Origin of the sequence: Actinomycetospora straminea (genome assembly GCF_028737255.1) — a bacterium.
GTDB classification, from domain to species: Bacteria; Actinomycetota; Actinomycetes; order Mycobacteriales; family Pseudonocardiaceae; genus Actinomycetospora; species Actinomycetospora straminea.
Map to the genome: position 1 here is coordinate 287,687 of NZ_JAQZAN010000004.1, position 44,477 is coordinate 332,163.

The 44,477-nt window shown below is 75.5% G+C and carries 41 protein-coding genes and 1 pseudogene (1 of these 42 cut by a window edge); 37 read left to right on the forward strand and 5 right to left on the reverse strand.

Annotation, left to right across the window (positions count from 1 at the left end; all coding sequences use genetic code 11):
• The 3 genes in view from aspS to PH190_RS08760 are tightly spaced (at most 13 nt apart) and all read left to right on the forward strand, a layout consistent with a single transcriptional unit that may run on beyond the window.
• Nucleotides 1-1,425: the 3' portion of an aspartate--tRNA ligase gene (gene aspS / locus PH190_RS08750; RefSeq protein WP_274231104.1), read on the forward strand. It extends 381 nt beyond the left edge of the window; the window shows 1,425 of its 1,806 coding nt (coding positions 382-1,806); its start codon lies off the left edge, out of view; it ends in the stop codon at nt 1,423-1,425.
• 4 nt (nt 1,426-1,429) lie between these two features.
• The gene (locus PH190_RS08755; RefSeq protein ID WP_274231105.1) at nt 1,430-2,395 is read left to right on the forward strand and encodes a DUF389 domain-containing protein; all 966 of its coding nucleotides are present in this window, start codon (nt 1,430-1,432) and stop codon (nt 2,393-2,395) included.
• Between the two features lie 13 nt (nt 2,396-2,408).
• Nucleotides 2,409-3,653: a hypothetical protein gene (locus tag PH190_RS08760; protein WP_274231106.1), complete on the forward strand. Its 1,245-nt coding sequence runs from the start codon at nt 2,409-2,411 to the stop codon at nt 3,651-3,653.
• Between the two features lie 8 nt (nt 3,654-3,661).
• Here the strand turns inward: PH190_RS08760 and PH190_RS08765 are convergent, their stop codons facing one another.
• Complete coding sequence (locus PH190_RS08765; RefSeq protein WP_274231107.1) at nt 3,662-4,342, reverse strand: hypothetical protein; 681 nt, start codon at nt 4,340-4,342, stop codon at nt 3,662-3,664.
• Between the two features lie 64 nt (nt 4,343-4,406).
• On the opposite strand from PH190_RS08765, the gene PH190_RS08770 reads away from it, so the two are divergent.
• Complete coding sequence (locus PH190_RS08770) at nt 4,407-5,180, forward strand: isocitrate lyase/PEP mutase family protein (protein WP_274231108.1); 774 nt, start codon at nt 4,407-4,409, stop codon at nt 5,178-5,180.
• A gap of 56 nt (nt 5,181-5,236) precedes the next feature.
• Here PH190_RS08770 and PH190_RS08775 read toward each other — a convergent pair whose 3' ends face one another.
• Nucleotides 5,237-6,403, reverse strand: coding sequence for an aminotransferase class I/II-fold pyridoxal phosphate-dependent enzyme (locus PH190_RS08775; protein WP_274231109.1), 1,167 nt, complete (start codon nt 6,401-6,403; stop codon nt 5,237-5,239).
• Complete coding sequence (locus PH190_RS08780) at nt 6,403-6,882, reverse strand: Lrp/AsnC family transcriptional regulator (protein WP_274231110.1); 480 nt, start codon at nt 6,880-6,882, stop codon at nt 6,403-6,405. Before PH190_RS08780 ends, PH190_RS08775 begins: the two co-directional genes overlap by 1 nt.
• Nucleotides 6,883-6,932: 50 nt before the next feature.
• Between PH190_RS08780 and PH190_RS08785 the strand changes: the two genes are divergently transcribed.
• The 15 genes from PH190_RS08785 (at nt 6,933) to aroB (ending at nt 23,173) form a co-directional block, all read left to right on the forward strand.
• Nucleotides 6,933-7,913 carry an asparaginase domain-containing protein gene (locus PH190_RS08785; protein WP_274231111.1) on the forward strand — a complete coding sequence of 327 codons (981 nt, stop codon included), beginning with the start codon at nt 6,933-6,935 and terminating at the stop codon, nt 7,911-7,913.
• A 12-nt stretch (nt 7,914-7,925) separates the two neighbouring features.
• Entirely contained in the window at nt 7,926-8,804 is an 879-nt protein-coding gene (locus tag PH190_RS08790) for a polysaccharide deacetylase family protein (RefSeq protein ID WP_274231112.1), read from the forward strand.
• 2 nt (nt 8,805-8,806) lie between these two features.
• Nucleotides 8,807-9,244 (forward strand): hypothetical protein, encoded by a 438-nt coding sequence (locus tag PH190_RS08795; RefSeq protein WP_274231113.1) that lies wholly within the window; start codon nt 8,807-8,809, stop codon nt 9,242-9,244.
• 19 nt (nt 9,245-9,263) lie between these two features.
• Nucleotides 9,264-10,676 (forward strand): replication-associated recombination protein A, encoded by a 1,413-nt coding sequence (locus PH190_RS08800; protein WP_274231114.1) that lies wholly within the window; start codon nt 9,264-9,266, stop codon nt 10,674-10,676.
• A 339-nt stretch (nt 10,677-11,015) separates the two neighbouring features.
• On the forward strand, nt 11,016-11,729 hold the full coding sequence (locus PH190_RS08805; protein ID WP_274231115.1) for a hypothetical protein: 714 nt from the start codon (nt 11,016-11,018) through the stop codon (nt 11,727-11,729).
• Nucleotides 11,730-11,881: 152 nt separating this feature from the next.
• The gene (locus tag PH190_RS08810; RefSeq protein WP_274231116.1) at nt 11,882-12,280 is read left to right on the forward strand and encodes a DUF948 domain-containing protein; all 399 of its coding nucleotides are present in this window, start codon (nt 11,882-11,884) and stop codon (nt 12,278-12,280) included.
• Nucleotides 12,277-12,579, forward strand: a complete 303-nt coding sequence (locus PH190_RS08815; protein ID WP_274231117.1) for a hypothetical protein — start codon at nt 12,277-12,279, stop codon at nt 12,577-12,579. Before PH190_RS08810 ends, PH190_RS08815 begins: the two co-directional genes overlap by 4 nt.
• Nucleotides 12,580-12,644: 65 nt before the next feature.
• A complete protein-coding gene (gene alaS, locus PH190_RS08820) occupies nt 12,645-15,314 on the forward strand; it encodes an alanine--tRNA ligase (RefSeq protein WP_274231118.1) in 2,670 nt (889 codons plus the stop codon).
• Nucleotides 15,315-15,321: 7 nt separating this feature from the next.
• Nucleotides 15,322-15,780 (forward strand): Holliday junction resolvase RuvX, encoded by a 459-nt coding sequence (ruvX, locus tag PH190_RS08825; protein WP_274231119.1) that lies wholly within the window; start codon nt 15,322-15,324, stop codon nt 15,778-15,780.
• The gene (locus PH190_RS08830) at nt 15,777-17,387 is read left to right on the forward strand and encodes an endolytic transglycosylase MltG (RefSeq protein WP_274231120.1); all 1,611 of its coding nucleotides are present in this window, start codon (nt 15,777-15,779) and stop codon (nt 17,385-17,387) included. Before ruvX ends, PH190_RS08830 begins: the two co-directional genes overlap by 4 nt.
• Nucleotides 17,388-18,254 (forward strand): shikimate dehydrogenase, encoded by an 867-nt coding sequence (locus tag PH190_RS08835; protein WP_274231121.1) that lies wholly within the window; start codon nt 17,388-17,390, stop codon nt 18,252-18,254.
• Between the two features lie 1,473 nt (nt 18,255-19,727).
• A complete protein-coding gene (locus tag PH190_RS08840) occupies nt 19,728-20,351 on the forward strand; it encodes a prepilin peptidase (protein WP_274231122.1) in 624 nt (207 codons plus the stop codon).
• Nucleotides 20,352-20,377: 26 nt separating this feature from the next.
• Nucleotides 20,378-21,574 (forward strand): chorismate synthase, encoded by a 1,197-nt coding sequence (gene aroC, locus PH190_RS08845; RefSeq protein ID WP_274231123.1) that lies wholly within the window; start codon nt 20,378-20,380, stop codon nt 21,572-21,574.
• Entirely contained in the window at nt 21,571-22,098 is a 528-nt protein-coding gene (locus PH190_RS08850; protein ID WP_274231124.1) for a shikimate kinase, read from the forward strand. The genes aroC and PH190_RS08850 overlap by 4 nt, the downstream gene beginning before the upstream one ends.
• Nucleotides 22,085-23,173 (forward strand): 3-dehydroquinate synthase, encoded by a 1,089-nt coding sequence (aroB, locus tag PH190_RS08855; RefSeq protein WP_274231125.1) that lies wholly within the window; start codon nt 22,085-22,087, stop codon nt 23,171-23,173. The genes PH190_RS08850 and aroB overlap by 14 nt, the downstream gene beginning before the upstream one ends.
• Nucleotides 23,174-23,210: 37 nt before the next feature.
• On the opposite strand, the gene PH190_RS08860 is transcribed toward aroB, so the two are convergent.
• Nucleotides 23,211-24,296, reverse strand: a complete 1,086-nt coding sequence (locus PH190_RS08860) for a hypothetical protein (RefSeq protein ID WP_274231126.1) — start codon at nt 24,294-24,296, stop codon at nt 23,211-23,213.
• Nucleotides 24,297-24,336: 40 nt separating this feature from the next.
• Between PH190_RS08860 and PH190_RS08865 the strand changes: the two genes are divergently transcribed.
• The 3 genes and pseudogenes from PH190_RS08865 to nusB all read left to right on the forward strand — a co-directional run.
• Nucleotides 24,337-25,473 (forward strand): M24 family metallopeptidase, encoded by a 1,137-nt coding sequence (locus PH190_RS08865; RefSeq protein ID WP_274231127.1) that lies wholly within the window; start codon nt 24,337-24,339, stop codon nt 25,471-25,473.
• Nucleotides 25,474-25,487: 14 nt separating this feature from the next.
• Entirely contained in the window at nt 25,488-26,051 is a 564-nt protein-coding gene (gene efp, locus PH190_RS08870) for an elongation factor P (RefSeq protein WP_274231128.1), read from the forward strand.
• Nucleotides 26,052-26,501 (forward strand): annotated as a pseudogene (gene nusB / locus PH190_RS08875) (transcription antitermination factor NusB); the annotation flags it as partial.
• A gap of 156 nt (nt 26,502-26,657) precedes the next feature.
• Here nusB and bldD read toward each other — a convergent pair.
• Nucleotides 26,658-27,152 (reverse strand): transcriptional regulator BldD, encoded by a 495-nt coding sequence (bldD, locus tag PH190_RS08880; protein ID WP_133830245.1) that lies wholly within the window; start codon nt 27,150-27,152, stop codon nt 26,658-26,660.
• 316 nt (nt 27,153-27,468) lie between these two features.
• On the opposite strand from bldD, the gene pyrR reads away from it, so the two are divergent.
• From pyrR to fmt, 15 genes are all read left to right on the forward strand, one after another.
• Nucleotides 27,469-28,053, forward strand: coding sequence for a bifunctional pyr operon transcriptional regulator/uracil phosphoribosyltransferase PyrR (gene pyrR, locus PH190_RS08885; protein ID WP_274231130.1), 585 nt, complete (start codon nt 27,469-27,471; stop codon nt 28,051-28,053).
• A gap of 20 nt (nt 28,054-28,073) precedes the next feature.
• Complete coding sequence (locus PH190_RS08890) at nt 28,074-29,033, forward strand: aspartate carbamoyltransferase catalytic subunit (RefSeq protein WP_274231155.1); 960 nt, start codon at nt 28,074-28,076, stop codon at nt 29,031-29,033.
• The gene (locus PH190_RS08895; RefSeq protein ID WP_274231131.1) at nt 29,030-30,331 is read left to right on the forward strand and encodes a dihydroorotase; all 1,302 of its coding nucleotides are present in this window, start codon (nt 29,030-29,032) and stop codon (nt 30,329-30,331) included. Before PH190_RS08890 ends, PH190_RS08895 begins: the two co-directional genes overlap by 4 nt.
• Nucleotides 30,324-31,433: a glutamine-hydrolyzing carbamoyl-phosphate synthase small subunit gene (gene carA, locus PH190_RS08900; RefSeq protein WP_274231132.1), complete on the forward strand. Its 1,110-nt coding sequence runs from the start codon at nt 30,324-30,326 to the stop codon at nt 31,431-31,433. The genes PH190_RS08895 and carA overlap by 8 nt, the downstream gene beginning before the upstream one ends.
• Nucleotides 31,433-34,825 (forward strand): carbamoyl-phosphate synthase large subunit, encoded by a 3,393-nt coding sequence (carB, locus tag PH190_RS08905; protein WP_274231133.1) that lies wholly within the window; start codon nt 31,433-31,435, stop codon nt 34,823-34,825. The genes carA and carB overlap by 1 nt, the downstream gene beginning before the upstream one ends.
• Nucleotides 34,822-35,718, forward strand: coding sequence for an orotidine-5'-phosphate decarboxylase (pyrF, locus tag PH190_RS08910; protein WP_274231134.1), 897 nt, complete (start codon nt 34,822-34,824; stop codon nt 35,716-35,718). The genes carB and pyrF overlap by 4 nt, the downstream gene beginning before the upstream one ends.
• 199 nt (nt 35,719-35,917) lie before the next feature.
• Nucleotides 35,918-36,235, forward strand: coding sequence for an integration host factor, actinobacterial type (gene mihF, locus PH190_RS08915; protein WP_133830239.1), 318 nt, complete (start codon nt 35,918-35,920; stop codon nt 36,233-36,235).
• Nucleotides 36,236-36,250: 15 nt separating this feature from the next.
• Nucleotides 36,251-36,934, forward strand: coding sequence for a guanylate kinase (gene gmk, locus PH190_RS08920; protein WP_274231135.1), 684 nt, complete (start codon nt 36,251-36,253; stop codon nt 36,932-36,934).
• A complete protein-coding gene (gene rpoZ, locus PH190_RS08925; RefSeq protein WP_274199273.1) occupies nt 36,931-37,212 on the forward strand; it encodes a DNA-directed RNA polymerase subunit omega in 282 nt (93 codons plus the stop codon). Before gmk ends, rpoZ begins: the two co-directional genes overlap by 4 nt.
• Nucleotides 37,213-37,222: 10 nt before the next feature.
• Nucleotides 37,223-38,473 carry a bifunctional phosphopantothenoylcysteine decarboxylase/phosphopantothenate--cysteine ligase CoaBC gene (coaBC, locus tag PH190_RS08930; protein ID WP_274231136.1) on the forward strand — a complete coding sequence of 417 codons (1,251 nt, stop codon included), beginning with the start codon at nt 37,223-37,225 and terminating at the stop codon, nt 38,471-38,473.
• Between the two features lie 133 nt (nt 38,474-38,606).
• The gene (metK, locus tag PH190_RS08935) at nt 38,607-39,803 is read left to right on the forward strand and encodes a methionine adenosyltransferase (protein ID WP_274231156.1); all 1,197 of its coding nucleotides are present in this window, start codon (nt 38,607-38,609) and stop codon (nt 39,801-39,803) included.
• 350 nt (nt 39,804-40,153) lie between these two features.
• Nucleotides 40,154-42,262 (forward strand): primosomal protein N', encoded by a 2,109-nt coding sequence (locus tag PH190_RS08940; RefSeq protein ID WP_420791607.1) that lies wholly within the window; start codon nt 40,154-40,156, stop codon nt 42,260-42,262.
• A gap of 75 nt (nt 42,263-42,337) precedes the next feature.
• Nucleotides 42,338-42,898: a TIGR03086 family metal-binding protein gene (locus tag PH190_RS08945; RefSeq protein WP_274231137.1), complete on the forward strand. Its 561-nt coding sequence runs from the start codon at nt 42,338-42,340 to the stop codon at nt 42,896-42,898.
• A gap of 44 nt (nt 42,899-42,942) precedes the next feature.
• Nucleotides 42,943-43,494, forward strand: coding sequence for a peptide deformylase (gene def, locus PH190_RS08950; RefSeq protein WP_274231138.1), 552 nt, complete (start codon nt 42,943-42,945; stop codon nt 43,492-43,494).
• A gap of 3 nt (nt 43,495-43,497) precedes the next feature.
• Nucleotides 43,498-44,424 carry a methionyl-tRNA formyltransferase gene (gene fmt / locus PH190_RS08955; protein ID WP_274231139.1) on the forward strand — a complete coding sequence of 309 codons (927 nt, stop codon included), beginning with the start codon at nt 43,498-43,500 and terminating at the stop codon, nt 44,422-44,424.
• Nucleotides 44,425-44,477 lie beyond the last annotated feature (53 nt).

Sequence of the window (44,477 nt, forward strand, 5' to 3'; positions counted from 1 at the left end):
CTCGACCTGCGCCGCGAGGGCCCCGCGTCCGCCCTGCGGCTGCGCAGCCGGGCCAACAAGATCGCCCGCGACGTGCTGTCCGACCGGGAGTTCGTCGAGGTCGAGACCCCGACGCTGACCCGGTCGACGCCCGAGGGCGCGCGCGACTTCCTCGTCCCGGCGCGCCTGCGGCCGGGCAACTGGTACGCGCTGCCGCAGTCGCCGCAGCTGTTCAAGCAGCTGCTCATGGTCGGCGGGCTCGAGCGCTACTTCCAGATCGCGCGCTGCTACCGCGACGAGGACTTCCGCGCCGACCGCCAGCCCGAGTTCACCCAGCTCGACATCGAGGCGAGCTTCGTCGACCAGGACGACGTCATCGCCCTCGGCGAGGCCGTGATCACCGCGCTGTGGTCGGAGCTCGCCGGGTACGAGATCCCCACGCCGATCCCGCGGATGCCCTACCTCGAGGCGATGGCGCGCTTCGGCTCGGACAAGCCCGACCTGCGCTTCGACATCGAGCTCGTCGAGCTCACCGACTACTTCGCCGACACCCCGTTCCGGGTGTTCCAGAACCCGTACGTGGGCGCCGTCGTCATGCCCGGCGGGGCGTCGCAGCCGCGGCGCACCTTCGACGCCTGGCAGGAGTGGGCCAAGCAGCGCGGCGCCAAGGGCCTGGCCTACGTGGTCGTCGGCGACGACGGCCAGGTCGGCATGGGCGGTCCCGTCGCCAAGAACCTCACCGAGGCGGAGCGCGAGGGCCTCGCGAAGGTCACCGGCGCGAACCCCGGCGACTGCGTGTTCTTCGCGGCCGGCGAGCGCGCCCCCTCGCGGGCGCTGCTCGGGGCCACCCGCGACGAGATCGCCCGGCGCCTCGATCTCATCCCCGAGGGCTCCTGGTCGTTCGTCTGGATCGTCGACGCACCCCTGTTCGAGGCGGCCGGCTCGACCGACGACGTCGCGGTCGGGGAGGGGCAGTGGACGGCCGTGCACCACGCGTTCACCTCGCCCACCCCGGAGTGGATCGACCGGTTCGAGGACGACCCCGAGCACGCGCTGGCCTACGCCTACGACCTCGTGTGCAACGGCAACGAGATCGGCGGGGGGTCCATCCGTATCCACCGGCGCGACGTGCAGGAACGGGTCTTCGCGCTCATGGGCCTGAGCCCCGAGCAGCAGCAGGAGAAGTTCGGCTTCCTGCTCGACGCCTTCGCCTACGGGCCGCCCCCGCACGGCGGCATCGCGTTCGGCTGGGACCGGATCTGCGCCCTGCTCGCCGGGGTCGACTCGATCCGCGAGGTCATCGCCTTCCCGAAGACCGGCGGCGGCTACGACCCGTTGACCGCCGCGCCCGCGCCCATCACCGCGCTGCAGCGCAAGGAGGCGGGGGTGGACGCCCCGGCCCGGCCGGCCGCACCGGTCAAGCCGCCGGAGCGGCCGGTCCAGTAGACCCGTGAACCGCCTGCGGGTCCTCTGCCCGGACACCGAGCCCGGGCTCGTCGACCGCGTGCTCGGCGTGCTGGACGCCGAGCCCGGCGCCGTGCACGTCGTGCGGCTGCGCGGCGCCGCGGTCGACCCGCCGGGCGACGTCGTCGAGGCGGACGTCGCCCGGGAGGCCGTCGACGACGTGCTCGACGCCCTGCGCGACCTGGGGTGCGCCGAGCGCGGCGGGATCGTCCTCGAGACCCTCGACACCGTCGTCTCCGACGCCGCCGACCGGGCCGAGGCGGCGGTGCCCGGCGAGGGCGTGGACGCCGTCGTCTGGGCCGAGCTGCTCGGCCGGACCGGGCAGTCGGCGCGGCTGTCGGTGACGTTCGTGGTCATGCTGACCATCGCCTGCCTGCTCGGCGCGATCGGCGTCGTCACCAACTCGCCGGTCACCGTCGTCGGGGCGATGGTCCTCGGTCCGGAGTTCGGGCCGCTGGCCGCCCTCGCGGTCGCCGCCGTGCGCCGCGACGGCCCGCTGGCCCGCAGCGCGGCCATCGCCCTCGCGGCGGGGTTCGCCATCGCCGTCCCCGTGACCGCGCTCGCCGCCGCCGGGGCGGAGGCCGTCGACCTCGTCCCCGAGGACGCGCTGACGAACCTCTCGGGCGTCGAGTTCGTCTACCAGGTCGGCCCGTTCTCGCTGGTCGTGGCGCTGCTCGCCGGGGTCGCGGGCATGGTCGCGCTCATCGCGGGGGAGGGCTCCGGCGTGCTCGTCGGGGTGTTCATCTCGGTGACGACGGTGCCCGCCGCGGGGTTCGCGGCGGTCGCGGTGACGCTGGCGGACTGGCCCCGGGCGGCGAGCTCGCTGCTCCAGCTCGTCGTCAACGTGGCCGGGATCGTCGTCGCCGGAGTGATCGTCCTGGTGGTCGTGCGGGCGTCGCGACGACGCCGGGGAGTCCCCGAATCCCTCCCGACGCGCCCACGGTCGGGGTAGAGTCCCTCGGCTGATGGCTCCCCTGACGACGGACGACGCGGACACCTCCGACGGTCACGCAGCCGGCGCTCCCGGCTCGGCCGACCGGACGGCGGAGGCCGTCGCACTCGCCGAGGAGCTGCTCACCCGGCGCCACGGCGCGACGGTGCGGCTCGCCGAGCCGGTCGACCTGGGCGGCAGCTCCCGCTCGCTGGTCGTCCGGGTGCGGGTGGCCGAGAACCCGTTCTCGCTGCCGCGCACGCTCGTGCTCAAGCACTACCTCGACGGGGAGGGCGCGGGCGAGCAGAGCACCGTGCGGTTCCGCTACGAGGCCGCGTCCTGCCAGCTGCTCACGGCGATGCCCAGCGAGGAGCGGGCGAGCCCGATGCTCGTCGCGAACGACCCGGTGCACCGCCTGCTCGTGCTCGAGGACCTCGGGCGCTGCTCGACGCTGGCCGACAGGCTCGAGGAGCGCGACCCGAAGGCCGCCGAGCGCGCGCTGCTCGGCTGGGCGCGGGCGCTCGGGCGCATGCAGGCGGCGACGGCGGGCCGCGAGGACGACTTCGGGGCCCTGCTGCGCCGCTTCGGCGAGCGCACGTGGCGCGACCCGCTGGCCGACGACGCCCGGGCGGCGCTCGCCGAGGTGCCTGACCAGCTCGCCCAGCTCCTGCGCGTCGAGGCCGCCCCGGCCGCGGTGGCCGAGGCGCGCGCGGCGGCGAAGCTGCTCGGCGGGTCGGGCCATCGCGCGTTCAGCCCGGCCGAGGTCCGCCCGGACAACTGCCTGCTCACCGGCAGCGGCTCGCGGTTCCTCGACTTCGAGTGGGCCTGCTTCCGCGACGTCGCCCTCACCGCGGCCTCGCTGCGCCTCCCGCTGCCCAGCGGCGGGCCGGCGCGGGCGCAGCCGCCGGGCATGGCCGAGGCGATGGTCGCGGCGTGGCAGGCGGAGATCAGCCCGGTCTGGCCCGACCTCGCCGACGCCGAGCTTCTGCGCGAGCGTCTGCTGCAGGCCGAGGTGCTGTGGGTCTGGCTCTCCACCCGCGTCCTGCTGCCCGCCGTCCTCGGCACCGCCGACACCGGGCGGGCGGCGCGCGTGGTCGTCGCCGACCCGGGGGAGGACACGCCCGCGGTGCTCAGCGCGCTGTGGCGCCGCGTCGGCACCGACGCCGAGCGCGCAGGCCGGGTGGCGACGGCCGAGCTCGCGGCCGCGGTCGTCGCGGCCCTCGGGCGGCACGGCGGCGAGGCGGGGCTGCCGCCCTACCCGGCGTTCGCGGGGCGCTGAGCCGCCGGTCAGGCGGCCAGCGGGGCCCGGTGGACGAGCGCGTCCGCGGCGGCCCCCGACCAGGACGCCGCCCCGTCCGCGGCGAACGCCTCGGCGGGCCGGCGCCCGGCGAGCAGGAGCAGCAGCGCGTCGGCGTCGACGTCGACCACGTCCGGGGCCGTGTCGCGCGCGGGAGCGGGGTGGCCGTCGACGACGTGCACCGTCCGGTCGAGCACCGCGGCGTCCGCCCCGTCACGGCCCGGCGCGCGCACCACGAGGCGGACCGACGCCGCCCGCGGGCCGACCGCGGCCACGAGGAGCCGGGGCGCGAGGTCGACCACCAGGCGCGCGGCCGCGAGGACCGCCGGCGCGTGCTCGGCGAGGTCGACGGGCAGGCCGAGGGCGGTCCGCAGGTCGTGGGCGTGCAGGCACAGGTCGAGGCAGGAGGCGCCGAGCACGGGGTCGTCGACGTCGAGACCCGCCATCCGCAGCGCCTCGCGGTGCCGCGCGTCGGCCAGCGAGGTCCGTAGCCGGGACGGGGCGGCGTAGTGCACGCCGCCGTGGTCGCCGGCGAGGTGCGCGACGAGATCGCCGACCGTGGGCTCCGGGCCCGGGGCGTCGCGCGTCCAGTCGTCGGCGGCCATGCCGTCCACCGCGTCCTCGGCCGTCTCCCAGAGGCCGAGCACCGCCGCTGCTGCGTCCGTGGCCATCCGTCGACGGTATGTGACCCAGGACACAGGAACAAGGAGCGCCCGCGTCGCGGTTCGGACGACCATGAGCACCGTCGAGAAGGCCCAGGAACTCCGCCGCCTGCACAGCGACCCCGAGCTGCTCGTCGTGGTCAACGTGTGGGACGCGATCACGGCCACGACCGTCGCGAACACCCCGGGCACCACGGCCCTCGCCACCGCGAGCCACGGCATCGCGGCCGCGCGCGGCTACCCCGACGGCGAGGTCATCCCGCGCGACGAGATGATCGCGGAGGTCGGGCTCATCGCCCGGCAGACCGAGCTGCCCGTCACCGCCGACCTCGAGGGCGGCTACGGCGACCCCGGCGGCACCATCGCCCGCGCGATCGACGTCGGGATCGTCGGCGCGAACCTCGAGGACCAGCTCAAGCCGCTGTCCGAGTCGGTCAGGGCCGTCGAGGCGGCCGTCGCCGCGGCCGAGAAGGCCGGTGTGCCGTTCGCGCTCAACGCCCGCACCGACGCCTGGGTGCGCGGCGGCGACCGCGACCCGCAGGTCGTCCTCGACGACGCGATCGAGCGCGGGCGCGCCTACCTCGAGGCCGGCGCCACGAACGTCTTCGTGCCCGGCAAGCTCGACGAGGACACGATCCGGGCGCTGGTGGCCGCGCTCGGCGAGCGCACCGTCAACGTCATCGGCGTGCCGGGGATGCCCTCCACCTCGCGGCTGGCCGAGCTGGGCGTGGCCCGCTGCTCGTTCGGCCCGTGGAGCCAGAACGTGGCCCTCACCGCCCTCGCGCGGCTCGCCGAGGACGCCTACGCCGGCGGCGGCCTGCCCGAGGGCACCCGCAAGCTCAACTGACGACCCCACGTGCGTGATCTCCAGAGCTATGGCTCAGGAGACCACGCACGTACCCGTCAGCGGCGCGCCTCCAGGAACCGGCCCATGCGCTCGAGGGCCTGCTCGAGCAGGGGGAGCGCGGTGGCGTAGGAGCAGCGGACGTGACCCTCGCCCGACGGCCCGAACACGTCGCCGGGCACCACGGCCACCTTCTGCTCCTCGAGCAGCTGCTCGGCGAAGTCCTGCGAGCTCAGGCCGCTGCTGCGGATCGACGGGAACGCGTAGAACGCCCCGCCCGGCTCGGGGCAGGTCAGCCCGAGCTCGTCGAGGCCCTTGACGAACAGCCGCCGGCGCCGGTCGTAGTCGGCGACCATCTCGGTGACGTCGGGGTCCGCGCTCTTGAGCGCCTCGATCGCCGCGACCTGGCTGACGTGCGGCGCGCAGAGCATCGTGTACTGGTGGATGCGGTGCATGAGCGCCGCCACCGGCTCCGGCGCGCACACGTAGCCGACCCGCCAGCCGGTCATCGCGTACGACTTCGAGAACCCGTTGAGCAGCACCGTCCGCTCCCAGGCGCCCTCGACCGCGGCGGTGCTGGTGTGGGTGCCGGTGTAGGTCAGGCGGTCGTAGATCTCGTCGCTGACCAGCCAGAAGTCCTCGCGGGCCGCCAGCGCGGCCAGGGCGGTGAGGTCCTCGGCGGACTGCGCGGCGCCCGTCGGGTTCGACGGCGAGCCGAACAGCACCGCCTTCGTCCGCGGGGTCACCGCCGCCGCGATCCGCTCGGCGTCCAGGCGGTAGCCCTGCGCGGGGTCGGCGGGCACGGGCACCGGCACGCCGCCCGCGAACGCCACGCACGGCTGGTAGGCCACGTACGACGGCTCGGGGACGATCACCTCGTCGCCCGGGTTGAGCAGCGCGCGCAGCGCGAGGTCGAGGCCCTCGGAGACGCCCGAGGTCACCAGGCACTCGTCGGCCGGGCGGTAGGTCAGCCCGTGGCGGGCCTCGAGGTCCGCGCAGATCAGCTCGCGCAGCTCGAGCAGCCCGGAGTTGCCGGTGTACGTCGTGGCGCCGCGGGTCAGGGCGTGGATCGCCGACTCGCGCACGCCCCAGGGCGTCGGGAAGTCCGGCTCGCCGACGCCGAGGGTGATGACGCCGGTCATCGTCTGCGCGAGGTCGAAGAACTTCCGGATGCCCGACGGCGGCATCGCCTCGACGACCCGCGAGAGCGGCTTCTGCGGCGACATCAGGGCATCACCGAGAGCCGCTGGTCCGGCTCGGGGTCGATGAGCAGCTGGCCGTCGTCCTTGTAGCGGCGCAGCAGGAAGTGGGTGCTCGTCGCCGTGACGCGGTCGACGCCCGAGAGCTTCTGGGCGACGAAGTCCGCGACCTCCTTCATCGAGGACCCCTCCACCTCGACCCGCAGGTCCTGCGCCCCGGACACGAGGTGCACGGCCCGGATCTCGCGGAAGCGGGCGATCCGCTCGGCGACGTCGTCGAACCCCCGGCCCCGCTCGGGCGCGACGGTGACGTCGACGAACGCGGTCACGCGGGTGTCGCCCAGCCGGTCGCGGTCGACGACGGTCTTGTACCGGCGGATCACGCCGTCGGCCTCCCAGCCGGCGATGGCCGCGCGCACCTCGTCCTCGGGGATGCCGGTGAGCGCCGCGATGCGCTCGGGGGTCGCGCGGGCGTCGGACTCGAGCACGGTGAGGATCTCGTGCATGGGGAACGACCCTAGTCGTCCTCGCCGTCGCCGACCTGCGGAGCCGCCCCGTGCCCGTCCCGCCGCCCGACTCGCCGCCCGTCCACCTCATCGCCACCGGCGGCACCATCGCCAGCACGGGCTTCCCGGCCCCGCGCCGGGCCTCCCGCGACGGCCGCGCGCTGCTCGCGGACGCCGGCGTCACCGGCGACGTCTCCGCGAGCATCACCGTCACCGACGTCGAGACCGCCGGCAGCTACGCGATGGGGTGGGACGACCTGCGCCGCCTGCACGCGGCGGTGACCGCGGCCCTCGACGCGGGCGCGGCGGGGGTCGTCGTCACCCACGGCACCGACACGATGGAGGAGAGCGCCTACGGCCTGGACCTCCTGCTCGACGACCGCCGCCCCGTCGTGCTCACCGGCGCGCAGCGGGCCGCCGACGAGCCCGGCGCCGACGGGCCCGGCAACCTGCGCGCGGCGCTCGAGGTGGCCGCCGACCCGGAGGTCCGCGGCGACGGGGTGCTCCTGTGCTTCGACGGCGAGGTGTTCGCCGCCCGGGGCGTCGCCAAGCGCCACACCCTCGCGGCGGGCGCCTTCGACGGGTCCGTGGTGCACCGCGTCGTCGACGGGCGGGTCCGGCGGGTGTCCCACCCCGTACGGCGACCGGCACTGCCCCTCGTGGCCGCCGACCCGCCGCGCGTCGACGTCGTCGCCGCCCACCACGGCGCCGACGGCACCCTGCTGCGCGCCGCCGTCGCCGCCGGGGCGCGGGGTGTCGTGCTCGCCGCCGTCGGGATCGGCAACGCGGCGCCGGACGTGGTCGCGGCGGTGGGCGAGGCCGTGGCGGGCGGCGTGACCGTGCTGCTCGCGAGCCGGGTGGCCGAGGGCCCGGTCTCCGCGCGCTACGCGACCGGCGGGACCGCGCTGGTCGAGGCCGGCGCGCGCCCGGTCGGGGAGATGAGCCCGTGGCAGGCACGGATGCTGCTCGGCCTCGCCCTCGCGGCTGAGCCGGGCGACCCGGGGGCACTCCTGGCGGAGCACCTGACCTGAGGGAGGACCCCCGTGGCCAAAGAGATCCTCGTCGCCTTCGGCGTCGACGTGGACGCCGTCGCCGGCTGGCTCGGCTCGTACGGCGGGCAGGACTCGCCCGACGACATCTCGCGCGGGCTGTTCGCCGGCGAGGTCGGCGTCCCCCGGCTGATCGAGCTGTTCCGCCGGCGCGGGATGACCCAGACGTTCTTCTGGCCCGGGCACTCCGTCGAGACCTTCCCCGGCGAGTTCGACGCCTGCGTCGCGGCGGGCCACGAGATCGGCGTGCACGGCTACAGCCACGAGAACCCGCTGGCCATGAGCCGCGAGCAGGAGGAGACGATCCTCGACTACTGCACCGAGCTCATCGAGCGCCGCAGCGGCCGCCGCCCGACCGGCTACGTCGCCCCGTGGTGGGAGTTCAGCCGCGTCACCAACGAGATCCTGCTCGACCGCGGCTTCCGCTACGACCACTCGCTGATGCACCGCGACGTCACCCCGTACTACGTGCGGGTCGGCGACTCCTGGACGCCGATCGACTACGACCAGCCCGCCGAGTCGTGGATGAAGCCGCTCGAGCGCGGCGAGGAGACCGACCTCGTCGAGATCCCGGCCAACTGGTACCTCGACGACCTGCCGCCGATGATGTTCATCAAGGGCAGCCCGAACAGCCACGGGTTCGTCAACCCGCGCGACATCGAGCAGCTGTGGCGCGACCAGTTCGACTGGACCCACCGCGAGTGCGACTACGCGGCCTTCACCATGACGATCCACCCCGACGTCTCCGGGCGCCCGCAGGTGCTGATGGCCCTGGAGCGGCTGATCGACCACATCGACGGCCACGACGGGGTGCGCTGGGCGACGTTCGACGAGATCGCGCAGGACTTCGTCGCCCGGAACCCGCGCTCCTGATCATGTGTGGTGCCTGCGGGTCGGGGCGGGTGCGGGCGCCGTGGGAGGACACGGTCGGCCCGCCCGACCGCGCCGCGCCCCGCCGGTTCGCCGCCGCCCTGACCCGCGCGCTCGGGCCCTGGCGGTGGCGGGTGGCGCCGTGGGCCGGGGGCTACACGGTGTCCGGCCCGCAGGGCGCCCTCCCGCCGGCGCACTCCGTCGACGAGATCGTCGCCCGGGCCCGCGCCGCCCGGCCGGGGACGCCGCTCGTGGACACCGCGCCGGCCGACGGCCTCGCCCTCGCCGACGCGGTCGTGCGGGTGGCCGTCACCGCCGCGCAGCGCGGCGGTCCGGTCCTGCTGTGTGGACCGGACCCCGGGCAATCGCGGCGGCTCACGACCCGCGACGGCGTCGCGATCGACGTCGTCCCGCGCGCCGGGACCGCCTGGGCCGTCGGCTGACCTCGCTACCGTGCGGGGCATGAGCGAGGACGGGCTGTTCGAGGTCGAGGCGGCCGAGTCGGCGGCGCCGCCGGCCTCCGCGGGCCCGGACCCCGACCGGCCCGTCACGCGGGGCGTCGTGGAGGACCGGCCCGCGCCGACCAGCGGCGTGGCCGCCCCGCTGGCGGTGCGGATGCGCCCGGCGAGCCTCGACGAGGTCGTCGGCCAGCAGCACCTGCTCGCGCCCGGGGCGCCGCTGCGGCGGCTGGTCGAGGGGGCGGCGCCGGCGTCGGTGCTGCTCCACGGCCCGCCGGGCACGGGCAAGACGACGCTCGCACGCCTCATCTCCCAGGCCACGGGCCGGGCGTTCGAGGCGCTGAGCGCGCTCAACGCGGGGGTGAAGGAGGTGCGCGGGGTCATCGAGGTCGCGCGGCGCCGCCTCGCCGCCGCCGAGCCGCGACGGACCGTGCTGTTCATCGACGAGATCCACCGCTTCTCGCGCACCCAGCAGGACGCGCTGCTCGCGGCCGTCGAGGACCGGGTCGTGCTGCTCGTCGGCGCCACCACCGAGAACCCGAGCTTCTCGGTCGTCGCGCCGCTGCTGTCGCGCTCGCTGGTCCTCGGTCTGCACGCCCTGGACGACGACGCGGTCGGCACCCTGCTCGACCGGGCCGTCGCCGACCCGCGCGGGCTCGGCGGCGCGGTCACGCTGGACCCCGAGGCCCGCGCGCACCTCGTCCGCCTCGCCGCGGGCGACGGGCGGCGGTCGCTGACCGCCCTCGAGGCCGCCGCCGACGCCGTCGGGGGGACGGGCGAGATCACGCTGGCCGACGTCGAGCGGGTCGTCGACGAGGTCGCCGTGCGCTACGACCGGGCGGGCGACCAGCACTACGACGTCATCTCGGCGTTCATCAAGTCGATCCGCGGCTCCGACCCGGACGCCGCCCTGCACTACCTCGCCCGCATGATCGTGGCGGGGGAGGACCCGCGGTTCATCGCCCGGCGCCTCGTCGTGCACGCCAGCGAGGACATCGGGCTCGCCGACCCCACCGCCCTGCCCGCCGCGGTCGCCGCCGCGCAGGCCGTCGCGCTGATCGGGCTGCCCGAGGCGCGCATCAACCTCGCGCAGGTCACCATCCACCTCGCCACCGCGCCGAAGTCGAACGCCGTGATCACCGCGATCGACGAGGCGATGGCCGACGTGCGCCGGGGCGCGGCCGGGCCCGTGCCCCCGCACCTGCGCGACGGGCACTACGCGGGCGCCCAGGCGCAGGGCAACGCCGTCGGCTACGTCTACCCCCACGACGACCGGGCCGGGGTGGTCGCGCAGCAGTACCCGCCGGACGAGCTGGTCGGGCGCGACTACTACCGGCCGGGCGGGCGCGGCGACGAGCGGGACCGGGCGACGCGGCTGGCGCGGCTGCGCGAGGTCGTGCGCGGCACCCAGGGCTGAGGGTGTCGCGGGCGCGCCCCCCGGCCGCCCGCGACACCACCCAGTCTTCGTGGCCAACGGCGCGAGGGTTTCGGAGGACGCGTCCTGGACCGTCCGGCCGCGTCCCGGACAGCGTCCGGACGGCGGCTGTGCAGGGGATGTGCCCGTGACGGATGATCTCGGCGGGTCCGGGGGGACACGGGGACCGGGGGGACATGACGGACGGGGAGACCGCGGGCGGGCCGACGGCGGGCCGCGGAGCGGGGGCCGGCACGGGCGGCAGCGCGGGGGGCACGGGCGGCAGCGGCGACTCGCCCACGCGGTTCTGCACGGACTTCCGCGACGTCCTGCGCGCGCGACGTGTCCTTCCGGCGTGCCGAGGAGCTCTCGGGTTGGGGCAAGTCGACCATCGCGGCCGCGACGCGCGGGCCGGGGCTGCCGAACGCCGACCTCGTCACCGACGTGCTCGCGGCCGTCGGCCTCGACCCCGACGAGGTGGCGGCGTGGCGGGCGCGGCACGCCCGGCTGCGCGACCCCGAGCCGGCGCCCGACGCCCCCATGCCGTCGGCGCCCGTCCCGACCCCGGCGACGCCGCCGGAGCCCGCCCGCCGGTCGACCCGGCGCCGGGTGGAGATCGCGGTCTTCGTCCTGCTCGTCGCGCTCGTGGCGGGCCTCGCGACGGCGCTCGTGCTCGTCCTCGCCGAGCCCGCCCCGCCGGAGCCGCGCACCGTCCTCGTCCAGAACCGGGTCGCGATCGGCCCGGGCGAGCTCGTCGAGGACCGCACGCCGTCGTACCTGTCGGCGCGGCCCGTCGCGTACTGCGCGCGCCAGCCCGGCTGCAAGATCCCCGGCACCGACGTGTGGAGCGGCGCCACCTTCGAGGCCGTCTGCCAGCTCACGGGCGAGGTCATCACCAACGCCGACCTCACCTCGACCAGCATCGGCCAGAACCCCAACGCCGCGGTCTCCGAGGTGTGGCTCGGCGCGCTGGCCCCGGACGGGCGCGTCGGCTACATCTCCGAGGTCTACCTCGCGCCGGCGTACCGCGGTGGACTGGGCCTGCCGCACTGTTGATCTGCGCGACCCGCCGGGTGGGCGAGGGCCCCGGGCCCGCACGGTAGCCTGCCGCCACCTGCGCCAGGTGGCGTCCGCGGTACCCCTCACGGGGGGTGTGGGCGGGCGCCGGACCGGGGACCTGCCACGCACCCAGCACCGAGGAGGAGACCGTGTCGGTCGGCCAGATCGCGGCGATCATCGCGGCGGTGGCGTTCGTGATCCTGGTGGTGCTGCTCGCCATCCCGCTGCTCAAGCTCGGGCGGACGCTGGACGAGGCGACGATCGCGATCCGCAAGGCCCACGAGGGCACCGAGCCGCTGCTCTCGGACGCGAACGTCACGCTCACCTCGGTGAACACCCAGCTCGAGCGCGTCGACGGCGTCACCGCCAGCGCCCAGGCCGTCGCGGCCAACACCAAGGCGCTCACGACGCTGTTCACGGCGACGCTGGGCGGCCCGCTGGTGAAGGTGGCGGCGCTGTCCTACGGGCTGCGCAAGGCCCAGCAGGCCCGCAAGCTCAAGAACGGGCCGCCGGCGAAGAGCAAGTCGAAGCGGAGCGTGCGCGCATGAAGCGTCTCTTCTGGGTCGGCGTCGGCGTCGCGGTCGGCGTCACGGCCACCCGCAAGGTCAACGAGATGACCCAGAAGGCCACGCCGGCGGGCATCGGCACGAGCCTCGGCGAGGGTCTGCGCGAGCTCGGCGCGGGGCTCGGCGCGTTCGGCGCGGAGGTGCGCGCCGGAATGAACGAGCGTGCCGAGGAGCTGTACGCGATGGTGGAGGACACGACCGAGATCCCCGTGCGGCCCGAACCGCCGACGTCGGCCCGTCATGCGCGAGCGCCCCGGCGGGGAGCCTCGCACGCCCGCTGAGGGCCGAGGGGGACACGTCCCCGCGTTCTGCGTCCCACCCGTTTCCGCTCCAGAGCAGGACGACCGTGCAGACCCACGAAATCCGCCGACGTTTCCTCGCCCACTTCGAGAACGCCGGTCACACCCCCGTCCCCAGCGCGTCGCTGATCCTCGACGACCCCACCCTGCTGTTCGTCAACGCGGGGATGGTCCAGTTCAAGCCGTACTTCCTCGGCGACGCCCCGGCCCCGTACGCCACGGCCACGTCGATCCAGAAGTGCGTGCGCACCGGCGACATCGAGAACGTCGGCCACACCACCCGCCACAACACGTTCTTCCAGATGGCGGGCAACTTCTCCTTCGGCGACTACTTCAAGGAAGGCGCGATCCGGCACGCGTGGTCGCTGGTCACCGGGAGCCTCGACGACGGCGGCTTCGGCTTCGACCCCGAGCGCATCTGGGTCACCGTCTACGAGAACGACGACGAGGCCGAGCGCCTGTGGCAGGAGGTCGCCGGCCTGCCGATCGAGCGCATCCAGCGCCGCGACGGCCGCGACAACTACTGGGACATGGGCGTCCCGGGCCCCGGCGGGCCGTGCTCGGAGATCTACTACGACCGCGGCCCCGAGTACGGGGTCGAGGGCGGGCCGGTCGCCGACGAGGACCGCTACCTGGAGATCTGGAACCTCGTCTTCATGCAGGACGTCCGCGGCGCCGAGAGCCCCAAGTACGGGGCCGCGCCGGTGGGCGAGCTGCCGCAGAAGAACATCGACACCGGCCTCGGCGTCGAGCGCGTCGCGTTCCTGCTCCAGGGCGTCGACAACGTCTACGAGACCGACCTGCTGCGCCCGGTCATCGACCGCACCCAGGAGCTCACCGGTCGTCGCTACGGCGTGTCCGAGGCCGACGACGTGCGCTTCCGCGTCATCGCCGACCACGTGCGCACCGCCGCCATGGTCGTCGGCGACGGCGTGACGCCGGGCAACGAGGGCCGCGGCTACGTGCTGCGGCGCCTGCTGCGCCGGGTGGTCCGCAACGCCCGGATCCTCGGGTGCACCGAGCCGGTGCTCGTCGACCTCGTCGGGGTCGTCCGCGACGCGATGGGCCCGTCCTACCCCGAGCTGGTCACCGCCCACGAGCGCATCGCCGCCGTCGTGCGGGCCGAGGAGGAGACCTTCCTCGCCACGCTCGCCACGGGCTCGAAGCTCTTCGACACCGCCGTGGCCGAGACGCGCTCGGGCGGCGGCACCACGATCGCCGGCGCCAGCGCGTTCGCCCTGCACGACACCTACGGCTTCCCCATCGACCTCACCCTGGAGATGGCCGCCGAGCAGGGGCTCCAGGTCGACGAGGGCGCCTTCCGCGCGCTGATGGACGAGCAGCGGGCCCGGGCCAAGGCCGACGCCGCCGCCCGCAAGCAGGGCGGGGCCGACGCCCACGCCTACCGCGAGGTCCTCGAGCGCGCCGGCCTGACGCGGTTCCTCGGCTACGAGCTGCTGCACGCCGACGCCACGATCGTCGGGCTGATCGTCGACGGCGAGTCGGTGTACACCGCCGGCGAGGGCAGCCGCGTCGAGGTGCTGCTGGACCGCACCCCGTTCTACGCCGAGGGCGGCGGGCAGCAGGCCGACACCGGGCGCATCGTCGGCGACGGGTTCGTCGTCGAGGTCGACGACGTCCAGACGCCCGTGCCGGGCCTGGAGACCCACCGCGGCCGGGTGACCCACGGCGAGGCCGTCCGCGACGCCGCCGTGCACCCCGAGGTGGACATCGAGCGCCGGCACGCCATCTCGCGCTCGCACACCGCCACCCACCTCGTGCACGCCGGCATGCGCCGCGCGCTCGGTGACGCCGCCGCGCAGGCCGGGTCGCTCAACGCCCCGGGCCGGCTGCGGTTCGACTTCACCTCGCCCGGCGGGGCCGTGCCGGCGTCGGTGCTCTCCGACGTCGAGGACGAGGTCAACTCGGTGCTGCTCGGCGACGACGAGGTGCGACCGTACGTCACGTCGATGGACGAGGCCCGCCGGCTCGGCGCCATCGCCCTGTTCGGCGAGCGTTACGGCGACGAGGTGCGGATCGTCGACATCGGCGACTACTCCCGCGAGCTCTGCGGCGGCACCCACGTCGGCCGCACCGGGCAGCTCGGCCTGGTCAAGCTCCTCGGCGAGGGCTCGATCGGCTCGGGCGTGCGGCGCGTCGAGGCCCTCGTCGGCATCGACGCCTTCCGGTTCCTGGCCCGCGAGCACGTGCTGGTCAACCAGCTCGCCGAGCAGTTCCGGGCCCAGCCCGACGAGCTGCCCGACCGCATCGCCGGGGTGGTGGACCGGCTGCGCGCCGCCGAGAAGGAGCTCGAGACCATCCGGGCCCGCGAGGTGCTGTCCTCGGCCGGCTCGCTCGTCGACGGCGCCGAGGACGTCGGCGGCATCGCGCTCGTCGCCGCCCGCACGCCCGAGGGCGTCGGCGGCGGGGACCTGCGCTCGCTCGCCGGCGACGTCCGCGGGCGGATGCAGGGCCGGCCCGCCGTCGTGGCCCTCTTCGCCCCCGACGGGGACAAGGTGTCGTTCGTCGTCGCCACCACCGAGGGCGCCCGCGAGCGCGGCCTCGCCGCCGGCGACCTGGTCAAGGCCTTCGCCCCCGCGGTCAACGGACGGGGCGGCGGCAAGCCGGACCTGGCCCAGGGCGGCGGCAGCGGGGTCGCCGGTGTCGACGACGCCATCGCGGCCCTGCGCGCGGAGGTGGCCCGCGCTGGCGGCTGACGGATCGGTGAGCGGTCGGCGTCTCGGGGTGGACGTCGGCAGCGTGCGCGTGGGCGTCGCGCTGTCCGATCCCGGCGGAGTCCTCGCGACACCGCTCGTTACCCTCGATCACGACGGAGCCGGCACCGACCTGGACCGGCTCGTGGCGCTCGTCGACGAGCACGAGGTGGTCGAGGTGGTCGTGGGGCTTCCCCGGACGCTCGCCGGTCGCGACGGCCCGGCCGCGCAGACCGCGCGGGAGTACGCCGAGGCCCTCACGCGCCGTCTGGGCGACCGCGCGGTGCCCGTCGTGCTCTCCGACGAGCGGCTGACCACCGTGAGCGCCACCCGCACGCTCTCGGACCGGGGCGTCAAGGGCCGCAAGCAGCGTCGCGTGATCGACCAGGCCGCCGCCGTCGGCATCCTGCAGGGTCACCTCGACGCCCGTCGGGCGCACCGTGCGCCCGGCCGCCCGGAGGACTCGTGACCGGACGTCACGGCGGGCCCGGCCGACCCGGCCGGCCCGACGGCCGCGCGACCCACCCCGAGCGCCGGCTGGTGCGGATGTCGCCCGCGCCCGCCCGGCCCCGGGTCCGCCGGGTGGCCGGCCATCAGCCGCACCCGCAGCAGCATCCCCAGCAGCAGCACCAGCAGCACCCCTCGCCGCGGCCGGGCCTGCACCCCGACGCCGAGACCGACCGGTACGACGCGGCGGACTGGCGGCGGTCGTTCCCCGGCGACGACGCCGACACCGAGACCACGGCGACGGCGAGCGGCGCCGGCGGTATCGGCATCGGCGGCCCCGACCGTGCCGACCGTGCGGACCGAGCGGACCGTGCCGACCGGCGCGAGGGCGCCGAGGGCGACGCGGCCGACGCGGGATGGCTCCTGGGCGACGACGAGCCGGAGGACGACGTCGCGGAGGCGCAGCGCCGGGATCCCGAGACCGAGGCCGTGCCGGAGGACCGCCGCCCGCGGCGCCGGTGGCTGTGGCCGGCGGTGGCCGGGGTCCTCGTGCTCGCGCTGGTGGGCGGGGTGTTCTTCGCCCGCGACCTGCTGCCGCTGCTCTTCCCGCCCGACTACGAGGGGCCGGGGACGGGCCGGGTCGTCGTCGAGGTCGCCGACGGGTCGTCCACCCGCGCGATCGGTGAGGAGCTCGTCAGCGCGGGGGTGGTCGCGTCGTCGCGGGCGTTCGGCGACGCCGCCGAGGAGGACCCGAACGGGCGCGGCATCCAGCCCGGCTTCTACGAGCTGCGCCGCCAGATGTCCGCGGCCGGCGCCGTCGACGCCCTGCTCGACCCCGCCAGCCGCGTCGGGCGCCTGGAGATCCGCAGCGGCACCCAGCTCGACGACACCGTGGGTGCAGGCACCTCGACCGTGCCCGGCGTGCTGTCGGCGATCTCGCGCGCCACGTGCACCGTCGACGACGCGGGCGCGGAGCGGTGCGCGAGCGTCGACGACCTGCGCGCGGCGATGGCCGAGACCGACCCCGCCGAGCTCGGGGTGCCGACCTGGGCGCTCGAGGGCGTGCGGCGCGCCGAGCCGACCCGGCGCCTCGAGGGCCTGCTCGCCCCGGGCACCTACGACATCGCGCCGGGCACCGGGGCGCGCGAGGCGCTCACCGCCGTCGTGCAGGCATCCGCGCCGCGATTGGAGGCCGGCGGGCTGGTGGCGGACGCCGAGGCCGCGGGGGTGACCCCGTACGACGCGCTGATCGTCGCGTCGCTGGCCGAGCGCGAGGGTGTGCCCGCCGATTTCGCTAAGGTCACGCGGGTCATCGTCAACCGGCTCGCGGTGCCGATGCGCCTCCAGTTCGACTCGACGGTGAACTACCCGCTCGACCGTCAGACCCTCCTGACCAGCCCGTACGACCGCGCCCGCCCCGGCCCGTACAACACGTACCTCAACCTCGGGTTGACCCCGACCCCCATCGGCGCGGTCAGCCCCGAGGCGCTGCGGGCGGCCCTGGCACCGACGCCGGGGCCGTGGGTGTACTTCGTGAAGTGCCAGACCGACGGCATCTCGTGCTTCGCCGTCACGCCCGAGGAGCACGACGCCAACCGGCGCCTGGCCCAGGCACGCGGGGTCTACTAGGTGCGCGCGGCGGTCCTCGGCTCGCCGGTGGCCCACTCGCGCTCGCCGGTGCTGCACCGCGCGGCGTACGCGGCGCTCGGGCTCGACGGCTGGACCTACGAGGCGATCGAGTGCACCGCCGAGGACCTGCCGGCCTTCGTGCGCGGGCTCGACGCGTCGTGGGCGGGGCTGTCGGTGACGATGCCGGGCAAGCGGGCGGCGCTGGAGACGGCGACCGTCGTCTCGGCGCGCGCGTCGCGCGTCGGGGTCGCGAACACGCTCGTGCGCCGCGAGGGCGGCTGGGCGGCGGACTGCACCGACGTCGACGGCGTCGCCGGCGCCCTGCGCGCCGCCGGGGTGCGCCCGGTCCCGTCGATCGCCGCGGGGACGGCCGACGTCGTGGTGCTGGGCAGCGGGGCGACGGCGTCGGCGGCGCTGGGCGGCGTCTACGAGGTGGGCTCGGAGGCGGTCACGCTCGTCGTGCGCGACGAGGTCCGGGCCGCCGGGACGTTGGAGGTGGCCCGCGCGCACGGGTTCATGCGCCGCGCGGTGACGTGGCCCGACCTCGAGCCCGCCGACCTGTCGCGGGCCAAGGCGCTGGTCAACACCACGCCCGCCGGGAGCATCGACGCCGACCTCGCGACCTGGATCGTGGCGGCGCTCCCGGAGTGGGCGGTGGTCCTCGACGCGGTCTACCACCCCTGGCCCACGCCCCTGGCCGCCGCGGCCGCCGTGCGCGGCCTGTCGGTGGCCACGGGCCTGGACATGCTGTTGCACCAGGCCTTCGGGCAGGTCGAGCAGTTCACCGGCCTCCCGGCGCCGCGGGAGGCGATGCACGAGGCCCTCGGCGCGACGGCGGACCTGGCGCTGCTGCCGCTACCGGCCTGAGGGGCGAGGTCGGGGAGCTGCCCCGGTGCGGGCTGCCGGCGACCTATGCCCGTGATCGCGTCGAGATCGACGCACGCGGACGTGCTGGGCCGATGCCTCGGGGCGGGTGCCGGTGTATTCGTCGGGGACCTATGCCCATGATCGCGTCGAGACGGACACGCCGCGACCCGCGTCGGCGTCTGCCCGTCGTCCATGACCTGAGCCGGTGATCGCGGCGAGATCGACGAGCGAGGACGGTGCCGGTGTCTCCGCTCCGCGCGGGACCTATACCCATGATCTCGTCGAGACCGACGAACGCGGACGACGCCGGACCGACGCTCGGCAGGCGGTGCCGGTGTCGCCGCGCGGGACCTCTGTCCATGATCTCGTCGAGACCGACGGCCGAGCGCGCAGCCGCGAGCCGGTGCCGGCTCGTGCTCGCCGCTGACGAGGTCCCTCTCGACCGCCGGCGTCGTCCGCGCCGGTCCCGCGTGACGCCCCGCGTGCCGGTCGCGAGCGCTGGACTTAAGGCACGAGCCGCTGCGGGTGCCGACCCCCTCCGACCGCTCGCCCCGCTGCGCAGCTCGCGATGCCAGTCGCTGGCGCCGACCTGCTCGTCGTCGTGGGGCGACCCTTCACCGGGGGCGTGGGGCTCGCCGCCGCCCCCGCGGTCGTCGTCGCTCCCGCCGCGATCACGCTCGTCGGTCGTTTGCGACGGCACGAGGAATTGCCTGGCACAGCGGATCACCTCGACGTCGGTCTCGATGCGATCTTGGGTTGGCTCGTCCTGGTCGGGTTCCGGAGCACGCAGCGATCGGGAGGTCGAGAACCTCCGCCCGTCGGAGCGACCCGAGCCTGCGCTTGTTCAGTGCTGGCGGACGAGGCCGCTCACGGTCGGCCGTTCCGTCGGCGAGGCTCGACGTCGTTCTCGGTGCGATCTTGGGCGTAGCTCGTCCGGGGTCGGTCCCGGAGCCCATGCGGATCGGGGAGGCCGAGAACGCCCGTCGGAGCGACTCGAGCTGGCGCCGGTCAGTGCTGGCGGACGAGGCCGCTCACGGTCGGCCGTCTCGTCGGCGACGCTCGGCGTCGTTCTCGATGCGATCTTGAGCATAGCTCGTCTGTGGTCGGTCCCGGACCCACGCGCGGGTAGGCAGGTCGAGAACCTCCGCCCGTCGGAGCGACCCGAGCCGGCGCCGGTTCAGTGCTGACGGCGGACGAGGCCGCTCACGGTCGGCCGTTCCGTCGGCGACGCTCGGCGTCGTTCTCGATGCGATCTTGAGCATAGCTCGTCCGAGGTCGGTCCGGGACCCACGCAGGGGTCGTGAGGTCGAGAACGCCCGCCGGCCGGCGCGACCCGCGAGGGATCGGGACGGCGGGCCAAGCGCGCCGGAGCACCGCACGGGTGCGAAGCGCAGTTCCCATCCACCGGATGCGTCCACAGGCGAACGGAGCAGCGCGTGACCGCGCGGACGGGTCGCGCGCAGGCTCGGATCCATGACGACAGTGCTGGTGGCCGCGGTCGGCGGCGGTGGGGCGGGAGCCCTGGGCGGCGTCGGGGTCCGGGCGGCGCTGGCGGGGATGCGGCGTGGCGCGCTGGTCGCGTGGTGGCGGTGCAGCGGGGCGCTCGCGGCGCTGTGGGCGGTGGCGGCCGCCCTCGTCGGGGCCGGGGCCGTCCCCGCCGCGTGGCTCCCGTCCTGGCTGGTGCTCGGCGCGCTGGCGGTGGCCGGGAGCGCGGTCGACCTCGCCGCGCACCGCCTGCCCGACGTCCTCACTGGGCCCGCCGCCGGCGTCTCGCTCCTCGGCCTGCTCCCGCTCGGACCCGCGTCGACGGCGACGGGCGCGGCCGGCGCGCTCCTGCTCGGCGGGGCCTTCGCGGCCGTGCACCTCGCCGTCCCGGGCGCTCTCGGCGCCGGTGACGTCAAGCTCGCCCCGGCGCTCGGCGCGCCCCTCGCGGCGGCGTCGCCGACGGCCCCGGTGGTCGCGGTCGTGCTGGCCGCGGTGGGGGTCCTGGTCCTGGCGTCGGCACGCCGCGCGCACCGCGTCCCGTTCGGTCCTCCGCTGCTGCTCGCGGCCTGGGTCGTGCTCACCGTGAGCCTGACCGCCGGGTGGACACCGTGATCGCGGCGTCGTGGAACGATGGGCCCGTGTTGCGGTGGTTGACGGCAGGCGAGTCGCACGGGGCGGCGCTCACGGCGGTGCTCGAGGGCATGGTCGCGGGCGTGTCGGTGAGCTCGAAGGAGGTGTCGGCGGAGCTCGCGCGGCGGCGCCTGGGCTACGGGCGCGGCGCGCGGATGGCGTTCGAGGCCGACGAGATCGAGATCTCCGGCGGCCTGCGCCACGGTGTGACGCTCGGCAGCCCGGTGGCGATCCGGATCGCGAACTCCGAGTGGCCCAAGTGGGAGACGGTCATGTCGGCCGACCCCGTCGACCCCGGTCTGATCGAGGGGCGCGCCCGCAACGCGCCGCTGACCCGTCCTCGCCCGGGACACGCCGACCTCGCCGGCATGACCAAGTTCGCCTTCGACGAGGCCCGCCCGGTGCTCGAGCGCGCCAGCGCCCGCGAGACGGCGGCCAAGGTCGCGCTCGGTGCGGTCGCCAAGGCGTTCCTCGCCCAGGCGCTCGGGGTCGAGGTGCTCTCGCACGTGGTCAGCCTCGGCACCGCCGACGCGACGCCCGGCGCGATCCCGCTGCCGGGCGACGGCGAGCGCATCGACGCCTCGCCGGTGCGCGCGGTCGACGAGGCCTCGACCGCGGCGATGGTGGCGGAGGTCGACGCCGCCAAGGAGGACGGCGACACCCTGGGCGGCGTGGTCGAGGTCGTCGCCCACGGCCTGCCTGTGGGGCTCGGCTCCTACGTCCAGGCCGACCGGCGCCTCGACGCCCGCCTGGCCGGCGCCCTCATGGGCATCCAGGCGATGAAGGGCGTCGAGATCGGCGACGGGTTCACCACCGCCCGCCGCCGGGGCTCGCAGGCCCACGACGAGATGCACCTCGCCGCGCCCGGCATCAGCCGCGCCTCCAACCGCGCCGGCGGCATCGAGGGCGGCATGACCAACGGCGAGCCGCTGCGCGCCCGCGTGGCCATGAAGCCGATCTCGACCGTGCCCCGCGCGCTGGCCACGGTCGACACCGCCACCGGCGAGGCCGCCACCGCCCACCACCAGCGTTCCGACGTGTGCGCGGTGCCCGCGGCCGGGGTCGTCGCCGAGGCCCTGGTCGCGCTCGTGCTCGCCGACGCCGCCCTGGAGAAGTTCGGCGGCGACTCGCTGCGCGAGACCACCCGGAACCTCGAGGCCTACCGAGGCGCCATCGACCCGCACCTGCTGCGGAGCGAGCCGTGAGCCCCGTCGTGGTCCTCGTCGGGCCGCCCGGTGCCGGGAAGTCGACGGTGGGGGAGCGGCTGGCGGCCCGCCTCGGCGTGCCCTTCACCGACAGCGACTCGATCATCGAGGCCCGCGAGGGCCGGGCGATCAGCGACATCTTCCTCACCGACGGCGAGCCCGCGTTCCGGGCGATGGAGCGCGAGGCGGTCGCGACCGCGCTGGTCGAGCACGACGGCGTCCTCGCCCTCGGCGGCGGCGCCCCGATGACCGAGGGCGTGCGCGCCGACCTCGAGGGCCACCCCGTGGTCTTCCTCGCGGTCGGGCTCGCCGCCGGCGTGCGCCGGGTCGGCCTGTCGACGGCGCGCCCGCTGCTCGCCGGCGTCAACCCGCGCGCCACCTTCTCGGCGCTGCTGCAGGAGCGCCTGCCGGTCTACCGTGCCGTCGCCCGCCACGAGATCGCCACCGACGACCTCGAGCCCGACGCCGTCGTCGACGCCGTGCTCGCCGCCCTCACGCCGGAGGCCGACCGTGCCCGCGGGTAGCGCCACCGAGCAGCACATCCACGTCGCGACCGCCGCCCCGTACGACGTGGTCGTCGGCCGCGGGGTGACCGGCGCGGTCGCCGAGACGCTCGCCGGCACCGCGACCGTCGTCGTCTGCCACCAGCCCGCCGTCGCCGGGACCGCCGGCGCGGTCCAGGAGGCCCTCGAGGCGCAGGGCACCCGCGTCCACCTCCTCGCCCTGCCCGAGAGCGAGGACGGCAAGGACCTCGCCACCGCCGGGCGCTGCTGGGAGGAGCTCGGGCGCCTCGGCGTCACCCGCTCCGACGCACTCGTGGCCGTCGGCGGGGGAGCGGCGACCGACCTCGTCGGCTTCGTCGCCGCGTGCTGGATGCGCGGCGTCCGCGTGGTCCACGTGCCGACGACGCTGCTGGCGATGGTCGACGCCGCGGTCGGCGGCAAGACCGGCATCAACACCGCCGCCGGCAAGAATCTGGTCGGCGCGTTCCACGAGCCCGCCGCCGTGGTGGCCGACCTCGACAGCCTCACCACCGTCATCCGCCCCGAGCTCGCCGCCGGGATGGCCGAGGTGATCAAGACGGGGTTCATCGCCGACCCCGCGATCCTCGAGCTCGTCGAGGCCGACCCGGCCGCCGCGCTGGACCCGGCCGGCGACGCGCTCGGCGAGCTCGTGGTGCGCTCCATCCGGGTCAAGGCCGACGTCGTGGCCACCGACCTGCGCGAGTCGCACCTGCGCGAGATCCTCAACTACGGGCACACCCTGGGCCACGCCGTCGAGCGCCGCGAGCGCTACCGGTGGCGCCACGGCGAGGCGGTGTCGGTGGGCCTGGTGTTCGCCGCCGAGCTGGCCCGGCGCGCCGGGCGCCTCGACGACGCCACCGCCGACCGGCACGCCGCCACCCTGCGGGCGGTCGAGCTCCCGACGACCTACCCCGCCGACGCGTTCGACGAGCTCGTCGACACCATGCGCCTGGACAAGAAGTCGCGGGGCGCGCTGCTGCGCTTCGTCGTGCTCGACGGGCTCGGCAACCCCGGCCGGCTCGAGGGCCCCGACCCGGCGGACCTCGCCGCCGCCTACGCGGCGCTGGCGAGCTGACGAGGCGGGACGCAGGCAGGACGCAGGCGCGGACGCCTCAGCTCTTCGGCCGCCGCAGCCCGAACTTGCGTCGCGGGCCCCGCTCCGTCTCGGCGGGCTCGGCCGGTTCGCCGCCGCCGCGATGGCCCCGGTCGTCCAGGTCCGAGGCGTCCACCGCGGGCTGGCTGCCGGTCGGGTCGAGCGGGCCGCCCGGGCGCGGGAACGCGGGCAGGACCGCCACCACCGGCGGCTCCATCGACTCGGGGACGTCGGCGGACCGACCCGCCGACCCCAACCCCGTCGAGCCGTGCCCCGCCGGATCCGGCCCGAACGGCGACGACACGTCGCCACCAGCCGGACGGACCGTCGACACCCGCCGCTGGCCGGCCAGGCGCGGCGCCTCCGGCATCCGCTCCCGCTCGGCGATCTCGGGACCCGCGACCTCGGGGCCCGCGACCCCGGGACCTCCGACCCCGGGACCTCCGGCCCCCGAACCCGCCACCTCGACACCCGCCGGCACCCGCTCCGGCGAGCGCCGCCGCGGCGTGCGCACACCCGCCACCGCCGGCTCGGCCGGGCGGGCGGTGGTCGGGACGACGCCCACGCGCGCCGCGGCGCGGGCGGCCGAGGGGGCGCGGGGGTCGGGCATGACGTCGGCGCGGTCGAGCGCCGCCTGGGCGGCGACGGCGTCGTCGTCGGCGTCGAGCATCGGGTCGTCGGCGCCCTCGCCGTGGCGGCGCATCGACAGCCAGCCCAGCCGGGACCCGACGAACACCGCGGCGAGGATCAGCAGCGCGGTGAACGACGCCCGCCCGACGAGCGCCGACTGGAGGTCGGCCACGCCGGTGTCGTCGACGAACAGGGCGAGCAGGATCCAGCTCAGCAGTCCGGCACTCGGCGCCGTGGCCAGCGCGGCGAAGAACCAGGTCCACTCCGGCGGTCGCCGGTCGAGCACGATCTCCGCGCCCACCCAAGCGATCACGATCGCCGCGACGACCAGGAGCAACAGGACGCTCCAGAGCCGCAGCATGTCGGGTGACCAGGACCGCAGGGCCACGAACGCCGCCTGCGCGACGCCGAACACGGGGGTCAGCACGAGCGCGCGCAGAGCCCAGGGACGCAACCGGACCGAGGCGGGGAGCACACGGACACCGTACGACCCGCCCTCTTCTACGCTGACGGGTGTGGAGCCCACCCGTCCGGAGCGCGCGCCCGGCGGGCACGCGCGGCGCCGTGACGCGCTGCGCCGGCTCCTGCGCGAGGCCGGTCTGGACGCGCTGCTCGTCACCGATCTGGTCAACGTCCGCTACCTGACCGGCTTCACCGGCTCGAACGCGGCGCTGCTGGTCCACGCCGACGACGAGGCCGACCGCGGCGAGGACCGCACGGTGCTCGCCACCGACGGCCGCTACACCACCCAGGCCGCCGCCCAGACCCCCGACCTCCCGGTCCTCGTCGAGCGGGCGTGCGCCCCGGCCCTGCTGCGCCGCGGCGAGGGCAGGGCCGGCACCGTCGGCTTCGACAGCGCCCACGTCACCGTCGACGGGCACGCCGACCTGCTCACGGTGCTGGAGCACGGCGAGCTGCGGCGTGCGCCGGGCCTCGTCGAGACCCTGCGAGCGGTCAAGGACGCCGGCGAGGTCGACGCGCTGCGCCAGGCGTGCGCGGCCGCGGACGTCGCGCTGGTCGGGATGATCACGGCCGGCGGCCTGGCCCCCGGGCGCACCGAGCGCGAGGTGGCCCGCGACCTCGAGGAGCGCATGCGCGAGGCCGGCGCGGAGGGGCCCTCGTTCGACTCGATCGTCGCGGCCGGCGCCCACGCCGCGATCCCGCACCACCGCCCCACCGACGCGCCGCTGGCCGACGGCGACCTGCTGACCATGGACTTCGGCGCGCTCGTCGACGGCTACCACTCCGACATGACCCGCACGGTCCTCATCGGCGCCCCCGAGGACTGGCAGCGCGACCTCCACGCCCTCGTCGCCGAGGCGGCCGCGGCCGGGCGCGCGGCGCTGGCCCCGGGCGTCGCCACCCGCGACGTCGACGCCGCGGCGCGCGACGTCATCACCGCGGCGGGGTTCGGCGAGCACTTCGTGCACGGTCTCGGCCACGGCGTCGGGCTCGTCATCCACGAGGCTCCGGCGGTGTCCGCGACCGCGACCGCTACCCTGGAGACGGGCATGACGGTCACCGTCGAGCCGGGGGTGTACCTGGCCGGGCGGGGCGGGGTCCGGATCGAGGACACGCTCGTCGTCACCGACGACGGTGCCGTGCCCCTCACGCAGAGCCCCCGGGATCTCGAGTTCCGGGACGACCCGTAGGAGAGAGCGCTCCCGTGGCGACGACGAACGACCTGAAGAACGGCCTCGTGCTGCGGATCGACGGCAACCTCTGGACCGTCACCGAGTTCCAGCACGTCAAGCCCGGCAAGGGCGGGGCCTTCGTCCGCACGACGCTGAAGAACGTCATGACCGGCAAGGTCGTCGACAAGACCTTCAACGCGGGCACCAAGGTCGAGACCGCGAACGTCGACCGGCGCGACATGACCTACCTCTACCGCGACGGCGACGACTTCATCTTCATGGACGCCGCCGACTACGAGCAGGTGCCGGTGAACGCCGCGACCGTCGGCGACCAGTCCCGCTTCCTCCTGGAGAACCAGGAGGTGCAGGTGTCGTTCAACGACGGCGCGCCGCTCTACATCGAGCTCCCGGCCTCGGTCGAGCTCGAGATCACCCACACCGACCCGGGCGTGCAGGGCGACCGTTCGACCGGCGGCACGAAGCCGGCCACGGTGTCGACGGGCGCGGAGATCCAGGTCCCGCTGTTCCTCGAGACGGGCACCAAGGTCAAGGTCGACACCCGCGACGGCCGCTACCTGGGTCGCGTGAGCAGCTAGGTGACACGCAGCGGAGCCGAGCCCCGCAAGGGCTCCCGCTCGAAGGCCCGCAAGCGGGCCCTCGACATCCTCTTCGAGTCCGAGGCCCGGGGCGAGGACGCCCAGGAAGTCCTCGCCCGGCGCATCGCGGGCGCCGACGCGCCGCCGGTGTCGGACTTCGCCGCCTCGCTGGTCGAGGGCGTCGTCGCGCACCGCGACGAGATCGACGAGGTCATCGCGTCGTACTCGCGGGGCTGGACGATGGCGCGCATGCCGGCGGTCGACCGGATGATCCTGCGGATCGGGGTGTTCGAGATCCGCTGGTCGGAGGACGTGCCCGACCCGGTCGCCATCGACGAGGCCATCGACCTCGCCCGCGAGCTGTCGACCGACGACTCGCCGCGGTTCGTCAACGGGGTGCTGGCGGGGGTGTCGTCGGGGCGTCCGGGCACGGTGGCGCCGCCGAGCCCCGACCGCGTCGAGGTCCCGGCGGGCGTCGAGCTGGCGCCGGCGGACGAGCAGGCGCCCGCCGACGACGAGCCGCGCGAGGGGTGACCGGCGCGCGCGAACGGGGCGTTCGTGCGCGTAGAAGCAGCGAACAGCGCGTTCGCTGCGTCGTGGCAGCCCCTACTCGTCCATCGCCCGGGCGACGCGCGCCTCGGGCGGCAGGACACCCCAGTCCACGAGCTGGTCGGACAGCTCACCCGGGCTCATGTCGTAGATGATCGCGAGCGAGCGCAGGTCCTCGTTGCGGATCGAGAGGACCTTGCCGTTGTAGTCGCCGCGCTGGCTCTGGATCGCCGCCGCGTAGCGGGCGAGCGGCCCGGCCTTCTCGGCGGGCAGCTGCTGCAGCCGCTCGAGGTTGATGACGATCTTGGCGGCCGGCTCCGACCCGGAGGGCACGCGGCCCTCGGGCAGCAGCTCGGCCACGGGGACGCCGTAGAAGTCGGCGAGCTCGGCGAGCTTCTGCACGGTCACGGCGCGGTCGCCGCGCTCGTACGACCCGACCACGACGGCCTTCCACCGGCCGCCCGACTTCTGCTCGACGCCGTGCAGCGACAGACCCTGCTGCTGGCGGATGCCCCGGAGCTTGGACCCCAGCGCCTTCGCGTAGTCACCCATCTGGCGGACACCCCGTCCTCTCGCGTCGCCCGGCTCGCCCCGCCCGTGCACCCAGCGAAGTCGATACGGAGAGTGATGATGCGCCCCGGGTCGTCGCATGGTCAAGCCGAGGATCGGGCGGATCGTCGCCGGTGTGGCTCTCGGCACTCCGTCCGGGCACGGACCACGGCGCGTAGTGCCTCGGTCGGAGCAGGGCGACGACGAGGGTCACACGGGCGCCCGGAGATCGGCGCGTCGTCGCTGATAGTGTCGGAGACAGTCCTGACCGACATCCTTTAAGAGCCGTCCGGCGAGGCGGAGAAGGAGGGTCGCCCGCGTGCCGTCACGGCGTCGCGGCGCATCCGGGTCGGGTGGCGCGAGTGCCGAGGGTGAGCGCGAGCTCCTGTCGGCGGCCGATCTCGCGCGCACCGTGGCCCGCGTCGCCCACGAGATCATCGAACGCACCGCCCCCGATGGCGGTACCGCTCCGGTCGTCCTGCTGGGCCTGCCGACCCGCGGCACCTACCTCGCGCGCCGGCTCGCCGAGCGCATCGGCGAGATCACCGGGGCCGTGGTGCCGACCGGCACCCTCGACCCCACCCTCTACCGCGACGACCTGCGGCTGCGTCCCACCCGCGCGCTCGCGGAGACCGAGCTGCCGCCGGGCGGCATCGACGACGCGGTGGTCGTGCTCGTCGACGACGTCCTGTTCTCCGGGCGCACGGTGCGCGCGGCGCTCGACGCCCTGCGCGACCACGGCCGCCCGCGCGCGGTCCAGCTCGCGGTCCTCGTCGACCGCGGCCACCGCGAGCTGCCGATCCGCGCGGACTACGTCGGCAAGAACGTGCCGACCAACCGGTCCGAGGACGTGGCCGTGCGCCTGGTCGAGGTCGACGGCGAGGACGGGGTGAGCCTGCGATGAGCACGAGCACCGGGATCGGCCTGCGCCACCTGCTCTCCACCGAGGGGCTGCGCCGCGAGCAGGCCGAGGCCCTCCTCGACACGGCCGCGGGCATGGAGCAGGCGCTGACCGGCCGCGCGGTGCGCAAGCTGCCGACGCTGCGCGGGCGCACGGTCGTCACCCTCTTCTACGAGAACTCCACCCGCACCCGCGTGTCGTTCGAGGTCGCGGGCAAGTGGATGAGCGCCGACACGATCAACGTCAGCGCCTCCGCCAGCTCGGTCAGCAAGGGCGAGTCCCTGCGCGACACCGCCGCGACGCTCGGGGCCGCGGGCGCCGACTGCCTGATCGTGCGCCACCCCGCCTCGGGCGCGCCGCACCGCATCGCCGCCTGGCTCGACCGCGTCGGGCACTCCCACCTGGGGGGCGAGGGCCACGTCGCGGTGGTCAACGCCGGCGACGGCACCCACGAGCACCCGACCCAGGCGCTGCTCGACGCCGCGACCCTGCGCGGGCGGCTCGGGCGGATCGAGGGCGCGCACGTCGCGATCGTCGGCGACGTCCTGCACAGCCGCGTCGCGCGCTCCAACGCCCACCTGCTCGCCACCCTCGGCGCGCGGGTGACGCTGGTGTCGCCGCCGACGCTGCTGCCGGTCGGGGTCGGCGACTGGCCGGTCACGACCTCCCACGACCTCGACGCGACGATCGCGACCGGTCCCGACGCCGTGATGATGCTGCGCGTGCAGGCCGAGCGCATGCACGGCGCCTTCTTCCCCTCGGCGCGCGAGTACGCGGTGCGCTTCGGGCTCTCGCAGCAGCGCGCCGACCGGCTGCCCGACCACGCCGTCGTCCTGCACCCGGGGCCGGCGGTGCGGGGCATGGAGATCGCGAGCTCGGTCGCCGACTCGGGCCGGGCCGCCATCGCCGAGCAGGTCACCGCCGGGGTCCACGTGCGGATGGCCGTGCTCTACCACCTGCTGGCCGGAGAGGACGTGGCGTGAGCACCACGAGGATCGCGGGCGTCCGCCCCTACGGCGAGGACCCCACCGACCTGTACGTCCGCGACGGGGTCCTCGCGGAACCGGTGGACGACCCCGACGAGATCGTCGACGCCGGCGGGCTGATCGCCCTGCCCGGCCTGGTCGACCTGCACACGCACCTGCGCGAGCCCGGCGGCGAGGAGGCCGAGACCGTCGCCACCGGCTCGGCGGCCGCGGCCCTCGGCGGCTACACCGCGGTGTTCGCGATGCCCAACACCGACCCGGTGGCCGACTCGCCGGTCGTCGTCGAGCACGTGTGGCGGCGCGGGCGCGAGGTCGGGCTGGTCGACGTCCACCCGGTCGGCGCGGTCACCGTCGGGCTCGGCGGGGAGCGCCTCGCCGAGATGGGCATGATGGCGGCCTCGCCCGCCGGGGTGCGGATGTTCTCCGACGACGGGCGCTGCGTGAACGACCCGCTGGTGATGCGCCGGGCGCTCGAGTACGCCCGCGCGCTCGACGCCGTCGTCGCCCAGCACGCCGAGGACCACCGGCTCACGGTCGGCGCCCAGGCGCACGAGGGCCCGGTCGCGGCGCGCCTCGGGCTCGCGGGGTGGGACCCGACGGCCGAGGAGTCGATCGTCGCCCGCGACGTCATGCTCGCCGCGACGGCGGGCGCGCGCCTGCACGTCTGCCACCTCTCGACGGCCCGGTCGGCGGCGGTCCTGCGGTGGGCGCGCGAGCACTACGAGGTGCGCGTGTCCGCCGAGGTCACGCCCCACCACCTGCTGCTCACCGACACCGCGGTGCAGGACTACGACCCGGTGCACAAGGTCAACCCGCCGCTGCGCCCGGCGGCGGACACCGAGGCGCTGCGCCGGGCGCTCGCCGACGGCACCGTCGACTGCGTCGCCACCGACCACGCGCCGCACGCGGTGGAGGCCAAGGACTGCGAGTGGTCAGCGGCGCGGCCCGGCATGCTGGGGCTGCAGACCGCGCTGCCGGTGGTGGTGACGACGATGGTCGCCACGGGCCTGCTCGACTGGCGCGGCGTGGCGCGCGTGTGCAGCGAGGCACCGGCGCGCATCGCGGGGCTGACCGACCAGGGGCGTCCGCTGACGCCCGGGGAGCCCGCGAACCTCGCGCTCGTCGACCCGGACGCCGCGTGGACGGTGCGCGGCGCGGAGCTCGCCAGCCGGGCGGACAACACCCCGTACGAGGGGATGGAGATGCCGGTGTCCGTGGTGCACACCATGCTGCGGGGCCGGTGGACGGTGCGGGACGGCAAGGTGCAGGACGGAGAGGTGCAGGGACATGGATGAGGCCGTGCTCGTGCTGGAGGACGGCAGCGTCCACCGCGGCGAGGCCTTCGGCGCCCGCGGGCGCACGCTGGGCGAGGCGGTGTTCGCCACCGGGATGACCGGCTACCAGGAGACGCTGACCGACCCCAGCTACCACCGGCAGATCGTCGTGGCCACGGCGCCGCACATCGGCAACACCGGGTGGAACGACGAGGACGACGAGTCCGCGCGCATCCAGGTCGCCGGCTACGTCGTGCGCGACCCGGCCCGGCGCCCGTCGAACTGGCGCTCCCAGCGCGACCTGGCCGAGGAGCTCGCCCGCCAGGGCGTGGTCGGGCTCGCCGGCGTCGACACCCGGGCGATCACGCGGCGGCTGCGCGAGGCCGGCTCGATGCGCGCCGGCATCTTCTCCGGCGACGCGCTGGCCGACGCGACGTCGATGCGCGCCGAGGTGCTCGACAGCCCGGCGATGACGGGCGCGGACCTCGCGGGCGCGGTGACGACGGGCGAGGCCTACACGGTCCCGGCGGTCGGCGAGACCCGCTTCCGCGTGGCGGCGCTGGACCTCGGCATCAAGGCGAACACGCCGCGGATGCTCGCCGAGCGCGGCATCGAGACCCGCGTGCTGCCCTCGACCGCGACGATCGACGAGCTCCTCGACGGCGCGCCGGACGGGGTGTTCCTCTCCAACGGCCCGGGCGACCCGGCGACGGCGGTGCACGCCGTCGACCTCACCGCGGAGGTCCTGCGCCGCGAGGTGCCGCTGTTCGGCATCTGCTTCGGCAACCAGATCCTCTCCCGCGCCCTGGGCCTGGAGACGTACAAGATGCGCTACGGCCACCGGGGGATCAACATCCCGGTCGTCGACCACACCACCGGCACAGTCGCGATCACGAGCCAGAACCACGGCTTCGCGGTGGCGGGGGAGCCGGGCGCGCGGGTGGGCTCGCCCGCCGGCACGGTGCACCTGAGCCACTCGTGCCCGAACGACGGCACCGTCGAGGGCGTGACCTGCGAGGACGTGCCCGCGTTCAGCGTGCAGTACCACCCGGAGGCGGCGGCCGGTCCGCACGACGCCGCGGGCCTCTTCGACCGGTTCGCGGACCTGATGGGGAAGAACTGATGCCGCGCCGCGACGACATCCACCACGTCCTGGTCATCGGCTCCGGGCCGATCGTCATCGGGCAGGCCGCCGAGTTCGACTACTCGGGCACCCAGGCGTGCCGCGTGCTGCGGGAGGAGGGCCTGCGCGTCTCGCTGGTCAACTCCAACCCCGCGACGATCATGACCGACCCGGAGATCGCCGACGCCACCTACGTCGAGCCGATCACCGTCGAGCACGTCACCAAGGTCATCGAGGCCGAGCGTCCGGACGCCCTGCTCGCCACCCTCGGCGGCCAGACGGCCCTGAACACCGCGATCGCCCTGCACGACGCCGGCGTGCTCGAGCGCCACGGCGTCGAGCTGATCGGCGCGGACATCGACGCGATCCAGCGCGGCGAGGACCGGCTGAAGTTCAAGGAGATCGTCCGCTCGATCGGCGGCGACGTCCCGCGCAGCGAGGTCTGCCACTCGATGGACGAGGTGCGCGCGACCGTCGCCGAGGTCGGGCTGCCCGTCGTCATCCGGCCCAGCTTCACCATGGGCGGGCTCGGCTCCGGCCTGGCGTACACCCACGACGAGCTCGAGCGCCTGGCCGGCACGGGCCTCGCCGCGAGCCCGGTGCACGAGGTGCTCATCGAGGAGTCGGTGCTCGGCTGGAAGGAGTTCGAGCTCGAGCTCATGCGCGACGGCAAGGACAACGTCGTCGTCGTGTGCTCGATCGAGAACATCGACCCGATGGGCGTGCACACCGGCGACTCGGTGACCGTCGCGCCGGCGATGACGCTGACCGACCGCGAGTACCAGGTCATGCGCGACACCGGCATCGCCGTACTGCGCGAGGTGGGCGTCGAGACCGGCGGCTGCAACATCCAGTTCGCCATCCACCCGACCACCGGGCGCCTGGTCGTCATCGAGATGAACCCGCGCGTCTCGCGCTCGTCGGCGCTGGCGTCCAAGGCCACCGGCTTCCCGATCGCGAAGATCGCCGCGCGGCTGGCCGTCGGCTACACCCTCGACGAGATCACCAACGACATCACCGGCGAGACCCCGGCGAGCTTCGAGCCGACGCTTGACTACGTCGTGGTCAAGGTGCCGCGGTTCGCGTTCGAGAAGTTCCCGGGTGCCGACCCGACGCTGACCACGACGATGAAGTCGGTCGGCGAGGCGATGGCGCTGGGCCGCAGCTTCCCGGAGGCGCTGAACAAGGCGCTGCGCTCGGCGGAGACCGCGGCGCTGAGCTTCTGGACGACGCCGGACCCGGGCGACGAGACGGTGGACGAGGCGCTGCACCAGGCGTCGCTGCCCCGCGACGGGCGGCTCTACGCCGTCGAGCGCGCGCTGCGCCGGGGCGCGAGCGTCGCGCAGGTCAGCGAGGCCTCGGGCATCGACGCGTGGTTCGTCGAGCAGATCGAGGGCCTGGTCGCGCTGCGCGCCGAGCTCGCCGACGCCCCGGTGCTCGACGAGGCGCTGCTGCGGCGGGCCAAGCGCTCCGGGCTCTCCGACGCCCAGGTCGCCGCGGTGCGCCCCGAGCTCGCCGGCGAGCAGGGCGTGCGGGCGCTGCGACGGCGCCTGGGCGTGCGGCCGGTCTACAAGACCGTCGACACGTGCGCCGCCGAGTTCGAGGCCCGGACGCCGTACCACTACTCGGCCTACGAGTCCGACCCCGCGGCCGAGACCGAGGTCGAGCCGCAGACCGAGCGCCCCAAGGTCATCATCCTGGGCTCGGGGCCGAACCGGATCGGGCAGGGCATCGAGTTCGACTACTCCTGCGTGCACGCGGCCACGAGCCTGCGGGCGGCGGGCTTCGAGACCGTGATGCTCAACTGCAACCCCGAGACGGTCTCCACCGACTACGACACCTCCGACCGCCTGTACTTCGAGCCGCTCACCGAGGAGGACGTGCTCGAGGTCGTGCACGCCGAGCAGGAGAGCGGCCGTGGCGGGCCGGGGCTGGTCGGCGTGGTCGTGCAGCTCGGCGGGCAGACGCCGCTCAAGCTCGCGGCCGGGCTCGAGGCGGCCGGGGTGCCGGTCGTCGGGACGCCGCCCGCGGCGATCGACCTCGCCGAGTCCCGCGGTGCGTTCGGCCGCGTGCTGGCCGACGCCGACCTGCCGGCCCCGCCCTACGGCACCGCGACCAGCTTCGACGGCGCCCGCGAGATCGCGGCGACGATCGGCTACCCGGTGCTCGTGCGCCCGTCGTACGTGCTGGGCGGGCGCGGCATGGAGATCGTCTACGACGACGAGACCCTGCGCGACTACATCGCCCGCGCCACCGAGGTCACCCCCGACCACCCGGTGCTCGTCGACCGCTTCCTCGACGACGCCATCGAGATCGACGTGGACGCGCTGTGCGACGCCGAGGGCGAGGTCTACCTCGGCGGGGTCATGGAGCACATCGAGGAGGCCGGGGTGCACTCCGGCGACTCGTCGTGCGCGCTGCCGCCGATCACGCTCGGGGTCGCGGACCTCGCGACCGTGCGCGAGTCGACGGTCGCGCTGGCCCGCCGGCTCGGGGTGCGGGGCCTCATGAACGTCCAGTACGCGCTCAAGGACGACGTGCTGTTCGTGCTCGAGGCCAACCCGCGGGCGTCGCGCACCGTCCCGTTCGTCTCGAAGGCCACCGGGGTGCCGCTGGCCGGCGCCGCGTCGCGGGTGATGCTGGGCGCGACGATCGCGCAGCTGCGCGCCGAGGGCGTGCTGCCGCCGGCCGGCGACGGCACGGACCTGCCGCGCGAGCACCCCGTCGCGGTCAAGGAGGCGGTGCTGCCGTTCCACCGGTTCCGCCGCCCCGACGGCCGCGGGGTCGACTCGCTGCTCAGCCCGGAGATGAAGTCGACGGGCGAGGTCATGGGCATCGACCGGGCCTTCTCCACCGCGTTCGCGAAGGCGCAGGCCGCGGCGTCGGGACCGCTGCCCGCACGGGGCAACGTGTTCGTCTCGGTGGCCAACCGCGACAAGCGCTCGCTGATCTTCCCGGTCAAGCGCCTCGCCGACCTGGGCTTCGCGATCCTCGCGACGGCCGGCACCGCGAGCGTGCTCGAGCGCAACGGCATCGCCTGCGAGGTGGTCCGCAAGCACTTCGAGGGCTCCGACAACATCGTCGACCGCATCGCGGCCGGCGAGGTCGACCTCGTCGTCAACACCCCGGTCGGGCACGCCGGCCCACGCGTCGACGGCTACGAGATCCGCGCGGCGTGCCTGGACGTCGGCGTCCCGTGCGTCACCACCGTCCAGGGCGCCGCGGCGGCCGTGCAGGCGGTCGAGGCCGCGATGCGCGGCGAGGTCGGCGTGACGCCGCTGCAGACCTTCCACGCGCGCCTGGCGGCGGCACGGCAGGGGGCGCAGCAGGGGGCGGCGCCGGGCCCGGCCGAGCCCGAGGTGGCCGCCCCGGTGGCGGTGGGCGGCTCGTGATCGGCTTCCGCGCGCGGCTGCGCGAGGCGGTCGCGAAGCACGGGCCCCTGTGCGTCGGGATCGACCCGCACCCGGGCCTGCTCGCGGCGTGGGGCCTCGACGCCGACGCGGCCGGCGTGGAGCGGTTCGCGCGCGGCGCGGTCGAGGCGCTCGCCGGGCACGTGGCGCTGCTCAAGCCGCAGGTGGCGCTGTTCGAGGTGTTCGGCGGCGCCGGGATGCTCGCCCTCGAGCGGGTGCTCGCCGACGCCCGCGACGCCGGGGTGCTCACCGTCGCCGACGCCAAGCGCGGCGACATCGGCTCGACGATGGCGGGCTACGCCCGGGCGTGGCTCGCCGACGGCGCCCCGCTCGCGGCCGACGCCGTGACGCTCTCGCCATACCTGGGCGTGGGCGCGCTGGCGCCGGCGCTCGACCTCGCCGTCGCCACCGGCCGCGGGGTCTTCGTGCTCGCCCGCACGTCGAACCCGGAGGCGTCCGGGGTGCAGTCGGCGCAGGCGTGGGTCGCGGGGTCGGGGGGCTCGGCGCGGGGGATGCGCGAGGTGGCGCAGTCCGTCGTCGACGCGCTGGCCGACCACAACGCCGCGCACCGCGACGGCCCGGGCGACGGCGCCGCGGGCGTCGTCGTCGGGCTCACCCGCGGCACCACCGGACGCGACCACGGGCTGGACCTCTCCGCGCTGGGCGGGCCGGTGCTCGTGCCCGGCCTCGGCGCGCAGGGCGGCACGCCGGCCGACGTGGCGGCGGTGTTCGGCGGGGCGGACGCGCCGGACGGACCGGGTGGGGCGTGGGGACCGGTCGTCCCCGTCAGCGCCCGGGAGGTGCTCACCGCGGGCCCCGACCACGGAGCGCTGAGAGCTGCGGTCGGCGCGCTGAACGGGACGCTCACGGGGTAGCCACGTCGCGTGGGTGCCGATGGTCGGAGATCACGCTCCGGTGGGCGCGACCGGCGTCCGACCTGCGGACACTCCCGCCCCACGGACTGTCGGTGTCGGCCTCGCGCGGTACGTTCGCCACCACCCGTCAAGCCCATCGCCACCACGGGCCCGCCCCTGCGGGGAGCCGGACCCGTCGTCACGACCCCCGGAGGAGAACGTGGCATTACCCGAGCTGACCGAGGAGCAGCGGGCCGCGGCGCTCGAGAAGGCCGCCGCCGCTCGCCGTGCCCGGGCCGAGCTCAAGGAGCGGCTCAAGCGGGGAGGCACCAGCCTCTCGGAGGTGCTCGAGCAGGCCGACTCGGACGAGGTGCTCGGCAAGATGAAGGTCTCGGCGCTGCTCGAGGCCATGCCGGGTGTGGGCAAGGTGCGCGCCCAGCAGATCATGGAGCGCCTCGAGATCGCCCCGAGCCGCCGCCTGCGCGGTCTGGGCGAACGGCAGCGCAAGGCACTGCTCGACGAGTTCTCCGGCGAGTGAGCCGGTGACCGGTCGATGAGCGGGGACCCCGCCCACGGGCCCGGCCGGCTGATGGTGCTGGCCGGGCCGTCGGGGGTCGGGAAGAGCACGGTGGTCGCCGAGCTGCGGCGCATCCGTGCCCCCCTGTGGTTCAGCGTCTCCGCGACCACCCGGGCCGCCCGGCCCGGGGAGGTGGACGGGCGCGACTACCACTTCGTCTCGGCGGCCGAGTTCAACCGCATGATCGCCGAGGGCGAGCTGCTCGAGTGGGCGGAGATCCACGGCGGCATGCACCGCTCGGGCACGCCACGCGCCCCCGTCGACGAGCACCTCGCCGCGGGGGAGCCGGTGCTGCTCGAGCTCGACCTCGCCGGGGCGCGGGCGGTGCGCGGGCAGCGGCCGGACGCGCTGTTCGTGTTCCTCGAGCCGCCGTCGTGGGAGGTCCTGGTCGACCGGCTGATCGGCCGGGGCACCGAGGCCACCGAGGTCGTCGACCGGCGCCTGGCCACCGCGCGGGAGGAACTGGCCGCACGCAGCGAGTTCGACGTCGCCGTGGTGAACCACGACGTCGGGGAGACCGCACGCCGGTTGGTAGAGTTGAGCGTTGGTCCTCCCGTCGACGGCGCAGAACGCGGCGGCCCGAGGGCCGTCCCGACAGACTCATCACCAGCGCCGGACCGATCCGCGTCCGGCGCGACCTCTGCAGGAGCGAGCGAGTGAGCATTCCCACCGGACGGGCCGGCAGCATCCTCGAGGGGCCGGAGGGCATCACCAACCCCCCGATCGACGAGCTGCTGGAGACGGTGAGCTCCAAGTACGCGCTGGTGATCTACGCGGCCAAGCGCGCCCGCCAGATCAACGACTACTACGCCCAGCTGGGCGAGGGGCTGCTCGAGTACGTCGGCCCGCTCGTCGAGCCGGGCCCGCGCGAGAAGCCGCTGTCGGTGGCCATGCGCGAGATCCACTCCGGCCTGCTCGAGCACACCGAGGGCGAGTGACCTCCCCGACGTGACCGCGACGGACCGGCCCCGGGAGATCGTCCTCGGGGTCTCGGGCGGCATCGCCGCCTACAAGGCCTGCGAGGTGCTGCGGCGCCTGCGCGAAGCCGGCCACCACGTGCAGGTGGTGGCCACCCGGGCCGCGCTGGAGTTCATCGGTGCGGCCACCTTCGAGGCGCTGTCGGGGCGCCCGGTCCTGTCCGGGGTCTTCGAGAACGTGTACGACGTCGAGCACGTGGCCCTCGGGCGGCGCGCCGAGCTGGTGGTCCTCGTCCCCGCGACGGCCGACCTGCTCGCCCGCATGGTCCAGGGCCGGGCCGACGACCTGCTCACCTCGACGCTGCTGACGGCCCGCTGCCCCGTGCTGGCGGTGCCCGCGATGCACACCGAGATGTGGGAGCACCCCGCGACGGTCGACAACGTGGCGACCCTGCGCCGCCGCGGGACGATCGTCCTCGAGCCCGCGTCCGGGCGCCTGACCGGCGCGGACACGGGGCCGGGCCGCCTGCCCGAGCCGGCGGAGATCGCGGAGTTCGCGCGGCTGCTCCTGGAGTGGGGCGCGAGCCATGGCGACACCGCCGAGCCCTTCCCGCTGCCCCGCGACCTCGAGGGCCGCCGGGTCGTCGTGTCCGCGGGCGGCACCGCCGAGCCGCTCGACCCGGTGCGCACGCTGGGCAACCGGTCGTCGGGCCGCCAGGGCTACGCCCTCGCCCGCGTCGCCGCCCAGCGGGGCGCCGAGGTCACGCTCGTCGCCGGCACCACGGCCGACCTCGACCCGCCCGCCGCGGTCGAGCTGCGCCGGGTGCAGACCACCCGCGAGATGCGCGACGCCGTGCTCGACGCGGCGAAGGCGGCCGACGTCGTCGTCATGGCCGCCGCGGTCTCGGACTTCCGGCCCGCGGCGCTGTCCGTCGGCAAGATCAAGAAGGGCGACGAGCCGCCCTCGATCCCGCTCGAGTTCAACCCCGACATCCTGCGCGAGCTCGTCACCGAGGACGTCCCGCGGCGCCTGGTCGTCGGGTTCGCCGCGGAGACCGGTGACGACCACGGCAGCGTGCTCGAGTACGCGCGCGCCAAGCTCGAGCGCAAGGGCTGCGACCTGCTGGTCGTCAACGCCGTGGGCGTCGGCAAGGCGTTCGAGGTCGAGGACAACGAGGGCTGGTTGCTGGGCGCCGACGGCACCACCCAGCCCCTGCCGATGGGCTCGAAGGCCGCCCTCGCGGCGCGTGTGTGGGACGCGGTGGCCGAGCGGCTGCGCTGAACGGGGCAATCCCACGTTCCGCTCATGAACACAACCGTTCTGTGACAGGCTTGGCATTCAGGCAGGTCAGCGCCCTCCCGCCCGGCGGGGATGCCGTTAGTGTGGACGGGTCCCATTGTCGAGGCAGGGAGAGATTGTGCCCGCTAGGCGTCTGTTCACCAGCGAATCCGTCACCGAGGGCCACCCAGACAAGATCTGTGACGCAGTCAGCGACGGCATCCTGGACGCCCTGCTGGCGCAGGACCCGAAGTCGCGCGTCGCGGTCGAGACGATGGTCACGACGGGCCAGGTGCACGTCGCCGGCGAGGTGACCACCAACGCCCAGGTCAACTACGTCGACATCGTCCGCAAGACCATCCTGGACATCGGCTACGACTCGTCGGCCAAGGGCTTCGACGGCGAGAGCTGCGGCGTGTCGATCTCGATCGGCGCGCAGTCCAAGGACATCGCCCAGGGCGTCGACGAGGGCTACGAGTCCCGCGTCGAGGGCAACGAGGACGAGATCGCCAAGCAGGGCGCGGGCGACCAGGGTCTGATGTTCGGCTACGCCGACGCGGACACCCCGGAGCTCATGCCGCTGCCGATCGGGCTGGCCCACCGTCTGGCCCGCAAGCTCACGGCCGTGCGTCGCGACGGCACGCTGCCGTACCTGCGTCCGGACGGGAAGACCCAGGTCACCATCGCCTACGACGACGACAAGCCCGTCGGCGTGGACACCGTGGTCCTGTCGACGCAGCACGCCGCCGACATCGACCTGGACAACCTGCTGGCGCCCGACATCCGGTCGAAGGTCATCAACCCGGTGCTCGAGGGCATCGACCTCGACTCGTCGAACACCCGCGTCCTGGTCAACCCGACCGGCCGCTTCGTCACCGGCGGCCCCATGGGCGACGCCGGCCTGACGGGCCGCAAGATCATCGTCGACACCTACGGCGGCTACGCCCGCCACGGCGGCGGCGCCTTCTCGGGCAAGGACCCGTCGAAGGTCGACCGCTCCGCGGCCTACGCCATGCGCTGGGTGGCCAAGAACGTCGTGGCCGCCGGCCTGGCCAAGCGCGTCGAGGTCCAGATCGCCTACGCGATCGGCAAGGCCGAGCCCGTCGGCGTGTTCGTCGAGACCTTCGGCACCGCCCAGACCGACCCCGCCAAGATCGAGAAGGCGATCCACGAGGTCTTCGACCTGCGCCCCGGTGCGATCGTGCGCGACCTGCAGCTGCTGCGCCCGATCTACCAGCCGACCGCGGCGTACGGCCACTTCGGCCGCGACGACCTCGACCTCCCGTGGGAGCGCACCGACCGCGCCGACGCCCTGAAGTCGATCGCGACCTGAGCCACTACCCGGTACGAGCGATGCGGCATCGCTGGCGTTGAACGCCAGGATCTCCACATCCTCGCGAGTACGACACGCCGGCCCGGCACCCCAGCACGCTCGGGGTGCCGGGCCGGCGTCGTCCGTCGGAGATCAGCAGGACGTGAGGCACGCGCCGGCGGGGCCCGAGGTGCCTGACGTCCTCCTGATCACCGCGAGCCCACCGGGAGCCGGGCGGGCGCCGGCGGCTGCGGAGATCACCAGGACGCCAGGCACGCGTCGGCGGCCGGTGAGGTGCCTGACGTCCTGCTGATCACCGGGGTCGGCGGAGGGCCACGGGGCGGTCGGGCCGTTCTGGTAGACCGGGACGCGTGAGCGAGACGGGGGAGGCGCTGTTCGCGGCGCCGGCGCCCGTCGCGAAGCCGGACCCGCCCGCGCCCGCAGCCCCGTCGGCGAAGCCCACGACGCCGCCGACGACGAAGCCCCTCCGCAACGAGCGCCTGCCCGCCGCCGAGCGCCCGGTGGCGACGGTCGCCGTCGACGTGAACCTCGCGCACCTCGACCGCACCTTCGACTACCAGGTCCCCGAGCAGCTGGCCGCCGACGCCGTGCCCGGCGCGCGGGTGCGGGTGCGCTTCGCGGGGCGGCTGGTCGACGGCTTCGTGCTCGCGCGCGAGGACACCAGCGAGCACGAGGGCCGCCTGGGCTGGCTGGAGAAGGTCGTCTCGCCCGAGCCGGTGCTCGGTCCCGAGCTGGCGGGGCTGTGCCGGGCGGTCGCCGACCGCTACGCCGGCACGCTCGCCGACGTCCTGCGCCTCGCCGTCCCGCCCCGCCACGCGCGCGTCGAGGCCGAGACGCCCCCCGAGCGCCCGGCCCCCCGCGCGCCCGCGCAGCACGGCTGGGGCGCCTACCCCCGCGGTCCCGCGCTGCTCGAGGCCCTCGCCGACGGCCGCGGGGCGCACGCCGTCTGGCAGGCCCTGCCCGGCGAGGACTGGCCCACCCGCCTCGCCGAGGCCGCCGCCACGACGGCCGCCGGCGGGCGCAGCGCCGTGATCGTCGTGCCCGACCGGCGCGACCTGGACCGCGTGCAGGCCGCCTGCGAGGCCGTGGCCGGCGCCGACGCCGTCGTCGCCCTGGCCGCCGACCTCGGGCCCGCCGAGCGCTACCGCCGCTGGCTCGCGGTGGCCCGCGGGGACGTGCGCATCGTCGTCGGCACCCGCGCCAGCGCGTTCGCTCCCGTCCGCGACCCCGGCCTGATCGCGGTGTGGGACGACGGCGACGACTCGCACGCCGAGCCCCGGGCGCCCTACCCGCACGCGCGCGACGTCGCCATGACCCGCGCCCACCGCGACGGGGCCGCCCTGCTCGTCGCCGGGTTCGCGCGCACGGCCGAGGCGGCGCTGCTCGTGGCCAGCGGCTGGGCGCACGACGTGGTCGCCGACCGCGCCACCGTGCGCGCCCGGGGCCCGCGCGTCACGGCGATCGGCGAGGACGACCGGCAGCTGATGCGCGACCCCGCCGCCCGGGCCGCGCGGGTGCCGTCGGTGGCGTTCGAGGCCGCCCGGGCGGCGCTCACGGCCGGCGCCCCGGTCCTCGTCCAGGTCCCGCGCCGCGGCTACCTGCCCGCCGTGGCGTGCGGGAACTGCCGCGAGCCCGCCCGCTGCCGCCGCTGCGCCGGGCCGCTGGCCCTGCCGAGCCACGGGGACGCGGCCGCGCCGACCTGCCGCTGGTGCGGGCACCCCGACCCGGGCTACCGCTGCGGCGCCTGCGGGTCCCCGCGGCTGCGGGCCCTGGCCGTCGGGTCGGAGCGCACCGCCGAGGAGCTGGGCCGCTCGTTCCCGCAGACGGTCGTGCGCACCTCGGGGGGCGGGTCGGCGGTGCTCGACCACGTGCCGGCGGGCCCCGCGCTGGTCGTCGCCACGCCGGGCGCCGAGCCCGTGGCCGAGGGCGGCTACGGCGCGGCGCTGCTGCTCGACGGGGCGGTGCTGCTCGCCCGGCCCGAGCTGCGGGCGGGGGAGGAGACGCTGCGGCGCTGGTTCGGGGCCGCCGCGCTCGTCCGGCCGGCGCCGGAGGGGGGCCGCGTCGTCGTGCTGGCCGACTCCGCGAACGCCGCGGTGCAGGCGCTGGTGCGCTGGGACCCGGTCGGGCACGCCGCCACCGAGCTCGCCGCCCGCACCGACCTCGCGCTGCCGCCGGCGATGCGCATGGCCGCGGTCGACGGCCCGCCCACCGCCGTCGCCGACCTGCTCGCGGCCCTCCCCGAGACGGTCGAGGTGCTCGGTCCCGTCGAGCTGCCGCCCGGCACGAAGCTGCCCGGCGCCGAGGAGCGCACCGAGGGCGCCGAGCGCTGCCTCGTCCGCGTCCCGCGCACCGAGGGCCGGACCCTCGCGCGGGAGCTGCACGCCGCGCAGGCCGTCCGGTCGGCGCGCAAGGAGCGCGAGCCGGTGCGCGTGCTGCTCGACCCGCTCGACCCTCTCTAGCGAGCACAACCGCACGGTTGACCACGCCACCGGCCCGTGCCAGGCTTTGTTCAACCACCAGGTTGAGGAGCCACGATGACCGAGACCCCGGCCGACCGCCACCGCCGCGTCGCCGCCGCCTTCACCGACCGCGTCCACGGCACCGCCGACTGGGCCGTCCCGACGCCGGTGCCGGACTGGACGGCGCGCGACGTCGTCGGGCACCTGACGACGTGGTTCCCCGGCTTCCTCGCCGGTTCGGGCGTGCCGTTGCCCGCGGGCCCGAGCGCCGACGACCACCCCGTCGCCGCCTGGGACCACCAGGTCGCCGCGGTCCAGGCCCTGCTCGACGACCCGGAGAGCGCCGATCGGGAGATCGCGAATCCCCACCTCGGGTCGATGACCCTCGCCGGCGCGACGGACATGATCTACACGACCGACGTCTTCATGCACACCTGGGACCTCGCCCGCGCCACGGGCCAGGACGACCGCCTCGACCCCGACGAGTGCGCCGCCCTGGTCGGCGGCATGGAACAGATGGAGGAGGTCATCCGGGCCTCGGGGCAGTACGGCCCGCGCGTGCCGGTGCCCGACGACGCCGACGCGCAGACCCGCATGCTCGGCTTCATCGGCCGCGACCCCGCGTGGAAGCCCTGACGCGGGGACTACCCTGGACGGTCGAGCCCCCGGAAGAAGGATCGATGACCGTCCAGCCGTTGCGCCTGTTCGGCGACCCCGTGCTGCGGACGAAGGCCGACCCCGTGGTCGACTTCGACCGCGAGCTCGCCACCCTTGTCGCGGATCTCCACGAGACGATGCGCGACCAGGGCGGCGCGGGCCTCGCGGCGCCGCAGATCGGCGTCGGCCTGCGCGTGTTCGTGTTCCGCGCCGACGGCGTCGAGGGCCACATGGTCAACCCGACGTGGAACGCGGCCGACGACACCGAGCAGTTCGGGCCCGAGGGCTGCCTGTCGATCCCGGGGCTGCGGTTCGACTGCCGGCGCTTCGAGCACGTCGTCGCGAGCGGGTGGGACCTGCACGGCGAGCCCCAGACCGTCGAGGGCACCGCGCTCGTGGCCCGCGCGATCCAGCACGAGACCGACCACCTCGACGGCGTCCTCTTCCTCGACAAGCTCGACCCCGAGACCCGCCGCGAGGCGATGAAGGCGATCCGCGAGGCGCCGTGGTTCGACCCGGCCGCGCCCCCGACGGTCAAGGCGAGCCCGCACCCGCTCTTCGGGCGAGCCCTGTAGCCCGTGCGCGTCGTCTTCGCGGGCACGCCCGAGCCCGCCCTGCCGTCCCTGCGCCGCCTGCTCGCGAGCGGGCGCCACGAGGTCGTCGCCGTCGTCACCCGCCCCGACGCGCCGGTCGGGCGGTCGAAGCGGCCGCAGCGCAGCCCGGTCGGGGCGCTGGCCGACGAGTCCGGCGTGCCGGTCCTGACGCCGGCGAAGGCCTCGGAGCCGGAGTTCCTGGCGCAGCTCGCCGACCTCGCCCCCGACTGCTGTCCCGTCGTCGCCTACGGCAACCTGCTGCGCCGCGCGGCCCTCGACATCCCCCGGTACGGCTGGGTCAACCTGCACTTCTCGCTGCTCCCGGCCTGGCGGGGCGCCGCGCCGGTGCAGGCGGCGATCCGCGCCGGCGACGAGATCACCGGCGCGAGCACCTTCGCGCTCGAGGAGGGCATGGACACCGGTCCCGTCTACGGCACGGTCACCGAGGAGATCGGCCGCCACGACACCGCCGGCGCGCTGCTCGAGCGGCTCGCCGCCTCCGGCGCGGGGCTGCTGGAGCACACCCTCGACGGCATCGAGGACGGCGAGCTCGTCGGCGTGCCCCAGCCCACCGACGGCGTCTCGTACGCCCCGAAGATCACCGTCGACGACGCCCGCGTGCCCTGGACCCACCCCGCCCCGGCCGTCGACCGGCTGGTCCGCGCCGTGACCCCGGCCCCGGGGGCGTGGACGACGTTCCGCGACGCCCGCCTCAAGCTCGGCCCCGTGCTGACCACCGGCGAGGCCGGGCTCGAGCCGGGCTCGATCCGCGTCGAGCGCCAGCGGGTCCTGGTCGGCACGGCCACCGCCACCGTCGCGCTCGGCGACGTCCAGCCCGGCGGGAAGAAGCCCATGCCCGCCGTGGACTGGGCCCGGGGCGTGCGACCGGGGTCGGGGGAGCGGTTCGCGTGACCGGGGCGAGCGCAGCGACGGGGGACTGGACCGGGGCGAGCGCAGCGACGGGG

Coding starts and splice junctions, on each gene's coding strand:
- PH190_RS08765 (WP_274231107.1), bottom strand. CDS start 4,342: ATGGCCACGGACGCAGCAGCGGCGGTGCTCGGCCTCTGGGAGACGGCC.
- PH190_RS08840 (WP_274231122.1), top strand. CDS start 19,728: ATGACGACAGTGCTGGTGGCCGCGGTCGGCGGCGGTGGGGCGGGAGCC.
- PH190_RS08780 (WP_274231110.1), bottom strand. CDS start 6,882: ATGCACGAGATCCTCACCGTGCTCGAGTCCGACGCCCGCGCGACCCCC.
- PH190_RS08775 (WP_274231109.1), bottom strand. CDS start 6,403: ATGTCGCCGCAGAAGCCGCTCTCGCGGGTCGTCGAGGCGATGCCGCCG.
- PH190_RS08800 (WP_274231114.1), top strand. CDS start 9,264: ATGAGCGAGGACGGGCTGTTCGAGGTCGAGGCGGCCGAGTCGGCGGCG.
- carB (WP_274231133.1), top strand. CDS start 31,433: ATGCCGCGCCGCGACGACATCCACCACGTCCTGGTCATCGGCTCCGGG.
- PH190_RS08795 (WP_274231113.1), top strand. CDS start 8,807: ATGTGTGGTGCCTGCGGGTCGGGGCGGGTGCGGGCGCCGTGGGAGGAC.
- PH190_RS08815 (WP_274231117.1), top strand. CDS start 12,277: ATGAAGCGTCTCTTCTGGGTCGGCGTCGGCGTCGCGGTCGGCGTCACG.
- PH190_RS08770 (WP_274231108.1), top strand. CDS start 4,407: ATGAGCACCGTCGAGAAGGCCCAGGAACTCCGCCGCCTGCACAGCGAC.
- def (WP_274231138.1), top strand. CDS start 42,943: ATGACCGTCCAGCCGTTGCGCCTGTTCGGCGACCCCGTGCTGCGGACG.
- bldD (WP_133830245.1), bottom strand. CDS start 27,152: ATGGGTGACTACGCGAAGGCGCTGGGGTCCAAGCTCCGGGGCATCCGC.
- gmk (WP_274231135.1), top strand. CDS start 36,251: ATGAGCGGGGACCCCGCCCACGGGCCCGGCCGGCTGATGGTGCTGGCC.
- carA (WP_274231132.1), top strand. CDS start 30,324: ATGGATGAGGCCGTGCTCGTGCTGGAGGACGGCAGCGTCCACCGCGGC.
- PH190_RS08760 (WP_274231106.1), top strand. CDS start 2,409: ATGGCTCCCCTGACGACGGACGACGCGGACACCTCCGACGGTCACGCA.
- PH190_RS08945 (WP_274231137.1), top strand. CDS start 42,338: ATGACCGAGACCCCGGCCGACCGCCACCGCCGCGTCGCCGCCGCCTTC.